Source organism: Nocardioides baculatus, from assembly GCF_016735675.1.
Classification (GTDB): Bacteria; Actinomycetota; Actinomycetes; order Propionibacteriales; family Nocardioidaceae; genus Nocardioides; species Nocardioides baculatus.
This window is the reverse complement of sequence record NZ_JAERSG010000008.1, coordinates 1-53653: the sequence shown is the minus strand read 5'-3', so window position 1 is coordinate 53653 and position 53653 is coordinate 1. Positions and strand designations below refer to the sequence as shown.

Sequence of the window (53653 nt, the reverse complement as noted above, 5' to 3'; positions counted from 1 at the left end):
CTGAGGTGCTGCGTGAGCCGCTTCAGGTGCTGGACGGGCGAGGGGCCGAAGGTGAGCGGGTGGCGCTCGAACTGGTCGAGGATCACGGGGTCTCCTGCTGAGGGGTGGCGGGCTGGTCGGGGATCAGGTCGGCAAGGTTCTGCCAGGTGCGGAAGGCGACGTCGGCCGCGGCGTCGGCGTCGCCGGACGCGCAGGCGGCCACGAGCCGGTCGTGGAGGTCCACGGAGTCGGCGGCCGCCAGGGAGGCGAAGCGGAGCCGCTCGAGGCGGCGGACCACCGGACCGAACTGGTCGAGCACCGTCGCGACCGCGCGGTTGGCGCTGGCGTCGACGGCGACCGCGTGGAAGTCGTCGTCGGCGGCGAGCGCCGCGTCCGTGTCCTGAGCGTCGACGGCGGTCGCGAAGCGCTCGTTGGCGGCGTGCATCCGCGCCAGGTCGTCGGCGGTGAGGCGGGCGACGGCCTCGGCCACCGCCAGCCGGTGCATGCTCGCGACGACTGCGTGCGCCTCGCGGACCTCGGCGAGGTCGATCTCGGCGACGACGGTCGAGCGCCCGGGGGCCGCGCGCACGAGGCCGGTCCCGCCGAGCCGCAGCAGCGCCTCGCGCACCGGCGTACGACTGACGCCGAGCCAGGTCGCGAGCTCGGTGTCGCGGACGACCTCGCCCGGCGCGAGCGTGCCGTCGACGATCGCGTCGCGGAGCCGGTCGTGGACGCTGTCGCGCAGCAACTCCGTACGCAGGGGAGCGGCGGCGGTGGGGATCGGCATGCAATATATTGCACATCGCGCGGGCGCGTCGCGTCAAGTGGCAGGCTGGGCCGGTGCTGACCGTCATCATCGCGCTGGCCGCGAACACCACCCTCGCGATCCTCAAGAGCATCGTCGCGGTCCTCACCGGCTCCGCGTCGATGGTCGCCGAGGCGGCGCACTCCTGGGCCGACGCCGGCAACGAGGTCTTCCTCGTGATCGCCGAGCGCCGCGCGGAGAAGCCGGCCGACGCCACCCACCCGCTCGGGTTCGGCCGGGAGGCCTACGTCTGGTCGATGATCGCGGCGTTCGGCCTCTTCGGTGTCGGTGCCGGCGTGTCGGTGTGGCACGGCATCACCTCGCTCACGGCCGAGGAGGCCGAGGCCGACTACCTCTACGCCTACCTGGTGCTCGGAGCCGCCTTCGTGCTCGAGAGCATCTCCTTCTTCCAGGCGCGCCGGGAGGTGCGACGCGGCGCCCGCAAGGCCGATGTCAGTCGCGTGACCTTCCTCGACAAGACGTCCAACCCCACGCTGCGCGCGGTCTTCTTCGAGGACGCCGCCGCGCTCGTCGGCATCGTGATCGCGGTGACCGGGCTCGTGCTCCACCAGGTCACCCACCAGCCCGTGTGGGACGCGATCGGGTCGATCCTCGTCGGCCTGCTGCTCGGCTTCGTCGCGCTCTACCTCCTGCGCCGCAACATGGACTTCCTCGTCGGCCAGGTCGCCGATCCGCGGATCCGCGAGACCGTCCTCGGCTGGCTGCGCGAGCGCCCCGAGGTGGAGACCGTCAGCACCCTCCACCTGGAGTACGTCGGTCCCGGCAAGATCTTCCTCGTCGGCTCGGTCGACCTGGCCGGCGACGGCTCCGAGAGCGAGGCCGCCGAGGAGCTGCAACGGCTGGAGGACCACCTCGAGGAGCGCCCCGAGATCGCGCGCGCCGTGCTGTCGCTGGCCGCGCCGGGGCGTGTGCCGACGACCGGCGACGGGTTCCAGTGAGCTGACGGGAACATCCAGAGTGGTTGAGCGTTGAACCAGATATGAAGAAGATCGGTTTCCTCAACTTCGGCCACTGGACGGACTCGCCGCAGTCCGCGGTCCGGTCCGCCTCCGACACGCTGCTGCAGTCGATCGACCTCGCGGTCGCGGCCGAGGAGCTCGGCGCCGACGGTGCGTACTTCCGCGTGCACCACTTCGCGCGCCAGCTCGCCTCGCCGTTCCCGCTGCTCGCCGCGGTCGGAGCGCGCACCAGCCGGATCGAGATCGGCACCGGCGTGATCGACATGCGCTACGAGAACCCGCTCTACATGGCGGAGGACGCCGGCGCGGCCGACCTCATCTCGGGTGGCCGGCTCCAGCTCGGCATCAGCCGGGGATCACCGGAGCAGGTCATCGACGGGTGGCGCTACTTCGGCTACGCGCCCGCCGAGGGCGAGGACCAGGCCGACATGGCCCGCCGCCACACCGAGGTCTTCCTCCAGGTGCTGGAGGGCGAGGGCTTCGCCGAGCCCAACCCGCGCCCGATGTTCCCCAACCCGCCCGGCCTGCTGCGCCCCGAGCCGCACTCGCCCGGCCTGCGCGACCGGATCTGGTGGGGAGCGGCGTCCGACGCGACCGCCCGCTGGACCGCCGAGAAGGGGATGCACCTGATGTCGTCGACCCTCAAGGCCGACGAGACCGGCGAGCCGTTCCACGTCCAGCAGCGCAAGCAGATCGAGGTCTACCGCGACGCGTGGAAGGCCGCCGGCCACGCGGGCGAGCCGCGCGTCTCGGTCAGCCGGTCGATCATGCCGATCACCACCGACCTCGACCGGATGTACTTCGGCCGCGAGGGGACGAGCCAGGACCAGTTCGGCCAGATCGAGGCCAACCTGCGCGCGGTCTTCGGCAAGACGTACGCCGCCGAGCCGGAGATCCTGGTCAAGGAGCTCGCCGACGACGAGGCGATCGCCGCTGCCGACACCCTGCTGCTGACGGTGCCCAACCAGCTCGGCGTGGACTACAACGCCCACCTGCTCGAGACCCTGCTCACCGAGGTCGCCCCCGACCTCGGATGGCGCTGAACCCACTCACGGCCCACTGAAGAAGGAAGCACACCTGATGGCACGCATCACTGTTCTCGGCGGCAACGGCTACGCAGGCGCGGCGGTGGTCGCCGAGGCGACCGCCCGCGGTCACGAGGTCACCTCGGTGAGCCGCTCGGCCGCGACTGACCCGGTCGACGGCGCGACCTACGTCGAGGGCTCCGTCCTCGACGCCCCGGTGCTCGACGCGGCTCTCGACGGCGCCGACGTGGTCGTCGTCGCCCTGTCCCCGCGCGGCGACATGGCCGGCAAGGTCGAAGGGGTCGTCGAGGACCTGATCGCCCGGCTGGCCGGTACGCCGACCCGCGTCGGTTATGTCGGTGGCGCCTCGTCGCTGCTCACCGAGGAGGGCGGCCCGACCCTGTGGGACGTCAGCAAGGAGCACGTCCCCGACGACGTACGCCCCGAGATCGAGACCGGGCTGACCGCCCTCGAGATGTTCCGGCAGAGCCCCGAGTCGCTCGACTGGTTCTACGTGAGCCCGCCGCAGGACTTCGGCTCGTGGCTCGGCACCGCGTCGAAGGGCACCTACACCCGCGGCGGCGACGTCCTCCTCACGGACGCCGACGGCGCCTCGACGATCTCGGCCGACGACCTCGCCCTCGCGATCCTCGACGAGATCGAGACCCCGGGCGACCGCCGCGCGCGGTTCACCGCGATCGCCTGAGCCGTCAGGGGGCGGCGGCCCGCAGCTTCTCCAGCAGCGGGCCGGCCGCCTCACTCAGGAAGCGGTCCTGGCCCTCGTCGCCGATCTGCACCAGGGCGACGTCGGTGAAGCCCGCCTCCCAGTAGGCCGAGACCGCCTCGACGACCTTGTCGAGGTCGGGGCCGCACGGGATCGACTCGGCGACGTCCTCCGGTCGGACGTACGTCGTCGCGCCGGCGAAGCCGGCCGGGGTGGGCAGGTCGGCGTTGACCGACCAGCCGCCGCCGAACCAGCGGAACTGCTCGTGCGCCCGCGCGACCGCGGTCTCCTCGTCGGGGTCCCAGCAGATGGGGATCTGGCCGATGGCGCGGGCGTCGCCGCCGATGCGCGGTGCGTCCTCGACGGAGTTCCAGGACTCGATGATCTCGGCCTTCGGCTCGACGGCGACGAGGTGGTCGGCGAGCGGTGCGAACCGGGCGATCGCGCGGTCGCCGGCGACCGCCACGCCGATGTCCACGCCCTCGTCGGGCAGGTCCCAGATGCGCGCGGAGTCGACCTGGAAGAAGTCGCCGCGGTGGTCGACGAGCTCGCCGGTGTGCAGCGCGCGGATCACCTCGATCGCCTCCGCCAGCAGGTCCTGCCGCTCCGCGATCGCGGGCCAGCCCTCGCCGACGACGTGCTCGTTGAGGTTCTCGCCGCTGCCCAGGCCGAGGGTGAAGCGGCCCTCGGCCAGGATCTGCAGCGTCGCGGCCTTCTGGGCCACCACAGCCGGGTGGTAGCGCAGCGTCGGGCAGGTCACGTAGGTCATCAGCCCCACGCGCTCGGTCGCCTGCGCGACGGCACCGAGCGTCGTCCAGGCGTAGGGCGCGTGTCCCTGCTCGGTGAGCCAGGGGGAGAAGTGATCGCTCATCACCTCGAAGTCGAAGCCGACCCGTTCGGCCTCGACGGCGTACGTCACCAGCTCCCGCGGGCCGCTCTGCTCGGTCATCAAGGTGTACCCGAAACGCGTCATGCCGCGACGGTAGCCAGCGTGCCGGGGCGAGCCACCACCCATCGAGGTGGGCAGTCTCAGGTGCACGGTGCTTGTGTGGGGAGCATGGACAGCAACGAAGGTGGACAGGTATCCGAGCTCGCCCCCGAGGGCGACGAGCCCGAGGAGATCAGTGCAGGCGACTCGGTCGCCGGACAGCCCGACCAGGAGTCCGGCGACGTGCAGGAGGGTGCCCAGGGCCCCAACGCGATCCCCGAGGACCCGACCGGCAAGCAGCCGCACCAGCCGTGACGCGGTAGAACTGGGGCCATGAGTAAACCCGTCATCGTGATCATCGGAGCCGGCCCCGGCGTCAGCGGGTCGGTGGCCCGTCGCTTCGCGGACGAGGGGTACGACGTCGCGCTGCTGGGCGCCGACCAGCAGGTCATCGACGACCTGGTGCCCGACCTCGAGGCGCGGGGCGCGACCGTCGGCCACACCGTCGCCGACGTCACCGACGAGCAGGCCGCCCGCGACGCCGTACGCCGCTTCGGTGAGCACACCGGTCACATCGACGTCCTGCACTTCAACCCCAGCGCCTTCCGCGAGAAGGACCCGCTGAGCCTGACGGTGCCGGAGCTGCTCGAGGACGTCGCGCTCGGCGTCGGCGCGCTGCTCACCGTCGTGCAGGCCGCGCGGCCCTACATGTCGGCGGGCGGACGGATCAGCGTCACCGGCAGCATGGCCGCGGACCAGCCGTGGGAGAAGGCGGCCTCGCTCGGGGTGCAGAAGGCCGGGGTCCGCAACCTCGTGCACAGCCTCGACAAGACGCTGGCGCCCGACGGTATCCGCGCGGTGTCGGTCACGGTCCGCGGGACGCTGTCGCGCGAGGACGCCTTCACGCCCGACCGGGTCGCCGACGCCCTGTGGGCCGCGATCACGACCGACGAGTCGCACTGGCGCACCGAGGTGCCGTACTCCGGCTGAGGGTCAGCGCTTGCGGCCCCACACCAGGTAGGCGATCGGGCCGACCGGCTGCACCGAGAGCACCGGTCCCCAGAGGACCTTCGGCCCGCGGACCAGCTCCTTCGGCCTGTGCTTGAGGTCGCGTGCGCACCAGGTCGTCAGTGCCATCTCGGCGATCCCCACGGCGACGACGACCTTCTTCTGCGTGGGGGTCATGTCGGACCAGGACTTTTTCTTCGACGCCATGGCGCCACCGTATCGAGCGCGTCAGGCGCCGCCGGCGTCGAGCCCGTTCAGCAGGAACCAGAAGACCACCAGCCCGACGAACAGGCCGAGCAGTCCCCACCACACGCCCGTGAGGGCGCGCCGTCCGGTGCTCGCTCCCTCCCGGGCCAGTCCCGGCAGTGCGATCGCGAGCGCGGCACCGATCACTGCCATGGCGAGCAGCGCGACCGGGATGATCCAGTTCTCCGTGCCGTCACCGTCGCCGGTGTCGGCGAAGTAGGCCACCACCGGCAGCGTGAGCAGGCCGAGCACCACCAGGACGACGATCCCGACGACACGCTGGGCTGACCTGGTCACGGCGACACGGTAGCGCCCGGCGGAGCGGTGGTGGAACCACATTTCTCGAGGCGCGAAGGTGGCTGGACCACCGCCCACCGGCGTGTCCTGCGCGACTCTCCGGGCCAGCGGTGGCCCAGCGACATTCCGGGCTCCTCGAATGTGGGTGGACCACCGCTCGGCGAGGAGCCCAGACGCGCTCAGGCCTCCTTGGCGACCAGCGTCAGCACGTCGTACGTCGCCACCGGCTCGCCGTCGCCGTTGACGACCAGCGCGTCCCAGCGAACCTCGCCGTAGTCGGCGGTCGCGCGGGGGGTCATCTGCTTGACGGTGAGCGTCACCTGGATCGAGTCGCCGGCCTTCACGGGAGTGAGGAAGCGCAGGTTGTCGACGCCGAAGTTGGCGAGCACCGGGCCCGGCGCGGGGTCGACGAAGAGGCCGGCGGCCATCGACACGATGAGGTAGCCGTGTGCGACGATCCCGCCGAAGAGCTCGTTCTGCGCGGCGGCCTCGGGGTCGGTGTGGGCGTAGAACGTGTCGCCGGTGAACTCGGAGAAGTGGTCGATGTCGTCGAGCGAGATCACGCGCGGCTCGGACACGATCGTGTCGCCGACCGCGAGCGTCGCGAGCGAGTGCCGGAAGGGGTGCTCGGGCGTCACCGTGCGCTGCGAGCCGCGGGTCCAGCGTCCGGTGATCGCGGTGAGCATGTCGGGCGAGCCCTGGATGGCGGTGCGCTGCATGTGGTGCAGCACGCCGCGCACGCCGCCGAGCTCCTCGCCGCCGCCGGCCCGGCCCGGCCCGCCGTGCACGAGCATCGGCAGGGGAGACCCGTGACCGGTCGACTCGGGTGCGTCGTCGCGGTCGAGGACCAGGATGCGGCCGTGCCACGGCGCGAGGCCGAGGACGAGGGTGCGGGCGACGGCGGGGTCGTGGGTGACGACCGAGCCGACGAGCGAGCCCTTGCCGCGCGCGGCCAGGGTCACGGCCTCGTCGAGGGAGTCGTAGGACATCACGGTCGACACCGGGCCGAAGGGCTCGACGTCGTGGGGCTCGACCGCTCCGGCGCGGGCCCTGAGCAGCACCGGCGACATGAAGGCGCCGCGCTCTCCGTCACCGGCGAAGCCCGAGGTCGCGGTCGGGTCTCCGAGCACGACGTCGGCGGACGACCGCAGCGCCTCGACGGCCTTGCGGACCTCCTCGCGCTGGCCGAGCGAGGCGAGCGGGCCCATCCGGACCGACTCGTCGGCGGGGTTGCCGACGGTGATGGACGAGAGCCTGGCAGCGATCGCGTCGGTCATCTCGTCGGCGACGGCCGAGGGGACGATGACGCGGCGGATCGCCGTGCACTTCTGGCCGGCCTTGGCGGTCATCTCGGTGACGACGCCCGTGACGAAGAGGTCCCACTCGGGGTCGCTCGACGTCACGTCAGGGCCGAGGACCGAGCAGTTGAGGGAGTCGGCCTCGACCTGCAGCGTCACGCCGCCGTGCAGGACCGACGGGTGCTGGCGCAGGATCCCGGCGGTGTGGGCCGAGCCGGTGAAGGCCACCGAGTCCTGCACGCCGAGGTGGTCGAGCAGGTCGCCGGCCGACCCCGACAGCAGCTGGAGCGAGCCCTCCGGCAGGATCCCGGACTCGATGATCCGCCGGACGACGAGCTCGGTGAGGTAGGCGGTCTGGCTGGCGGGCTTCACCAGCGACGGCAGCCCGGCGACGAACGCCGGCGCGAGCTTCTCGAGCATGCCCCAGACGGGGAAGTTGAAGGCGTTGATCTGCACCGCGACACCGGGCCGCGAGGTGTAGACGTGCTGGCCCATGAAGACACCGGTGCGACCGAGCTGCTCGAGGTCGCCGTCGCAGGCGACGATGTCGTTGGGCAGCTCGCGGCGGCTCTTGGAGGAGTAGCTGAAGACGGTGCCGAAGCCGCCGTCGATGTCGATCCACGAGTCGCGGCGGGTGGCGCCGGTGGCCAGCGACAGCTCGTAGAACTCGTCCTTGAGGCCGGTGAGGTGCGTGGCCAGGTCCTTGAGCAGCAGAGCGCGCTCGTGGAAGGTCAGCTCGCGGATCGCGGGACCCCCGACCGTACGCGCGTGGTGGGCCATCGCGCCGAGGTCGAGACCGGCACTCGAGATGCGCGCGACCTCCTCGCCCGTGGCGGCGTCCAGCAGCGGGTCGCCCTCCACCCCGCCCTGGCTGGAGGCGGCGTACCAGCGGCCGGCGGCGTAGCTCTCGAGCAGTCGGCTCACGGGGTTCCTCCAGTGACGGGGTCGCGGATTGCGTGGCAGGGTGACTGGTGACACACTAATACCAGACCGATCGGTCAGTAAATGTGGCGGAAGGGTTGCTGATGACGCTCACCGAGGCCGCGCCCGACGAGGCGCTCGAGGCCCACTTCGAGGCGACGATCGCGCGCAACGACCGGATCGAGCCGCGTGACTGGATGCCCGAGGGCTATCGCAAGACCCTCGTGCGGCAGATCGCCCAGCACGCGCACAGCGAGATCATCGGCATGCAGCCCGAGGGCAACTGGATCACCCGCGCCCCGAGCCTGCGCCGCAAGGCGATCCTGCTGGCCAAGGTGCAGGACGAGGCGGGCCACGGGCTCTACCTCTACTCCGCCGCCGAGACGCTCGGCGTCTCCCGGCTCGAGCTGACCGAGATGCTGATCTCCGGACGCCAGAAGTACTCCTCGATCTTCAACTACCCGACGCTGTCCTACGCCGACGTCGGCGCCATCGGCTGGCTGGTCGACGGCGCCGCGATCTGCAACCAGGTGCCGCTGTGCCGCACCTCCTACGGCCCCTACGGCCGCGCCATGATCCGGGTCTGCAAGGAGGAGTCCTTCCACCAGCGGCAGGGCTACGAGCTGCTGACCACGATGATGCGCGGCACCGACGAGCAGCGCGCGATGGTGCAGGAGTCGATCGACCGGTTCTGGTGGCCGGCGCTGATGATGTTCGGCCCGCCCGACGCCGACTCGCCCAACACCGCGCAGTCGATGGCGTGGGGGATCAAGCGCAACACCAACGACGAGCTGCGCCAGAAGTTCGTCGACATGTCCGTCCCGCAGGCCGAGGCGCTCGGCGTGACGCTGCCCGACCCGGAGCTCGTCTGGAACGAGGAGCGCGGCCACCACGACTTCGGCCAGCCGGACTGGGAGGAGTTCATGCAGGGGGTGAAGGGCAACGGCCCCTGCAACGCCCAGCGGATGGCCCACCGCCGCCGCGCCCACGAGGACGGCGCCTGGGTGCGCGAGGCCGCGACGGCGTACGCCGCGAAGCAGAGGGCGGCCAAGCAAGGGGAGACCAGCGCATGAGCAACCTGTCCGCCGAGGGCGGCCACGGCGCCGTGCCGCTCGAGGGTGTCCCGACCGGCCAGGGAGTGCCGGCGCCTGAGCCCGAGTGGCCGCTCTACGAGGTGTTCGTCCGCGGCAAGCGCGGGCTCAACCACGTGCACGTCGGCTCGCTGCACGCCGCCGACGACCGGATGGCCCTGCTGCACGCCCGCGACGTCTACACCCGCCGCAACGAGGGCGTCAGCATCTGGGTCGTCCGCGCCGACGCGATCACCGCGTCGAGCCCCGACGAGAAGGACCCGATGTTCGCGCCGAGCGGCGACAAGGTCTACCGGCACCCGACCTTCTACGACATCCCCGACAACGTCCCCCACATGTGAACCACCCCACGACGTTCCTCTTCCCCCGCTGCGCTCCTCCAGGACAACGCCGCGGGGACCCCGGTCCCTCCATCAGTCGGACGAGAGAACCTGATGCCTGACATTCACACTTCTGCGGAGGACGAGCACGAGTCCGCCTACAGCGGCCTGCTCGTCAACGACGCCCACTGGGCCTTCGGCACCGACTTCGAGGACCCGCTCGCGGGCGTCGACACGACGATCCCCGACGGCGTCGACGCGGCCACCCTGGCGACGTACGCCCTGATGCTGGGCGACGACTCGCTGGTCATGTCCCACCGGATCGGGGAGTGGACCAGCAACGCCCCCGACCTCGAGGACGACATCGCGCTGTCCAACATCGCGCTCGACCTGCTCGGCCAGGCGCGGCTGCTGCTCGCGCGGGCGGCCAAGGCCGACGACGCCGTCGTGCCGACGCTGCCCGAGGGCTCGCCGGCTCCGCCGGAGGACGCACTGGCCTACTTCCGCGAGGCGCCCGACTTCCGCAACGTCCGCCTCGCCGAGCTCGTCAACGGCGACTTCGCCGAGGCGACGGTGCGGGTGCTGCTGTTCTCGGTGTGGCGCCTCGCCGTCTTCGAGCGGCTGCGCGAGAGCCGCGACCACGTGCTGTCGGCCGTCGCCGCCAAGGGCGTCAAGGAGCTGGCCTACCACCGCGACTACGCCGCACGGTGGTTCGTCACCCTGGCCCAGGGGACCGACGAGTCGCGCAGGCGGCTCATCACGGCGTACGACGCGCTGTGGCCGCTGTGGCCGGAGCTGTTCGACACCCACCCGGTCGAGGCGGCCGCCGCTGAGGCCGGCGTCGGGGTCGATCCGGCGACCGTGCGCGAGGCAGCCGAGACCGTCCTCGACCAGGTCCTGGCCGCCGCCGACGTCGAGCGCTCCGAGGCGCCGCGACGCTCCGGCGTGCTCGGCAGGACCGGTCGCGACGGCATGCACGGCGAGCCCCTGAGCCGGATGCTCGCCGAGATGCAGTCCGTCGCCCGGGCGCACCCGAGGGGGCAGTGGTGAGGCTGATGAGCCGTACGACGGAGCGCGCGCGTCGCGTCGCCGAGCGGGTCACCGACCCCGAGCTGCCGATGCTGTCGCTGGCCGACCTCGGCGTGCTGCGCGACGTCGACGTCGTGGGCGACTCCCACGTGGTCGTCGACATCACCCCGACCTACTCCGGCTGCCCCGCGATGGCAGCGATGCGTGACGACCTCGTGCACGAGCTGACCTCGGCGGGTTTCGACAGGGTCGAGGTGCGGGTCAGCCTGCACCCGGCCTGGACGACCGACTGGATCACCCCGGCAGGTCGCGCCGCGCTCGCCGCAGCCGGCATCTCCCCGCCCGGCCCGGCGCCGTCCACCAGCGGTCCCATCCCGCTGTCGCTGCTGCCGACGGCGCGGCAGGTCCGCTGCCCGCAGTGCGGCTCGCCCGCCACCGAGCTGGTCTCGGAGTTCGGCTCGACGGCCTGCAAGGCGCAGTACCGCTGCACCGAGTGCCTCGAGCCGTTCGACCACGTCAAGGAGATCTGAGTGGCCACGACGTTCCACCCGCTGACCGTGCGGGCGGTCGAGCCGCTCACCGACGACTCGGCCGCCGTCACGTTCGACGTGCCCGACGACCTCCGCGAGCTCTTCGACTTCGAGCCGGGGGAGTCGCTCACCCTGCGGCGGGTCGTCGACGGCGTCGAGCACCGCCGGACCTACTCCATCTGCGCGCCCGCCGGTGCCGCACCGCGCATCGGCGTGCGCGAGATCCCCGACGGGATGTTCTCGTCGTGGCTGATCCACCAGGTCGCGCCGGGGGAGACCGTCGAGGTCGCCGAGCCGTCGGGCAGCTTCCGCGCCGACCCGTCCAGCGCCGGCCGCCACCTCTGCATCGCAGCCGGCTCCGGCATCACGCCGATGCTGTCGATCGCCGCCTCGGTCCTGGCCAACCCGGCGAGCTCGGTGACGATGCTCTACGGCAACCGCGAGACGACATCGGTGATGTTCGCCGAGGAGCTCAGCGACCTCAAGAACCTCCACGGACCGCGCTTCGACCTGGTCCACGTGCTCTCGCGCGAGCCGCGCGACGTGGAGCTGTTCTCGGGGCGTCTCGACGCCGACAAGCTGCGCCGGCTGCTGCCGGTCAAGGTGCCGATCGGGTCGATCGACCACGTGTGGCTGTGCGGTCCGCTCGGCCTCGTCCAGGACGCCCGTACGGTCCTCGAGGAGCTCGGCGTGCCGCAGGAGAAGGTGCACTTCGAGCTGTTCTTCGTCGACGAGCCGCCGCCGACGCTGCGCCACGCCGACCGGGTGGTCGAGGGCGTGACGAGCGACGTCACCGTCGTCCTCGACGGGCGTACGACGACCACCCCGATGGCCCGGGACACGACGGTCCTCGACTCGGCCCAGGCGGTGCGCAGCGACCTGCCGTTCGCCTGCAAGGGCGGGGTGTGCGGCACCTGTCGCGCGAAGGTCGTCGACGGCGAGGTGGAGATGGTGCGCAACTACGCCCTCGAGCCGGCCGAGGTCGAGCAGCAGTTCGTGCTGACCTGCCAGACCTACCCGGTCAGCGACGCGGTGACGGTCGACTTCGATGCCTGACGCGGCGCGCACGATGTGGGCCGCCGACGCGGCCAGCGCAGCCCTCGGCATGGAGCTGGTCGACGTCGGGCCGGGCACGGCGCGCGTGTCGATGGTCGTCCGCGCCGACATGGTCAACGGTCACGACCTGTGCCACGGCGGCATCGTCGCGGCCCTCGCCGACTCGGCGTTCGCGCTGGCGTGCAACTCGCACGGACCGGTGACCGTTGCCGCCGGTTTCGCCGTCGACTTCCTCGCGCCCGGCCGGCTCGGCCAGGTGCTGCACGCCGACGCGCGCGAGGTGTCGCGGCGCGGCCGGTCCGGCGTCTACGACGTGACGGTGCGCGTCGACGACCCGGACGACGGCGAGGTCATCGCCGAGTTCCGCGGCCGCAGCCGGACGCTCGCCTCCCGCGTCTAGCGCCTGAGCCGTGCGGTCGCCCGCACACCCTGCAAGCCGTGCTGGGCCGGAACGATCACGCGGTACTTCCCGCGCCTCAGGTCGATCCTGATCCGGTCCCGCGGGCCGAGTGTCTGCGTGCGCTTGACCGTGCGCCACTTCTTGCCGGCCTTGCGCTGGATCTTCAGCTGGTAGTTGGACTGCTCGAGGTCGGGCCCGACGTCGATGCGCAGCCGGGACTTCTTCCTCCCGGCCTTCAGCGCGAGGGTGATGCGTGGCTGCTCGGCCGGTGGCGGGGTGACGACCGGCGGCACCGGCGGCACCGGCGGGGCGACGACCTGCACCTGCTTGCAGCCGAGGCTCTGGTCGCTGCCGACGCCCTGGTCGATGGCCGTGACGCACACGCGGACGTCGCCCCCGGGGGACGGGACGGTGCCGTTGAACATCACCGGGAAGTCCTCGAAGCCCGGTCCCCTTTGGTCGGCGACGAGCGTGCCCGCGTAGGCGTCGTTGGTGGTGACCACGACCCGGGTCTTGTCGGGAGCCGAGTACTCGAAGGCGAACCCGGTGACGGAGACCTGGCCGGGAGCGGACGACGAGGCCGAGGTGAAGTCGCCACCCGGGTTGGGGCTGTCGATCTGCACCGAGGTTCCGTTGATGAGCAGCACCGGGTCGCCCTCGGGCCCTACCGCATTGAGTGCGTAGAGGTAGATCGGCTGGTTGCCGAACTTCGCGACCTCCACGGTCCGGTCGAAGCCCGTGTTCGGCCCAGCGCCGGGGTAGCTGGACGGGACGTCCGGACGGGGCTCGTTCGCCAGCCCCAGGTCGATGAACTGGGCATTGGGGTCGTTCCAGGTCCCGCCGACGTAGAGGTGCAGCGGCACCGGCGCCGAGCCGTCGTCGAGGTCGTAGATCCACCCCTTGACGTGGAGCAGGCCGGCGGCCGGCGAGGACCCCGTGTCGTCGACGTAGCCGTTGAACCCCGCGGCCTGCGCCGGCCCTCCGACGACCACCAGTCCGGCCACCGCAAGCGCCAGCCCCACGAGCGCGCGCACGCCACGCATCATCGTTCCCCCTCGTCGACCCGTGCCGAGCGCACGGTGCAGCGGCAGGAGTCTAGGCGGAGCCCCCGACCAGCCCGTCGAAGGCCAGCGTCGTCACCGTGTCGGCGATCGACTCCACGTCACCGTCGTCGCGCAGCCACTCGGTCATCGAGTTCACCATCCCGAAGAGCAGGCGGCTGGTCAGGAGCGGGTCGAGGTCCGCGCGGATGGAGCCGGCCTCGGCGGCGGCGCGCACCATCGCCGCCAGGCGGTCGTCGATCTCGCGACGTCGCCGGAGGGCCGCCGCCTCGGCAGGGGTGTTGCCCCGCACCCGGAGCAGCAGGGTGACCGCCGGGAGGTGCTCGACGAGCACGACGACGCTGCCGCGGACCGCTGCCCGCAGCCGCTCGCCGGAGTCGAGGCCGGGCGTCGCGGCCACCTCGTCGAGCGAGGCGGTGAGGGCGTCGAGGGCCTCGTCGATCGCGCTCTCGAGCAGGTGCTCCTTGCTCGGCACGTGGTGGTAGATCGCCGACTTGGTGAGGCCCAGCTCGCGAGCCAGGTCGCCCATGCTCGTGGCGTCGTAGCCTTGCCGGTTGAAGAGCCCGATGGCGACCCGCAGCACCGACTGCTGGTCGTGGCCCGGCCGGCCGCGCCGCGCGCGCTCTGACATGGATGAACGTTCTCACGACCGACCGACCGCCCGGAGGACCCCGTGCACGACCTGAGCCCGCAGCCCGGCGACCTCGACCCGATCGAGACCGCACCCGTCGAGGAGCTGCGGGCCCTCCAGCTCGAGCGGCTCCAGTGGTCGGTGCGCCACGCCTACGACCACGTCGCGCACTACCGCGCCGCCTTCGACGAGGCGGGCGTCGGCCCCGACGACATCCGCACGCTCGACGACCTGGCGCGACTGCCGTTCACCACCAAGGCGACGCTGCGCGACAACTACCCGTTCGGGATGTTCGCGGTGCCCCGCGAGGACGTCGTACGCCTCCACGCGTCGAGCGGCACCACCGGCAAGCCGACCGTGGTCGGCTACACCCGCGACGACCTCGACATGTGGGCCGACGTCGTCGCGCGCTCGATCCGCGCCGCCGGCGGCCGCAGGGGGATGGTGCTGCACAACGCCTACGGCTACGGGCTCTTCACCGGTGGCCTCGGCGCGCACGCGGGCGCCGAGCGCCTCGGCTGCACCGTCGTACCCGTGTCCGGTGGCATGACGCAGCGGCAGGTCCAGCTGATCCTCGACTTCGAGCCCGACGTGATCATGGTGACGCCGTCCTACATGCTCGCGATCATCGACGAGCTCGAGGCGCAGGGCGTCGACCCGCGGACGACCTCGCTCAAGGTCGGCATCTTCGGCGCCGAGCCGTGGACCAACGACATGCGTCGCGAGGTCGAGGAGCGGATGGACATGCACGCCGTCGACATCTACGGCCTCTCCGAGGTGATCGGGCCCGGCGTCGCCAGCGAGTGCGTGGAGACCAAGGACGGGCTGCATGTGTGGGAGGACCACTTCTTCCCGGAGGTCATCGACCCGGTGACGGGCGAGGTGCTGCCCGACGGCGAGGAGGGCGAGCTGGTGTTCACCACGCTGACCAAGCAGGCGATGCCGGTCATCCGCTACCGCACCCGCGACCTGACCCGGCTCTCGCCCGGCACCGCCCGCGCCATGCGCCGGATGGAGAAGATCACCGGTCGCACGGACGACATGATCATCCTGCGCGGGGTCAACCTCTTCCCGACCCAGATCGAGGAGATCGTCCTCGGCCTGCCCGCGCTGTCGCCGCACTTCCAGTGCCACCTCGACCGCCCGGGCAACCTCGACGAGCTCACCGTGCGGGTCGAGCGCCGCGAGCACACCAGCGACGAGGAGGCGTACGCCGCCCGCGACGAGCTGCGCCAGCGGATCAAGCACCGGATCGGGGTCAGCGTCGCGGTGGACGTGGTCGACGTCGCGTCGATCGAGCGCTCGGTCGGCAAGATGAAGCGCATCGTCGACCACCGCCCGGCGCGCTGACCTGCCGGATATTTACCGCCTGACGCCGTGCGCGGGCTAGAGTGGAACCAGCGTGCAGACGCCGTGCCCCACTGATCAGCCATGATCCACCGGCCACCGCGCACCTGGCGCCCGCTCCACACCTCACGCCGCGGCGTGCAGGCCGAGGCCCGACCGGCTCGCCTGCTCCGTGCCGCGTCTGCAGTCCCGGGAGGACACCTTGGCCCAGCGCCAGCGTCAACGTGGCTCACGCCGCACCCCTGCGCACGCCCGCCACAAGGACAACGAGGGCATCGTCCCCGTCCTGGCGCGAGCCGTCCGCGAGCTCGAGTCCGCCGTGCAGCGCGGCCCGCTCGCGCCCGGCCAGCGGGTGCGCTTCCAGGTGGTCGCCCTCCTGGTCCGCGAGCACCGCGGCGACGTCCGCGCGTCGACCGAGCTGACCGATGCGCAGAAGGCCGACGAGCTCAAGCGCCTCGACGGCATCGCGACGATCCTCGCCAAGACCGCGACGCGCGACCCCTCCCTCTTCGGCCTGTTGTCCGAGGACTCCGTCATCACCGCCAGCGCCCGCGAGCTGCGCCTCGAGATGCTCCGCAAGGCCGGCATCGAGGCCGCTCCCGAGGAGCCCAAGCCCGACGACGAGTCCGGCCCCGGTCTCGGCGAGCGTCGCGTGATCCCGCAGTCCGTCGCGCAGCACCAGCTGGCCAACCCGTTCCTCGTCCCCGACTTCGAGATCGGCCGCGAGCGTCGTCGTACGCACGGCCGGCTCTCGACGTGGGAGCTGCTCGGCCCGCTCTTCCGCTCCTTCGAGCTCGGCGGCGCGTCGTCCTGCATGGACCTGCCCGAGCCGACCTCGCTCGCCGCGCCCGGCAAGCTCGAGCTGATGCCCCACCAGGCCGCGATGATCGCCTCCGCGGCCGAGGGCCACCGCACCTTCCTCCTCGCCGACGAGCCCGGCCTCGGCAAGACCGCGCAGGCACTGCTCGCCGCGCAGGCCGCCAACGCGTTCCCGCTGCTCGTCGTGTGCCCCAACGTCGTCAAGACCAACTGGGCCCGCGAGACCGAGCGCTGGACGCCGCGCCGCACCGCGACCGTCATCCACGGTGACGGTGGCCAGGTGGACGCGTTCGCCGACGTCATCATCGTCAACTACGAGATCCTCGACCGGCACGTCGGCTGGCTCGGCAGCTTCGGCTTCAAGGGGATGGTCGTCGACGAGGCGCACTTCATCAAGAACAAGACCTCGCAGCGCTCGCGCCACGTCCTCGAGCTGTCCGAGCGGCTGCGCGCCCGCACCGCCCGGCCGCTGCTGATGGCGCTCACCGGCACCCCGCTGATCAACGACATCGAGGACTTCCGCGCGATCTGGCAGTTCCTCGGCTGGATCGACGACACGGCCCCGATGGCGCGGCTGATGGAGGCGCTCGAGGAGACCGACCTGACGCCGGCCGACCACGCCTTCTACCCCGCGGCCCGCAAGGCCGTCATCGACCAGGGCATCGTGCGCCGTCGCAAGGTCGACGTCGCTGCCGACATCCCCGCCCGTCGCATCGCCGACATCCCGGTGGAGCTCGACGACGAGGACGCCCGCTCGATCAAGGCGGCCGAGAAGGAGCTCGCCCGGCGGCTCGTCGAGCGCTACACGGCAGCGCTCGAGACCCGACGTACGGGCTCCGTCGTCGAGGGCATCGACCACGAGCTCGTACGCCGTGTGGCGACGTGGGAGCGCGAGGAGATGGACAAGGGCACGTCGGGGGAGAACGTCTTCTCGATGTTCCGCCGCATCGGTCGCGCCAAGGCCGGCCTGTCCGCCGACTACGCCGCGCAGCTCGCGCGCAACGTCGGCAAGGTCGTCTTCTTCGCCCGCCACGTCGACGTGATGGACATCGCCGAGGAGACCTTCACCCGCCGCGGGCTCAAGCACACCTCGATCCGCGGCGACCAGACGCCGAAGGCCCGCGAGAAGGCGATCCACGCCTTCGTCAACGACCCCGACGTCCAGGTCATCGTCTGCTCGCTGGCGGCGGCCGGCGTCGGCGTGAACCTCCAGGTGGCGTCCAACGTCGTGCTGTCCGAGCTCTCGTGGACCGACGCCGAGCAGACCCAGGCGATCGACCGCGTGCACCGCATCGGCCAGAGCGACCCGGTCACGGCCTGGCGGATCATCGCCGCGCAGACGATCGACACCCGGATCGCCGAGCTGATCGACTCCAAGGCCGGCCTCGCCGCCCGCGCGCTCGACGGCTCCGACGAGGAGGTCTCGTCGTCGGCCAACATCCAGACCGAGGCGCTCGTCGCGCTGCTGACGGATGCGCTGGAGCGCAAGCTCGGACTCGTCTGACCCACCCGTTCGGCCCTTGTCCGGCGCAGGTGCGTCGGACAGGGTGGGTGCATGACTGAGGATCGCGAGACCTACGGCGACATGTCCGTCGACGACGAGGACCAGCTCCAGCCGGGCGACACGCTGGACGACGGCGACCTCGAGGACGTGCTCGACCGCGGCTACTCACCGCCGGACCGCGCCCCCAAGGGCTATGACGACTACCCGACCGAGGCGGAGCGCCTCCAGGGGGAGTCCCTCGACGAGAAGCTCGCCGAGGAGGAGCCCGACATCGACCCCTACGCCGAGGACGACGACGACTCCGACCACGAGGACGAGAACGCCCTCGACGACCAGCTCGGTCTCGACGAGGCCGACGCGCGCACCGGCCGCCTCGTCCAGCCCGACTCCGGGCTGGGGGAGGACATCGACAAGCAGGAGATCGCCTCCGACGTCGGCATCGACGGCGCCGGGGCCTCCGCGGAGGAGGCGGCGATGCACGTCACCCGCGAGCCCGACCCGGAGCCCTACGAGGGCTGATGGGCTTCTCCGGCCACCTGGTCGTCACCCGGTCGCCGCTGCCCGAGGGCACCTATCCGGCGGAGGACGTCGAGGCCGTGCCGGGTCAGTGGGTCGATGGCGTCCACGTGACGCGCGTCTTCGAGCGGCTCGGTGACGACTGGGCGCCGTTCGAGGTCTTCGTCGGCCGGCTGGCCCAGGCCGTCCCGGACGGTTTCCTCAGCGCCTCGATCCTGGACAGCGACGGCGCGGTCGTCCACGTCGCCGTTCCGCACGTCGGCATCGACCGGTGCTGGCTGAACCTCGACGGGGTGGTGAGCCACTTCGTCGTCGGACCTCCGCCGTTCGACGAGGACGGCGCCATGCTGCCCGACGACGAGATCGAGGTGCTCGACGCCCAGACGGAGCGCGAGACGGTCGAGTACACGGCGCGGTTGCGCGAGGTGGCACTCGCGGGGGATGCAGCCGCCGAGGCGTGTCGCACCTGGGCGACGGCGTCAGGCCTCGAGCCGGCGCCTGTGGACGTGGTGCGGGAGGCGATCGAGGCGCGCGACGTCGTCGTCGAGGAGACCTTCGACCGGCTCCTCGGGGCGCTCGGCGTCGCCGCTCACTCGGGGATGCCGGGGCCGACGACCTCGAGCCCGTAGCGCGGTCCGACCTCCGCCCACTTGGGCAGCTCGACCTCGGGCGGCTGTCCGTCCTCACCGGGCAGGCGTCGCTCCGCCGCCGGGATGCCCACCTCGTCGTACAGCCCCATGAGCCCGCCCGGTGCGGTGAAGGCGACGAAGCGCGCGGGAGAGGTGCCGCGGATCCGGAACGCGTGCGGCACCGACTGCGGCAGGTAGATGAAGCAGCCGTCGTCGAGCTCGTACGTCTCCTCGCCCGCGCGGTAGGAGACCCGGCCCTCGAGCACGAGGAACGCCTCGGCCTCGTGGGTGTGTCGGTGCAGTGGCGTCGCGACGCCCGGCGGCTGGGTCACGAGCGAGACACCGACCCTGCCGTCGCTCTCGTCGGCCGTGACCAGGTGCTCGAAGAGCGAGCCCATCGCCCAGGTGGCCGGCCGGTGCTCGGGGCGCCGCACCACGACGCCGTTCGACTCACCCATGACGCGTCCTCATTTCACCCGAATCGACATCGGATGAAATGTAAGGTAGGCCTCGTGCCAGCCGAGGTCAAGAGGTCCTACCGCTCTGTCCGTCGCGCGGAGCAGGCCGCTGCCACCCAGCTGGCCGTGCTCCGCGCCGCCCGCGAGCACTTCACGAGCGTCGGCTACGCCGCGACGGGCGTCGCCGACATCGCCCGAGCTGCAGGGGTCAACACCGACACCGTCTACCGCGCGGTGGGGCGGAAACCGCAGCTGCTGCTCGCCGTGATCGACATGGAGCTCGCGGGGTCCGACCGTCCGGTCGAGGCGGAGCAGCGCGACTACGTCCGGGCGATCCTGGCCGCCGACGGGGCCCGGCTCAAGCTGACGACGTACGCCGACGCGCTGGGCCGGGTGATGCCGCGCGTCGCACCGCTCTTCGACGCGCTCGCCCAGGCCGCGGTGACCGAGCCCGGCTGCGCCGCCGTGCGCGACGAGATCGGCGCTCGCCGGCGCGCCCACATGCTCACCATGGCGCTCGACCTGCGGGCGACGGGCGACCTGCGCGACGACCTCGACGACGACGAGGTGGCCGACCTGCTCTGGACGACCAACGCGCCGGAGTACTACGCCCTCGCCGTCGCCCGCGGCTGGTCGCCGCCGACGTACGCCGAGCGGCTGGGTGACCTCTGGACCCGCCTGCTGCTCGCGGACCCGCAGGTAGCCTCGGTCCCGTGAGGACATCCGTCGTGGCGATCACGCTCGTGCTCGCGGGCCTGGCCGGCGGGTGCACGGGCACCGATGCGCCGCGCAGCGGCGAGGCGACCCCGAGCGCGACCTCGACGCCCGAGGTGCCCGTCGTCGACAGCCCGGCGTGCGACGAGGTGCGGGCCGGCATCGATGCCTTCAACCTCGGCGACTTCGACAGCACCGTCGAGCACTTCGAGGCCGCGGTCCCGCTGGCCGAGGAGCAGGACGACGGCTCGGAGGAGGCGGGCGACCTCGTCGAGGCCGTCCACTACTACGCCGAGCTGGAGGCGGAGGAGTACCCGCAGGCGTCCCGGTCGTCGCCGCAGTTCGCGAAGTACAAGGCCATCACGCTCGGCCACTGCGTGGCCGCGGACGACGGATCGACCGACGATCCAGGCACCGACGTCTAGCCAGTTTTACCGTTTTGTGTATTTCGGGAAGACAGTCTGTGTACCTTCCCTCGTGTGGCCTTCACTGTGCTCGTCGTCGAGGACGACCCGGACCTGGTGCATGTCATGTCCTCCGCCCTCGGCCGCGCTGGTCACGACGTGCTGGTGGCCGCTACGGGCGCCCGCGCGCTGGAGGTCGTGCAGTCGTACGTCGTGCACGTGGTGGTGACCGACCGTGGGCTGCCTGACGTGGACGGCACGCAGGCGATCGCGCAGATGCGCGAGCTGGGCTACCGCGGCGCCGTGCTCGTCACGAGCGGCCATGCCGGGCCGGAGCACGAGGCAGCGTGCCGGGCGGCGGGCGCCGACGCGGTCCTGGGCAAGCCGTTCCGGCTGGCCGAGCTGGTGCAGCGGGTGGTCGACCTGGCCGGTGGCCGCGAGCTCGTCGCCTGAGCAAGTCCTCCGAGTCGCCCGGAACTGACCTTCCGGGCAGATCCCTGTCTGGACCGGCAAAACGCGACGGAACTCGTCCGATCGCTGGGTGGCGGGGTCCGGTCGGCCGGGCGCACGATCGTCTGGTCGGTACGTCCGTCATGACGACGGCCGACGGCCATCGAATCGGGAGGAAGCACATGAGTCGCTTGATCAGGATCTCGGCCGTCGCGGCTGGCGTGGTCCTGGCCACCGCCGGCGCCGCGAGCGCCGGGGAGGTCAACGGAAAGGGCAAGGACATCCCCGCGCCGGAGCACGCCGCCTCGGAGTGCGTGTTCTCGGGCCTGGACACGCTCGACAGCGTCGAGCAGAACCCGCTGCCCGAGCTGGACGACGACGCCCTCGCCGTGCGCGGCAACCAGAGCCCGGGCGGGATGGACCGCTACCACGGCGTCCAGAACTACGGGATCTTCGTCAAGGCCGGGCTCAAGGAGTTCCTGCCCTCGCCGGGACAGGCCTGCAACCCCAGCGCCGGCTGAGAATCCTGACCCGCAACGTCATGCGGTCGGGGCGAACGGTCGCCCCGTCCGTATGACGTCGTCGTGCCTCAGGGCGTGAAGACCGGACCGTTCACACCGCCTTCACAACAAGGGACGGCGCAGTCCCCGGTCGGTCGGGCGGGCGGCGCATCATGGACGCAATGCCCCTACCGCAGCACACGCTCGGTGAGCTAGGCCCGGGCGCTTCGGAAGCGGGCGCCCGGGCCGACACCTGCGGTCAGCTGTCCTCCAGCTCGGCCCACGGCACCTGCACGGCGTAGCGGTCCGCGACGTCCCGCACGGCCGGAGCGGCGCGGACGCCGGTCACCTTCTCGCTCATGGCCTGGGCGACTGCTGCCCAGCCGGCAGTCTCGACCATGGGCCCGCTCGGATCGGACCACGCGAGCCTGGCGAGGTCGCTGACCTCGGGCGGGATCTCGTCGAGGCTGTCGACGAACGCGTACTCGACGGCATCGAAGACGACCTCGCCGTCACGCGCGTAACCGAAGCGCGTCATCGCCTCGACGTTGTCGGTGGCCACCGCGCTGACGCCACCACCCTCCGACAGGGCAGCGAGGACTCGCGCCGGCGGATCGGCGAAGCCGGTGTCCTCCCACGCGACCACGCCGTCGCCCACCTGCAGGAAGGCGTAGGCCGACTCGTCGAAACGCATGCGCCGCAGCTCCGCCTCGGAGGCGGGCTGGGCGCCGGGCCCGAGCAGGCGCTCGCGGGCCTCGGCCACGGTCAGTGGGGCCGCCACGATCCAGGTGCCTTCGTCGAAGGCGCCGCTGCGGTGGCCGTCCGTGTAGTGGTCGACGAGCGACCTGTCCTCCTGCGAGAGCGCAGCGAGGTTGGCGTCGAGCTCCGTGCGGTCGAGCTCGGGCGGCGTGTAGGTGCTCGGGGTCTGGCTCGGGGTGGGCGCCTCGGACGTCGACTCCTGGGCGGCGCCGGGGTCCTCCTGGCCACAGCCCGCCACGCCCAGCGATCCGACCAGCAGCACCACTGCGCACGCGCGCCGTCCCCCCGAGAGCATCGCCCCAGTGTCGTCGACGTGTGGCGGTGGGGGAAGGGCCGGTCAGCGTCGTGATGCGGACGTGGGACACGGCGCGCTGGAGTCCTGCGCGTCCGGTCGGCGAAGGCCCACGACGGCCGCCACCCCCGCCGCCGCGACCAGGAACCCGATGGCGGCGTGGACGGTGATCGGCTCGTCGAACATCACCCACGCCCAGACGGCTGCGGTCGCGGGAGTGAGGTAGAGCCAGGCGCTCACGACGACCGGGCCCGATGTCCGCAACACGTAGAGGTAGCTGCCGTAGCCACCGAAGACCGGCAGGACCACGAGCCAGGCGATGGCCCACCAGAAGTCGGCGTCACGCGGTGGTGCGGCAGTCCCGGTCGCGAGGGCGACGGCCGCGAAGAAGCCGAGGGCGACGACGTACTGGACGGCGAGCGAGTCCATCACGCCGTGCCCGGGCGGCTCGGGCCAGTGGCTCGCGACGAGGGTCGCCGCCGTCAGGCTGAGGGTGCCGAGGCCGACCGCCGTGAGCCCGGCAGTGCCTCCGGTGGCGCCGAGGTCACCGCCGACGACGAGCAGCACCCCGGCCAGTCCGGTCAGCAGCCCCAGCGCCTGGCGCCGGTCGGTCCGGCCACCCGATCCGACCCACAGCGCCGCCGCGACCAACGGAGGCTGCAGCGAGGCCACGAGCGCCGAGGTCCCGGCCAGCACGCCGAGGTCCGCAGCCCGGTAGACGCCCAGGCAGTAGCCGGCCTGGCCGAGGATCCCGATCACGGCCTCGCGCGCGAGGAAGCGGGCGCCGTACCGACGGCGGGTCCACACGGCCCACGCGCACAGCGGCACGACTGCCACGACGTAGCGCCACAGGAGCGTCGTCTCCGCGGGGGCGGACCGGGCGGCGAGGGTCGCGCCGACGAAGCCCGAGCTCCACAGGACGACGAGTGCGATCGGGACGAGACGGGTCACGCCTCGACATAACCATACCGGTCTGTATACTCGCAGTGTCCTGAGGAGGAAGATGTGCGCGACCGTTCGCAACCCCCACACCCCTGCCGGTGCCCGCATCCTCGACACCGCGAGCGCGCTGTTCTACGAGCGCGGCATCCGGGCCGTCGGCGTCGACCTGATCGCCGACGAGGCCGGCACGACCAAGAAGACCCTCTACGACCGGTTCGGGTCGAAGGACGAGCTGGTCGCCGCCTACCTCGCCCGCCGTGCCGAACGCTGGATCGCCTTCCTCACCGACTACCTGGCGGAGCACGCGCCGGAGCCCGGCCCGCAGCGCGTGCTGGCCGTGATGGACGCCCTCAAGGAGCGGATGAGTGGCCAGGACCGGGGTTGCGCCTTCGTCAACGCGTTCGCCGAGCTCGGCGGCACGGACCACCCCGGCAACGCCGTCATCCGCGAGGACAAGCACTACATGCGCTCGCTCTTCATCCGCCTGGTCGGTGAGGCAGGCATCCCCGATCCCGCGGCGGTCGGCGCCCACGCGCACCTGCTCTACGAGGGCGCCATCGTCGCTCGGACCGCGGGTGGTCTGGAGGGGGCGTACGACGAGGCCCGCGCGGCGATGGCCCGCCTGCTGGCCGCGTAGGTCGTCGAGACGGTCGTCAGCTCATCCGGCGCAGCACCCCGACGGGCACCCGCTTGACGACGAAGCCCAGCGGAACCCAGGGCCACGCCGGGACGACCGCGGAGGTCTTCCCCTTCTCGATGGCCTCCACCATCGATCGCACCCCGCGCTCGGTCGAGGTCATCAGCGGCGTCTTCGCGGAGGTGCCGGACATCTCGGAGACGATGTATCCGGGGTAGAGCACGGTCACCGTGATCGGGGTGCCGTGCACGTCGGCGCGGAAGCCCTCGGCGAGGTGGGCGACGGCAGCCTTGGTGGCGGCGTACGTCGTGATGTTCTTCGGCATCCCGCGCAGCGCGGAGAAGCTGGAGACCATCACGAGCTGGCCGGCGTCCTGGCGGCGGAAGATCGCGGCAGCGGCCTCGGTCTGGGCGAGCGCACCGATGAAGTTGGTCTGCGCCGTGGCGAGGTTGGCGTCGAAGCGGCCGGTGCCGAGCGGCTGGCCCTTGCCGAGGCCGGCGTTGACGACGACCTTGTCGAGCCCACCGAGCTCCTCGGCGAACTCGTCGAAGACCCGGAACACCGCGTCGTGGTCGTTCACGTCGAGCGCCTTGACCGCGACCCGCGCCGAGGGGTGCGCGGCGGTGATCTCGTCACGCAGCGAGTCGAGGCGGTCCGTACGACGCGCGCACAGGGCCAGGTCGTAGCCGAGGTCGGCGAACTGACGGGCCATCTCGGCGCCGAGTCCGCTGCTCGCGCCGGTGATCAGGATCGAGGGCATCGGGGGAGTCCTAGCGATAGGTGAGCAGGTCGGGGGAGAGGTGGTCGTGGGCGTTGAAGGCGACGAGCGTGGTCCCGCGACGGCCGCGGACGATCGTCGAGGTGCCGGTGTTGATCGACACCGGGTTGAGCCGGAGCCACAGGTCGGTGCGCGCGGGGTCCGACGCAGCGAGGAGCGCGGCCGCGACCCACGCGATCGCGCCACCGCTGGTCAGCACGACGGCGGTGCCCTTGGCCGGTAGGTCGGCGACGAGGCGGTCGAGGGCCGCGTCGACGCGCGAGGTGAAGGAGACGAACGACTCGTCGTACGCCTCGTCGTGACCGGCCGTGGTCCAGCGCCGGGTCGCCTCCTCGAACCACCGCTGGAAGGCCGCCGCCTCCGACTCGCCCTCCGCGGCCTCGGGGGAGTCGTGCACCCCGAGCACCTGGAGGTGGTCGAACTCGTTCCACCCGGCGTCGACCGCGACGTCCGCGGACCAGCCGGCACCCTCCAGCAGGGAGGAGGCCGTCTGTGCGTGGCGGCGCATCTCGCCGGCGACGACGAGCTCGGGCGTGACCCCGCGCGCGGCGAGGGCCGCACCGAGGACGCGTGACTGCTCGTGGCCGGTGGGGGAGAGGTCGTCGTAGTCGGCCGCGCCGAACGACGCCTGTCCGTGCCGGACGAGGAGGATCGAGCTCACGCAGCATCCCCCGCGATGAGTCCGTCCAGCCGGCGGCCGATGATCTGCACCGCAGGCCCGAAGAGGGCGTACATCTCGTTGGTCGTCTGGCCGTGGAAGTAGCGGTAGTAGATCTGCTGGGCGATCACGGCCATCCGGAAGAGCCCGAAGACCTCGTAGAAGCGCCACTGCCCGGGTGTCACCGTGCGACCGGTGCGCTCGGCGTACGCCGCCACGAACTCGTCGCGGGTCAGCATCCCGGGCAGGTGCGTCGGCACCCGGCGCATCATCTGGAACTCCTCGGTGTCGTCGGCCTGCACCCAGTAGGCCATCGACCCGGCGAGGTCCATCAGCGGGTCGCCGAGGGTCGCCATCTCCCAGTCGAGGACGCCGACCACGCGGGTCGCGTCGTCACCCGAGAGCACGAGGTTGTCCAGCTTGAAGTCGTTGTGGATCACGCAGATCGCCACGTCGTCGGGCTGGTGCTCGTCGAGCCACGCCATCACGGTCTCGAGGTCGGGGACGTCCTCGGTGCGGGCGTTGCGGTAGCGCGTCGACCAGCCCTCGACCTGGCGGCGTACGTAGCCGAGGCCCTTGCCGAGCTCGGCGAGGCCGGCGGCGGCCGGGTCGATGCCGTGCAGCTCGGCCAGCACGTCGACCGCGTCGAGGCAGAGTGCGCGCGCCTGCTCCGGCGAGAGCGGCACGTCGGCCGGCCACTCGCTGCGCGGGATGGTGCCGACGATCCGGTCCATCGCGTAGAAGTCGCCGCCGACCACGTCGGGGTCGTCGCAGAAGGCGACCATCGGGGCGACGTAGTCGAAGACCGGGGCGAGCGCCGACTGGATGACGTACTCCCGGTGCATGTCGTGGGCACCCCTGGCCTTGGTCCCGGAGGGCGCGCGTCGCACGATGAGGTCACGGCCCGACGGGTAGCGCAGCAGGTAGGTCAGGTTGGACGCGCCGCCCGTGAACTGCTGCACCGTCGGCTCACCGGCCAGCCCCTCGGGCGTGGCGGCGTTGGCCTGCAGCCACGCCGCCACCCGCGCGACGTCGAAGGCGTCCTCCTCGCGCACCTCGCGGGCGCCCGGCACGGCGGTCACGACGACGCTCCGGCCTCGAGCTTCGCCGCCTGGTCCCGCATCACCGCGTCGTAGGCGGGTCGGTCGGCCCACTTGAGGAAGTACGCCTGGCGCGCGGGCTCGTCGGGCACGATCACGTCCTCGCCCGCGTCCATCCCGGCCAGCACCGCGGCGGCGATGTCGTCGGCGGTGATCCGCGAGCGCTCGACCAGCCCGGCGACGACGTGGCCGATCGCCTCGTCGCTGCCCTGCATCGAGTCCATCAGGTTGGTGCGGAAGTAGGACGGGCACACCACGCTCGCCCGGATGCCGTACGACGCCAGCTCGTGGCCGCAGGTCTCGGTGAACGCCACCACTGCGGCCTTCACCGCGTTGTAGGAGCCCATCCCGCCCGGGTGGACGAGGCCGGCGAGCGAGGCGACGTTGACGAGGTGGCCGGAGCGCTGCTCCTTGAGCATCGGCACGAACGTCCTCGTGCCGCGCACCAGGCCGAAGAGGTTGATGTCGGTGATCCACTGCCACTCCTCGAGCGTGCAGCGGTCGACCCGGCCGCCGCCGGCCACGCCGGCGTTGTTGACCAGGACGTCGAGCCCGCCCCAGCGCTCCCGTACGGCGTCGAGGGCCGCGGCCCAGTCGTCGTCCGAGGTGATGTCGAGGACGAGGTCGATGCCGTCAGCCGCCACGCGGTCGGTCGCGAGCACCTCGTCGCCGCGGGCCCGGAAGGCGGCGGTGAGGGCCGCACCGAGCCCGGATGCGGCGCCGGTGACCAGGACGGTGCTCACGAGGTGTACTTCCCGAGCTCGATCTTCGCGATCACGTTGCGGTGCACCTCGTCGGGCCCGTCGGCAAGGCGCAGCGACCGGGCACCGACCCACGCGTTGGCGAGCGGGAAGTCGTCGGACATGCCGCCGCCGCCGTGCAGCTGGATGGCCATGTCGATCACGTCGAGCGCCATGTTGGGCACCTCGACCTTGATCTCGGACACGGCGGAGTAGGCCTCGCGGCTCATGCCCTGGTCGAGCAGCCACGCCGCGTGCATCACCAGCAGGCGGGAGCGGTTGATCGCGATGCGCGCGTCGGCGATGCGCTCGCGGTTGCCCCCGAGGTTGGCGATCGGCTTGCCGAAGGCGGTGCGCGACACCGCGCGGGTGCACGCCAGCTCGAGCGCGCGCTCGGCGAGCCCGATCGCGCGCATGCAGTGGTGGACGCGGCCCGGTCCGAGCCGGCCCTGGGCGATCTCGAAGGCGCGACCGGGGCCGAGCAGGACGTTGGCGACCGGCACCCGGACGTCGGTGAACGACACCTCGCCGTGGCCCAGGGGCTCGTCGTAGTAGCCCATCGTGGTGAGCATCCGCTCGACCTTCACTCCGGCGGCGTCGCGCGGCACGAGCACCATCGTGTGCCGCGAGTGCCGGTCAGCGTCGGGGTCGGAGAGCCCCATGAAGACGAAGATCCTGCAGTCGGGGTTGCCGACGCCGGTGGACCACCACTTGCGCCCGTTGATGACGACCTCGTCGCCCTCGATGCGCGCGGTCGCCGCCATGTTGGTCGCGTCGGAGGACGCGACGGCCGGCTCGGTCATGCAGAAGGCGCTGCGGATCTCCGCGCGCAGCAGGGGCTCCAGCCACTCGGCCCGCTGCTCGGCGGTGCCGTAGCGCAGCAGCACCTCCATGTTGCCGGTGTCGGGCGCGTTGGAGTTGAAGACGAGCGGGGCCAGGAAGGAGCGTCCCATCACCTCGGCGACAGCCGCGTAGTCGACGTTGGTCAGCCCCTCGCCGCCGTCGGTGCCGAAGTCGGCGGCGTACGACCCCGCGTGCTCGGCGGGCAGGAAGAGGTTCCACAGGCCCTGCGCGCGCGCCTTGGCCTGGAGCTCGGCGATCACCGGGTCGGGCGTCCAGTTGTCGCCGCCGCTCTCGCGCAGCCGGGTGATCCGATGGTGCGCCTCGGCCTCGATCGGCTCGATCTCCGTGGTGACGAACGCGTGGACGCGCTCGCGCAGGTCGGCGGCGCGCGGGGAGAGGGAGAATTCCATGCCATTGACCTTCGCACACTGTTGAGCAATGCTCAACAGTGTGTCAGCCCCCGCCGCACGACGACGACTGAGCGCCGACGACCGGCGCCGGCAGCTGGTCGCGATCGGCCTGGCCAAGATCGTCGAGACGCCCATCCAGGACCTCGCGCTGGACGACGTGGCGGCGGAGGCGGGGATCTCGCGCGGGCTGCTCTTCCACTACTTCCCGACCAAGACCGACTTCTACCTCGCCTGCATCGCCGCGGCTGGTCGCCGGATGCTGCGCACGACGGCGCCGGACGAGGACCTGCCGGGGGAGCAGCAGGTCGAGATGATCACCCGGCTGATGGTCGAACAGATCGAGCGCCGCCGCGACTTCTACCTCGCGCTCGTGCACGGCCACGGCGTCGCGGACCCGCGTGTCAGCGAGGTGATGGAGTCGGTGCGCGACGGCAGCACCGCCCGGGTCGTGGCGGCACTCGACGTGCCGGAGCGCCAGCGCGACGTCGTACGCGCGTGGTGGGCCTACACCGAGGACCGGGCGCTCAGCTGGTCGGCGGTGCCGACCGGCGAACGCCCGGTCCAGGTGTCGGAGCTGGTCGAGGAGTGCGTCGCCGCGCTCCACGCCCTGCTGGCGCTGAAGCAGTGAGGCGCCCTACTTCTTGGTGACGCGACCCGTCACGCTGAAGCGGAGCTTGTCGTCGATCGCCCTGCCCTGGCAGGCCAGCAGCGTGCCGCGGCCGCAGCTGAAGCGCGTCGAGCCGTTGACGAGCGACACGGACACCGCAGCCACCTTGCGGCGGTCGAATGCCACGCGGGTCCTGCCGTTGCCGGCGTGGTTGAGCCGGACCATGCGGACCTGGCGCTCACCGCCGCGCAGGTGCACCACGACGACCGCGGACGGCGACGTGCGCTTGGCGGGCCCGTCGACGGCGACCGACAGCTTCCACTTCCGGCCCGAGAGGCCCCGGCCCGGGACGTAGAGGTAGGACGCGGAGGCGAGGTGGTTGACCGACCGCGAGAAGCGCTTGGTCCCCTTGTGCTTGCTCAGCCGCTTGCCGTTGACGAGCTTCGGGTAGGGATAGTCGGCGCCCTCGGGGTAGTTGACGGCCGGCGTGAGGTTGCCGGCGACGAACGACGCGTAGACCTTCTTCAGCCCGCCCTTCCTCTTCAGGATCTTCTGCAGGGCGGTGATGCTGTACTTGCCGCCGTCCTTCTTCAACGACCCGGCCTGCTGCCAGGCCTTCTGGACGATGTCGATGCCGTACTTGGTCGACAGGTACTCCCAGAACACCCAGTTGCCGTACTGGAAGCTCCGGCTGTTGCTGAAGGTGTCGAGCGGGACGTAGGGAGCGTAGAGCTGGCTCTCCCCGAGGTACTGGCGGTTGTCGTTGACGTCGGTGGCGATGCGCTCCTCCATCCACGTCGCCGTCGACTCCGCCATCCACGGGTCCTCGCCGTAGTCATAGGCGAACTGGACCGCGTGGAAGAACTCGTGCCCGGCAGTGACGAGGAGGTTCTGCTCCGGCGTCGCGTCCGGGAACTGCTCGACCCGGAAGTCGTTGTCGAGCACGCAGTAGCCCGACGCGGTGCGCTTCTTGACGCGCTTCTCCGGCACGCAGTAGCCGTAGAGGCCGTTGCCGAGGTCCTTGAGGTAGACGTCGAAGAGCGGGCTGCCGCCGCGCACGCCGTCGGTCAGCGGCGCACGGTAGCCGAGCTGGTCGACGATCGTGGTCCACACCGAGTCCACCACCGCCAGGCTCTGGCCCGGCCACTCGGGCGTCGGCGGCGCGTCGGTGCCGGTGGCGACGTAGTGCACGCAGAGGCGCGTGTTGCAGACCGGCGCCGCCTCGGGGACCGTGTAGCCGAACTTCTCCGGGTCGGCCGCACCGTCGGACGGGCGGGCCAGCAGCGCGCCGGCCGCCTGTCGGTCGTTGCCACGGAGCTCGGACTTGCGTCGCCACAGGTCGCGCAGCGCCATCGTCATGTCCGGGTCGCGCGGCAGCGCGTTGCCGCGCGCCACGCGTCGCGCGGTGGCGAGGGCGCCCCGTGCCGTCTGCTCGCCGGGGACGGTCCACGCCTGCGCGGACCCCGCCTCCGGCCGGCCGGGCCGGGAGTCGTCGGTGGCGACGGCGGGCGCGGCGAGCGCCCCGCCCATCAGAGCCACCGCGACGGCAGTGGTGACGATTCGGCGCATGGTTCCCCTCGTGGTCGACATCTCGCAGCGACCCTAACGCGCCGGGGTCAGAGGTCCGCTATGTGCTCGATGATCGCCGTGGTGGAGATGGCCGGCGTCCGCTCGAGGTAGACGACCTCGCAGACGTCACCCAGCTCGTCGAACTTGCCGGCCCAGTCGTCGCCCATCACCAGCACGTCGGCGCCGTGCTCGACGACGTAGTCGCGCTTGAGCTCCAGGCTCTCCTCGACGAAGACCTCGTCGACGACCTTGAGGGCACCCACGATCGCGAGCCGCTCACGCTGGCTGAAGATCGGGGCGCGGCCCTTCTTGCGCTCGTTGAGCGCGTCGGCCGAGACGCCGACCACCAGGCGGTCGCCCAGGGCGGCAGCGCGCTCCAGCACGCGCAGGTGCCCGACGTGGAAGACGTCGAACGTGCCGAAGGTGATCACGGTGCGAGGCATGCGCGGCATTCTGGCACGCTGGCGGTATGTCCCAGCCGCAGCCCACCATCTCCCTCATCACGCCCGACCCGGGCGCGGACGAGGCCCGGCGGCGCGGCCTGCGCCAGATGCGTACGGTCGCGGTCGGCCTGCTGCTGCTCGCCGCCTGCGTGTACGTCGCCACGCTGGGGCGCGACGGCTTCTGGGGCTTCGTCAACGCGGGCGCCGAGGCGTCGATGGTCGGCGCGATCGCCGACTGGTTCGCCGTCACCGCGCTCTTCAAGCACCCGCTGGGCCTGCCGATCCCGCACACGGCGCTGATCCCGCGCCGCAAGGACGAGCTCGGCAAGGGCCTCGAGGAGTTCGTCGGCGAGAACTTCCTCCAGGAGGCGGTGATCCGCGAGCGGGTCGCGGCGGCGACGATCTCCGCCCGGGTCGGTGACTGGCTCAGCGACCCGGCCAACGCCCGCCGGGTGGTCGACGAGGTCTCCGACGTGGCGGCCATCGCGCTGGGCAACGTGCGCGACGACCACATCGCCGACCTGGTCACCGAGGCGTTCGTGCCGCGGTTCCGGGAGGAGCCGATCTCACCGCTGCTCGGCACCACGCTGATGGAGGTCCTGCGCGACGACCTGCACCACGGCGTCGTCGACCTCGTCGTCGAGGAGATGCACCGCTGGCTGGTCGACAACCCCGACACGTTCGCGCGGGTCCTCGGCGAGCGTGCCCCGTGGTGGGCGCCGCCCAAGCTCAACGACGCCGTCACCACGCGCATCCACTTCGAGGCGGTCCAGTGGGTCGAGGATATCCGCGACGACCCCCACCACCGCGCGCGCGAGGCGCTCGACTCGATGCTCGGCCAGCTCGCCCACGACCTGCTCAACGACCGCGAGACGATGGACCGCGCCGAGGGGTTCAAGAACCGGCTGCTCGAGCACCCGCAGGTCGTGACCACCGCGATCTCGCTGTGGAAGGCGATGCGGTCCGCGCTGCTCGGCTCGGTCCGCGACCCCGAGGGCGCCGTACGCCGTCGTCTGCTCGAGGAGCTCAACCTGTTCTCCGGCCGGCTGCGCGAGGACGCCGGCCTCCGCGAGCGGCTCGACCGCACCGCCGCCGATGTCGCCGTCTTCATGATCGCGCGCTACGGCGCCGAGCTGACCACCGTCATCACGCACACCATCGAGCGCTGGGACGGCAAGGAGGCCGCCCGCCGCATCGAGCTGCACGTCGGCCGCGACCTGCAGTTCATCCGGATCAACGGCACCATCGTCGGCGGGCTGGTCGGCGTGGTGATCCACGCGGTGAGCCTGGTGGTCTGAGAGCCGCTACCGACGGCAGGGCTTCATCACGGGCATGACGCGTGACCTCCCCTGGAAGCCGTGCGCGAACGCGTCGTCGAAGTGCGCGAGGTACTGGTCGTGCAGCCACCGGTTGCCGATGATGCGCACCATCACCTCGTCGTTGTAGAGCAGGCCGCCGCAGGTGGTGTTGGACGTCCCGGTCACGACGAGGTCGCGCACCTTGCCCCGGAAGCCCGCATGCGCGACGAGCATCTTGTCGTGGGTGAGCACGGTCTTCACGCGGTTGTCCGGGATGTCGCCGGTCGGCTGCGGCGACTCCATCCAGTTCTCCACCGTGTCGCGCGAGGTGACGATCCGGACCTTGCAGCCCGCCTTCGACAGCCGCGCCAGCTGACGGCGTACGTCGTCGCGCTGGATGACCGCGAACATCGCCGAGACCCGCGACCCCTTCGGGCAGGAGAGGTCCTTCAGCGTGGACAGCAGCAGGTCGGTGCGGGTGGGGTAGACGGCCGCGGTGACCGGTCCGTCGGACCAGACCTTGTCCTTGTCGGACCAGCGCGTCCCGCCGGCCTTCGTGCTCTGCGCCTCGAGCCGCGCGAAGTAGTCGAGGCCGAAGGCGTAGAGGCCGGGGTCGTCGATCTTGAGCATCGAGTTGTACTGCCGGTACTGCCGGTCCTCGAGGTTCGCCGAGGACGTGATGAAGGACTGCACGCCGCCGATCTCGGTCAGGTAGAACTTCAGGTGCTGCACGTCCTGGCTGTCGGGGTAGGGGCCGGGCGCGCGCCACGGCAGGCAGGCGCCGTCGCAGATGGTGACGTTCTTCCGGTCCGGGTCCTGCTCCTCCAGGCCCGCGATCAGCCGGCGACCGTGGCGGTTGAGCCGGAGGTCGTCGTCGCCGACGAGGTAGACGACCGCGCCCCGCCGCTGGGCGGCGAGGAGCGCGTCGGTCGGCGGCTTGATGTCCCAGCGGAACATCGCGACCCGGATCGTGTCGCCCGGACCGGCCGAGTCGAAGAGCGTGCTCGCCCGGCCGAGGACCGTCGGGTCGGCAGGCACCGTCGGGGGAGAGGTGAAGCAGACCTCGACCCCGGAGTCGGCGAAGCACCCGGACTTCCCGCGGGCCGCGGCCGTCTCGCCGGCGGCTGTCGTGGTGGACGTGCTCAGCAGCGCCAGCCCCAGGAGGCCGGCAGCGAGCAGGGTGATCCAGCGTCGAGTCCGCACGGTCAGCCACCCTAGGCGAACTGGTTGACTGGACCCATGACCCCCGGACCCGAGCCCGTCGACGTATCGATCCGTGACGAGTCGATCCGGCTCGGGCAGTTCCTCAAGCTCGCCAACCTCGTCGAGTCCGGGGCCGAGGCCAAGCCGGTGATCGCCGACGGCGGCGTCCTGGTCAACGGGGAGGTCGAGACGCGCCGGGGCCGCCAGCTCGCCCCCGGCGACGTGGTCACCATGGGCGGGCAGGCGGCCCGGGTCGCCACCGGAGAGGTCGAGATCGACGTCCCCTGGTGACCGGCTGGATGAGGGCTACTTCACCTCGCGGTGCAGGACCCGCCAGGTGCCGATGGCCAGGGGCAGCAGCACCCAGACCGCGGCGGACGTCGCGAGGCGTGCCCAGTCCTGGCCGGCCATCTCGCCCTCGAAGAGCGGGCCCGTGACGGTGTCGAGGTTGAGCCACCGGCCGACGTCCTGGAGCGACGTGATGGCCGTCGTGGCGATCGACCAGACGGTCGGGAGCACCAGCACCGAGACGATGGCGACCGGGGTGTTGAGGAACAGCAGCCCGAACGCCACGCCCTGCAGCACGTAGACCAGCAGCGCGAGGACGGTGCCCCCGGCGATGGCCGCGGTCATGTCCCACTCGCCGGTGCCGCCGGTGACGTTGGCGAGCGCCGACGCGGCGACGGCCGCGGCCAGCACCACGACGGCGAGGCTGAGGGCGCCGAGGGCCTTGGCCAGCACGACGCGTCCGCGTCGTGGCTCGAGGACGAAGGTCACCAGCCCGGTGCGCTGCGACCACTCGGCGGTGGCGGCCATCACGCCGATGATCGGCAGGAGCATCGCGAGCGGCAGTGTCGCGAGGCCGAGCAGGCCGCGGAAGGACGCGTCCTCGGCTGGACCCCAGATGACGAAGCCGGCGAGGATGAGGGCCGCCGCGGCGGCCATCACGATGACCATCCAGCGCCCGGAGCGGGTGTCGACCATCTTGCGCAGCTCCGCACGGTACGTCCGCGAGAACGGCACGCCGGGCTGGCCGGCCAGCGGCGTCGGCGTCGGTGCGGCGGCGCGGCCGCCGACGACGGGTGTGGTGTCGGTGCCCAACGAGGTGGTGCTCATGCTGCGTCTCCTTCGCGCGAGGTGGCGGCCGTGAGGCCGAGGAACATCTCTTCGAGGCCTTCGGAGCCCCCGGACCGCAGCTCGAGGAGCACGACCCGCTCGTCGGCGGCGATCCGCCCGACCACACCGGGCTCGGCGTCCACGACGAGCCCCGATCCGATCTTCGTGACCGGGACGTCCGCGCGCTCGAGGAGGGAGGCGAGGCGTACGTCGTCGGTGGAGCGCACCGTCGTGCCGCCGCGGCTGAGCAGCTCCTCCTTGGAGCCCATCGCCACGATGCGGCCGCGGCCGATCATCACCAGGTCGTCGGCCACGATCTGCACCTCGTGGAGCAGGTGGCTCGACAGCAGCACGGTGCCGCCGCCGTCGGCGAAGCGCCGCAGCAGCCCGCGCATCCAGTGGATGCCCTGCGGGTCGAGGCCGTTGGCCGGCTCGTCCAGGATCAGGACCTGCGGCTCGCCCAGCAGGGCGGCGGCGATGCCGAGCCGCTGGCGCATGCCGAGGGAGTAGTTGCGGACCCGGCGGCCCGCCTCCTCCTCGGTGAGCCCGACGAGGCCGAGCACCTCGTCGACGCGCGCCTTCGACACCCCGATGGAGACCGCGGCGACGCGCAGCACCTCGCGACCCGTACGACCCGGGTGCTGCGCCGACGCGTCGAGCATGACGCCGACCTGGCGGCCGGGGTTGTGGACCTCGCGGTAGGTCTGTCCGAGGAGAGTGGCCCGGCCGGAGGTGGGCGGCGTGAGGCCGGTCATCATCCGCATCGCGGTCGACTTGCCGGCGCCGTTAGGCCCGAGGAAGCCGACGACGCTGCCGGGACGCACCTCGAAGGAGATGTCGTCCACGGCGGTGAAGCCGCCGTAGCGCTTGGTGAGGTTCTCGATGGTGATCATGGCTCCAGCCTGCGCGGGCCGAGCGGCCCGGACATCGGGCTCCGGGCTCGGCCGGGTCCACCCCAGGTATCGACCCGCGGAGCAGGACGACACCTTGGTCGGACGTCCCGTCGGACCTTCCGGACCTACGCTCGTGGCATGAGCGACCCGGACTGGCCCGCCCAGCGCAGCGGGCGTCTCGCGGTCGCCTGGCGCTACGGGCTGGCGGTGCTCATCAGCCTGGTCGTCTGGGGCTCACCTCTCATCAGCGCCGGCGAGCGGGAGACCGACGCGAGGCTGATGTGGTTCCTGGTCGGCGACCCGATCCTGGGACTGGTGTCGTTCGGGCTGATCCGCTGGCGGCACCGGCGCCCGGTGCTGGTCGCTGGCCTCCTGACCGCCTTCTCCTTCGTCTCCGCCACCGCGTCCGGCCCGGCCTCGTGGATCATCGGTTCCCTGGCTGCGCGCCGGCGGTGGCGGCTGGTCGCCGTCATCGGGCTGCTCAACGTCCTCGCCGGCGTCGTGCTCGAGCGGATCGGCATCGGCGACGACGCCCTGCCGCTGTGGGTGTCGGCAGCCTTCGGCTTCCTCGTCGTCGGCATCCTCGTCGCCACCGGCTACGCGATGTCCTCGCAGCGCCAGCTCGTCGACTCCTACCGTGACCGGGCGCTGACCGCCGAGCGCGAGCAGGTCGCCCGCGTGGCCCAGGCGCGGGCGGCCGAGCGCACCCGGATCGCGCGCGAGATGCACGACGTGCTCGCCCACCGGATCTCGCTCGTGGCGATGAACGCCGGGACGCTGAGCTATCGCACCGACCTGTCGGACGACGAGCGCACCGCCGCGGCCCGCTCGATCGAGGACAACGCCCAGCGCGCGCTGAGCGACCTCCGGGCGCTGCTGGGCGTGCTGCGTGACCCGATGCAACCGGTCGACGGGACGCCGGAGCGACCGCAGCCCGGCATCGACGACATCGCCGGGCTGGTGGCCGAGGAGGCGGCCGGCGGGATGCGCGTACGCCTCTCGAACCGGGTCGCGGACGAGGTGCCGGCGGCCACCGGTCGTACGGCCTTCCGGATCGTGCAGGAGGCGCTGACCAACGTCCGCAAGCACGCGACCGGGACGGCCGTGACCGTCGACCTCGCGGGCACCCCGGACGACGGGCTCGTGATCGCCGTACGGAACGCGGCGCCCGTGGGCCCGGTGGCACGGCCCGCCCTCCCCGCGTCGGGTCTGGGCCTGATCGGCCTCGCCGAGCGCGCCGAGCTGGCCGGCGGCCGGATCACCCACGGGGTCGACGGCACCGGCGGCTACGCCGTACGGGCGTGGATACCGTGGACCTCGTGAGCATCTCCACCCCGATCTCGCTGGCCGTGGTCGACGACGACCCGATGGTCCGGGCCGCCCTCGGGATGATGCTCGGCGGCAGCTCGGGCATCAGCGTCGTCGCCGAGGCGGAGAACGGCGAGGAGGCGCTGCGCGTGGTCCCCGCGTCCGGTGCCGACGTGGTGCTGATGGACATCCGGATGCCCGTGCGCGACGGTCTCAGCGCGACCGAGGAGCTGCTGCGCTCCCACCCCGACCTGAAGATCATCGTGCTGACGACCTTCGACACCGACGACATGGTGCTCCGGGCGCTGCGGACCGGCGCGGCAGGCTTCCTGCTCAAGGACACCAAGCCGGCGCGGCTGGTCGAGGCGATCCGCACCGTCGCGGCCGGGGAGCCGATGCTGTCGCCGAGCGTGACCGCGCAGCTGATCGCCGCGGTCACCCGCGACGACCCGGGACCGGGCACCGACGACCGCGCCCGCGCTGCCCGGGAGGCCCTCGCGGGCCTCACCGAGCGCGAGCGGGACGTGGCCGACGGGGTCGCCCGCGGGCTGAGCAACGCCGAGGTGGCCGCCGAGCTCTTCATGGGCGTGCCGACGGTGAAGACGCACGTCGGGCGGATCTTCGCCAAGCTGGGCGTCGAGAACCGGGTGCAGGTCGCGATCCTGGTCCACGACGCCCAGGCCTAGGCGTACGGGCGGGGGCTAGCGGACCTCGAGCAGGTCGACGACGAAGATCAGCGTCTCGCCGGGCTTGATGACGCCGCCGGCGCCGCGGTCGCCGTAGCCGAGGTGCGGCGGGATGACGAGCCGGCGGCGGCCGCCGACCTTCATGCCCTGCACGCCGGTGTCCCAGCCGGAGATGACCTGGCCGATGCCCAGGCGGAACTGCAGCGGGTCGCCACGGTTGTAGGACGCGTCGAACTCCTCGCCGGTGGAGTGGGCCACGCCCACGTAGTGCACCGACACGGTGGAGCCGGACGTGGCCTCCGTGCCATCACCTTCGACGAGGTCGGTGACCTCGAGGTCGGTGGGCGCCTCGCCCATGTGCGGGTCGACGTCGGGCTTCTCGGACACAGCTGCTCCTTCGATTGACTTCAGGTCTGGTGGACGTAGCTGTCCAGCTGGTCGCGCTCGAACTCGAGCTCGCCGATGCGGTTCTTCACCACGTCACCGATGCTGATGATGCCGGTCAGCCTCCCGTCGGCCACCACCGGGACGTGCCGGATGCGGTGCTCGGTCATCAGCTGCATGAGATCGGTGAGGCCGTCGTCGCCCGCGCAGGTGCGCACCTCGGCCGTCATGATCTCGCGGACGGCGGTGTCGAGCACACCCGCGTCGGCGTGCAGGCGGCGTACGACGTCGCGCTCGCTCACGATGCCCGTCACCTGCTCGCCGTCGTCGCTCACCACGAGCGCGCCGACGTTGTGCTCGGCGAGGAGGGCGACCAGCTCCCGCACCGTGGCGTCCGGACCGATGGTCACCACGTCGTGGCTCGGCTTGGCCTTTATCACGTCGTTGATCTTCATCGACCAACCGTAGCCACATTCAGTCGAGTACGGGAGGTGCCTGACGCTCGCGCAGGTTGCTCACCGATCCGGGACCGCGGCGCAGCACGTCGGGGTCGGTGTCGTCGTCGATCGAGCCGAGGAACGACAGCGCCGCGTCGTGGAGGTGACCATTGGTGGCGAGCGCGTTGCCACCCCAGGGCCCGTCGGTGCCGTCGAGCGAGGTGAACGCACCGCCCGCCTCGCGCACGATCACGTCGAGGGCCGCCATGTCGTAGAGCGCGAGCTCGGGCTCGGCGGCGATGTCGACCGCGCCCTCGGCCAGCAGCATGTAGGACCAGAAGTCGCCGTAGGCGCGGGTGCGCCAGCAGCGCCGGGACAGGGAGACGAAGTCGTCGAGGCGGTCGCGCTCGTCCCAGCCGGACAGGTTGGAGTAGGACAGCGACGCGTCCTCGAGACGGCGTACGTCGGACACCTCGCACTTCGTCGCCTTGAGCAGCGACCGGCCGGTCCAGGCGCCGTTGCCCGCCGAGGCCCACCAGCGGCGCTGCAGCTGCGGGGCGGAGACGACGCCGAGGACGACCTCGTCGTCGACGGCCAGCGCGATGAGGGTGGCCCAGACGGGCACGCCGCGCACGAAGTTCTTGGTGCCGTCGATCGGGTCGACGATCCAGCGGCGCTGGCTGTGGCCGGTGGTGCCCTGCTCCTCGCCGATGACGGCGTCGCGCGAGCGGACCCGCGACAGCGTGCGGCGGATGCCCTCCTCGACGGCCTTGTCGGCGTCGGTGACGGGGGTGAGGTCCGGCTTGCTCATCACGTGGAGGTCGAGCGCCTTGAAGCGGGCCTGGGTGAGCGAGTCCGCGTCGTCGGCCAGCACGTGCGCCAGACGCAGGTCGTCGGTGTAATCAGTGGAGCCGGTGATGGGCATGTTCACAGGTTATTGCCAGCAAGCCCACCTACCCTGCACGCATGGAACTGAACGGTGTGCCGCTCCACCCGCTGATCGTGCATGCAGTCGTCGTCCTCGGCCCCCTCGCCGCGCTCACCGGCCTGGCCTACGCCTTCGTCCCGAGGTGGCGGTGGCTGCTGCGGTGGCCGCTCGTCGTGCTCGCGGTGGTGACCGCGGTCGCCTCGGTGCTGGCGGCGTCGGCCGGCGAGGCACTGCTCGAGGCCCGGCCCGAGCTCGAGCAGCTCGTCGAGGAGCACGAGGAGAGCGGTGAGCTGCTGCGCACCGTCTCGCTGGTGTACGCCGCCCTGTCGCTGCTCGCGGCCTATGCTCTGGGCGGCGCCTCGGCCCTCGCCTCGGGCCGCGGTGCGCGCGAGACCCGCTTCGGCGTCCCGGTGATGGTGGTCCTCGCCGTCGGCGCCGTCGCGCTGATGGTCACGCTCTACCTCGCCGGCGACTCCGGCGCCCGCGCCGTCTGGGGCTGACCCGGCTACCAGTCCGTGGCCGAGCGGGCGGCGAGCAGCCGGCGGAACGACTCCACGCGGTCGGGGTCGGTCTCGCCCGCCGCGACCGCCTCGTCGAGCCCGCACTCGGGCTCGTCCGTCCCGTGGGTGCAGCCGCGGGGGCAGTCCTCGGTCATCTCCTCGAGGTCGGGGAACGCCTCGATGAGGTTCTCCGGCTGCACGTGCGCGAGCCCGAAGGACCGGATGCCGGGGGTGTCGATGATCCAGCCGTCGCCGTCGGGCAGCTCGAGGAGGTAGGCGCTCGTGGAGGTGTGGCGGCCGCGTCCGGTCACCGCGTTGACGATGCCGACCTCGCGGTGCGCGTCGGGGACGAGGGCGTTGACCAAGGTCGACTTGCCGACCCCGCTGTGCCCGACGAGCACGCTCGTCTTGCCCCTCAGCCGGTCGCGGAGCTCGGTCAGGTCTCCCGACGTGCCTGCCTCTCGCTCGCCCTTCAGCTGCGTGACCACCCACGGCACCCCGAGCGAGCGGTAGGTCGACAGCAGGGTCTCCGGGTCGGCGAGGTCGGCCTTGGTCATGCACAGCAGCGGCGCCATCCCGGCGTCGTACGCCGCGACGAGCGCGCGGTCGATCAGGCGTGGGCGCGGCTCCGGGTCGGCCAGCGCCGTCACCACCACGAGCTGGTCGGCGTTGGAGACGATCACGCGCTCGACCGGGTCGTCGTCGTCGGCCGTCCGGCGCAGTGTGGTCGTCCGGGGCACGACCTCGACGATGCGGGCCAGGGATCCGTCGTCGCCGCTCATGTCGCCCACGACGCGCACGTGGTCGCCGACGACGACGCCCTTGCGGCCCAGCGGGCGCGACTTCATCGCCATCACCCGCCGGCCCTCGAACAGCAGGGTGAAGCGACCGCGGTCGACCGTCACGACGCGGGCGAGGACGGCGTCGTCGTACGACGGACGGTCCTTGGTGCGCGGACGGGTGCGGCGGCGGGGCCGCTCGTAGTGCTCGTGGTCGTGCTCGGAGTAGCGGTTGCTCACGAGTCTCCGCCCAGCACCGCGGCGCTCCACGCGGCGGCGAAGTCGGGGAACGTCTTCGACGTCGTCGCGATGTCCTCCACCTGCACGCCGTCGACGGCCAGTCCGAGGATGACGCCGGCGTGGGCCATCCGGTGGTCGGCGTAGGTGTGGAACACCCCGCCGTGCAGCGGGGCGGGCGTGATGGACAGGCCGTCCTCGCGCTCGACGACCTCGGCGCCGAGGCGGCCGAGCTCGGTGGCGAGGGCGGTGATCCGGTCGGTCTCGTGGCCGCGGATGTGGGCGATGCCGCGCAGGTGCGACGGCGAGTCGGCAAGGGCGCACAGCGCCGCGACCGCAGGAGTCAGCTCGCCGACATCGTGCAGGTCGAGGTCGACCCCGGCGAGCCGCGTCGGGCCGGAGACGGTCAGCCCTGCCGCCGACAGCGCGACCTCGCAGCCCATCAGGCCGAGGATCTCGCGGAGCTGGTCGCCCGGCTGGGTCGTGCTGTCCGGCCAGTCCCGCACGGTCACGGTGCCGCCGGTGGCCGCGCCGAGCGCGAGGAACGGCGCCGCGTTGGACAGGTCGGGCTCGATGTCGTGGTCGACGGCCTTGAGCGGACCCGGTGCCACGGCCCAGCGGTTGGCGTCGGCGTCGTCCACCTCGACCCCGTGCTGCCGCAGCATCTGCACGGTCATCTCGATGTGGGGGAGCGACGGCACCGGCTTGCCGACGTGGCGCACGTCGACCCCGTGCTCGTAGCGGGCACCTGCGAGCAGCAGCGCCGAGACGAACTGCGACGACGCGCTCGCGTCGATCGTGACCGTCCCGCCGGCCACCGATCCGTCACCGCGGACGGCGAAGGGGAGGGCGCCGCGACCGCCGTCGTCGACGGTGACGCCGAGCGCCGACAGGGCGGTCAGCATCTGGCCGACGGGGCGCAGCCGCATGTGGGGGTCGCCGTCGAAGCCGACCGTCGCCTGGGCCAGCCCGGCGACCGGTGGCACGAACCGCATGACCGTCCCGGCCAGTCCGCAGTCCACCTCGGCGTCGCGGTCCCACGCGCCCGGGGTGACCGCCCAGTGGCCGTCGACGTCGTCGACGCCCGTGCCGAGGGAGCGGAGCGCCGACGCCATGAGCAGGGTGTCGCGCGAGCGCAGCGGACGTCGTACGACACTCGGGCCGTCGGCGATCGCCGCGAGCACGAGCGCACGGTTGGTGAGCGACTTGCTGCCGGGCAGGGAGACCACGCGCTCGACGGGGCCGTCGGGGCGTGGCGCGGGCCAGAGGTCGGTCACCCGCGAAGACTATCGATCAGCTGAGCTGGGCCTTCGCGACCCGTGCCTCCTGGCGGGCGGCCTTGGCGACCTGCTTGGCCTCACGGCGTACGTCCTTCGCGGCGCGGCGGGCGCGCCAGGCCAGGCCGGGCTTGCCCTCGGTGTCGACGCCGGCGAGGAGCAGGCCACCGAGGATCGAGGTGTTCTTGGCGAACTGGAGGCGCTGCAGGGCCTTGGCGTCCGGGTCGCTCTCCTCCCAGAACGCGTGCCCCGCGAGCGTGGTCGGCACGAGCGAGGCGGCGAGCACCGTGGCGCTGAGGCGCGGGGCGCGGCCGGTGGCGAGCGCCGCGGCGGCGAGGATCTGGGCGCCCGCGTTGATCCGTACGAGCGTGGCAGCGTCGGTCGGGATGGGCAGGCCGGGTGCGGCCTGCTGGGCGAGCGGGACGACCCGGTCGGTGACCTTCTTGGCCTTCGTGGCGTGCGCGTCGGTCTTGCGGAGGGCATTGACGCCCCCGACGACGAAGATCGTGGCCAGCATCGGTCGGGCGAACAGCCGAGTGATCGTCATGCCCATTGTCTACACGATGCGCGCGGAGGGCGCTCCGTCCGGAGGGGTGCGCCGGATCGGACCGTCAGCCGAGGTCGGCGCGCCAGGTGTTGTTGCCCGCGTCGGCGTCCTGCTCGGCCGGGGTCAGCCTCGCCGTCACCTGCGCACCCTGCGGGGCGACCACCTCCAGCGAGACGGGGGCGAGGTTGGCTCCGGTGATCTGGCAGGTCGCGCGCGCCTGGCCGAAGTCGCAGCGCGAGTCCGTGGTGCGCACGACGTTGCCGTCCGACTCGACGACGAGGACCGCGCTGCTGCCGGACGGGAGGCCTGCGACGCGCAGCACCACGGTGTACGTCGGACGTGCCCCACCGACGCTGCCGGCGAGGGACGGGTCGGGCACGACCGGCGGCGGTGGGGTGGGCGTCGGGGTCGCGGTCGGGCTCGGGTTGCCGGTCGGGTTGGTGGTCGGGTTCGCGGTGGGGGTGGCCGTCGGGCTCGACGTGGCGGTGGACGTCGGCGTCGGCTTGTTCGTCGGGCTGGCCGTCGGGCTCGAGGTGGGGCTCGACGTCGGGCTGGAGGTCGGGCTGGAGGTGGGGCTGGACGTCGGGGAGCTCGTCGGGCTCGACGTGGGTGAGTCGGTCGGCGAGTCGGTGGGTGAGTCCGTCGTCGTGGGGGAGTCGGTCGGCGACGGCCCGTCCGTCCCGGGCGTCGGGTCGGTGAGGTCGACCTCGTCGCCCGGCGTCAGCACGACGGCCTCGGGACCCTCTTCCGGTCCGGACACGCCGCCCTCGTCGGCGTCCGAGGTCGCGCTCGAGGCACTGGTCGTCGCGGAGGGCACGTCGCGGGAACCGGCCTCGGGGCGCGGATCGGGGGCGCGGGTGGCGATCGCGATGCCGCCGGCCACGATCACGGTGCTGGCGGCGACGCCGGCCACGGCCGCGGTGGCCGCGTTGCCCGCGACGAGGTCGCGGATCCGCCCGACGAGGAGCGACAGGCCGACCGGGAGGGCGCCACCGGCGGCGGCCGTACCGAGGTAGGCCGTGGCCACCCCGCCGAGGAGCAGGGGCGCGAGCAGCGCGCCGAGGTTGGAGTTGACCTCGGTGAGCTCGAGGTAGACGGCCATGCAGGGGCGGCACTCGTCGAGGTGCTCCTCGACCTTGGCGGCGTCGCGGCGCGAGCTCGAGCCACGGACGTAGGCGCCGAGCTGGCCGTGCGTCCAGCGACAGGTGTCGGCCTCGAGCTCGGCGGCGTGCTGGGTGAGGAACGCCTCGCGGAGGCCCTCGCGGGCCCGGTAGGCGAGGGCCGAGACGGAGTTGGCGCTCATCCCGAGGATCGGTGCGATGTCGGCGGGCTTGTCGCCCTCGACCTCGGTGTGCCAGAGCACGAGCTGCCAGCGCTCGGGGAGCGAGGCGAACGCCTTGGCCGCGGCGGCGCTCTCGAAGCCCTCGACGGCGGTGTCGACGAACGGCACGCCGGGGTCGAAGGGCTCCATGTCGTCGGTGGTGGTGAGCCGCGCGGTGGCCCGGATCTTGTCAACCTGGAGGCGGCGCACGGAGGTCAGGAGGTAGGCGCGGAAGGCCACGTCGGGGCCGCCGCCGCGCTGGAGCACGCCGAGCACCTTGACGAAGGCCTCGGAGACCAGGTCGTCGGCGTCGGAGGGCGGCACGAGCTGCCGGGCGAGGCGCCGGGCGGCGTCGACGTGGCGCTCGAAGAGGGTGCCGTAGGCGTCGACGTCCCCGCCGCGGACCGCCGAGATCAGCTCGGCGTCCCCCGGTGCCTCGATGCTGGTCGCAACGCTCATGCCCTCGGACGCTTCCCGGGGCGCTTCCTGGCCCCGCTCAGGTGCTTCGAACTGTAGTCCTCCGAGCGTGCTCGGACCCCTCACTTGGCAAAATCGCAAGATCCCGGTCCGGTCCGCGTCATGCGGGGCGACGGCGACCGTCTCCTCGACAGAGCAGGACACATCGAAGGGGGCTGCCGTGAAGATCTTCGCCACACGCGGGCGTCGTCTTTCGGCTTCCGGTCCTGGGGTGAGTGGGCCAGCGTCTCCCGTGCGGTCGGGGTTGCCGCACCGGTACGAGGCGCTGGGGGAGGCACTCACCTCGGGATCGGACGTCCTCGGGGCGTGTGCCGTTGCGGGCGAGGACCTCGCCCGCGACGGTGCCTCGATGCAGGAGGCGCTCGACGGGCTGCGCGACACGTGGCGAGTGGCCGGCGCCGGCGATCCGCCGTACGACGCCGTGAGCGCGCTCGTGACCGCGTGGAGCGAGACGACCCTGGGCTACCTGCACCAGCTCTCCTGCGACGACCCGCTGACCGGCCTGGCGAGCCAGGCCCACCTGCGCAGCCGGCTGTCCGAGCTCTACCGGCTCGGTGAGGACGTCTCGGGCCACGCTCTCGTGGTGGTCGCGCTGCCGCTGGGCGACGACCCGTCCGACGAGGCCGGCGACCACTTCACCCGCGCGATGCGGATCGCGCGCGCCGGCGAGCTGGCGCGCACCGTCTTCGCCCGGGACGAGACCATCGCCCGGATCGGCATGCACCGGGTGGGGATCCTATGCCGCCGCGACGAGGTCCTCGGCCGCCGGGTCCGCGTGCTGGCGACGCTGCTCGACGGCTCACCGGAGGACGGCCCGCTGCGGCTGTGGATCGAGGGCCTGCCCGGCACCGACCACCTCGCCGGGTCGCTGCTCGACGAGCTCGCCCGCGGCTGAGCGGCTGGCGCCGACAGCGTTCGGACCGGGGTTGGTTTCGTCGCGCGGTCGCGTGCTCGCAGGCTCGCTCGCGCGCTTGCTCAACCTCCCGACCCAGGCCGTGCGCGACTCCGTCGCGCCCGGCTAGGGTCGTGACATGTGCGGCCGCTACGCCTCGTCCCGCGACTCCGACGACCTCATCGAGGAGTTCGAGGTCGTCGAGAGCCGGATCGCCGCGCCGCTGGCCGCGGACTACAACGTGGCGCCGACCAAGGAGGTCTACGCCGTCGTCGAGCGGCCGCCCTCGCGTGAGTCCGGCCCCGACAGGACGGAGCCGCCCCAGCGCCAGCTCAGGGTCTTCACCTGGGGCCTGGTCCCGTCGTGGGCCAAGGACCCGTCCATCGGCAACCGGATGATCAACGCGCGGATGGAGACCGTCGCCGAGAAGCCGGCCTACCGCAAGGCGTTCGCCTCCCGGCGTGCGCTGCTGCCCGCCGACGGCTACTTCGAGTGGTACCCCACCTCGCAGACCACTGCGAAGGGCAAGCCGGTCAAGCAGCCCTTCTTCATCCGTCCCAAGGACGGGGGAGTGCTCGCGATGGCCGGGCTCTACGAGATCTGGCGCGACCCGACCAGGGACGAGGACGACCCCGACCGGTTCCGCTGGACCTGCACGGTCCTGACCACGCAGGCCGAGGACTCGCTCGGCCACATCCACGACCGGATGCCGCTGATGGTCGAGAAGGACCGCTGGCACGAGTGGCTCGACCCGACCCACCCGGGCGACACCTCGCTCCTGGTGCCGGCCGCGCCCGGCCGGCTCGAGGCCTACGCAGTGCCGACGCTGGTGAGCAACGTGCGCAACAACGGGCCCGAGCTCGTCGTGCCGCTGGAGGCCACGTCGTGAAGAAGGCCTCCGTCCGCACGGTCGACACGCCCCACGGCGAGGGCCGCCTCCACACCCGACGCGCGACCAGCCCGATCGCGACGCTGCTGCTGAGCCACGGCGCCGGCGGCGGCATCGAGTCGCGCGACCTGTGGGCGCTGGCCGACGCGCTGCCCGCGCAGGGCGTCAGCGTCGTCCTCTTCGAGCAGCCGTGGCGGGTCGCCGGCCGCAAGGTCGCCACCGCCCCGCCGACCCTCGACGCCGCACTGACCTGTGCCGCCGACGTGATGCGCGTGCGTACGCCCCTCGTCGTGGGTGGCCGCTCGGCCGGTGCCCGCTCCGCCGCCCGTACGGCGCGTGCGCTGGGCGCGACCGGCTGCCTGGCCCTCTCCTTCCCGCTCCACCAGCCCGGGCGGACCGAGCCCACGCGGCTCCCCGAGCTGCTCGGTGCCGGGCTGCCGACCCTCGTCGTGCAGGGCGAGCGCGACCCGATGGGCCGGCCCGAGGAGTTCCCCGGCGACGTCGAGATGGTCGTGATCCCCGGTGGTGACCACGGGCTGAAGGTCCCGGCCCGCGGCGAGGTCAGCCAGGACGAGGCGATGGGCATCGTGGTCGAGTCGACGCTCGAATGGCTGGTCCGCGAGGTCGTGGGGAATCCCCGGACGGGGTGAGGTGTTCATGCTGTGTGCAGTCACTGACCCTCGAACGCCCGACGACTACGGTGCCGCCGACCCCGGCGGTACTGTGGGAAGCGATGACTGAATCGCTCCAGGACGAGATGTCCACCGAGATCTCCCGCGAGGACGAGACCGACGACCAGCGGTCGGCGCGCTTCGAGCGCGACGCCCTGCCGTTCCTCGACCAGCTCTACGGCGCGGCGATGCGGATGACCCGCAACCCCGCTGACGCCGAGGACCTGGTGCAGGAGACCTTCGCGAAGGCCTACAGCGCCTTCCACCAGTTCAAGCCCGGCACCAACCTCAAGGCCTGGCTCTACCGGATCCTCACCAACACCTACATCAACTCCTACCGCAAGAAGCAGCGCCAGCCGCAGCAGTCGATGTCCGAGGACGTCGAGGACTGGCAGCTCGCCCGCGCGGAGTCGCACTCGTCCACCGGCCTGCGGTCGGCGGAGATGGAGGCGCTGGAGCACCTGCCCGACTCCGAGGTGAAGGACGCGCTGCAGCGCCTTCCCGAGGAGTTCCGGCTCGCGGTCTACCTCGCCGACGTCGAGGGTTTCCCCTACAAGGAGATCGCCGAGATCATGGACACGCCGATCGGCACCGTGATGTCTCGCCTCCACCGCGGGCGTCGCCAGCTGCGCGACATGCTCGCCGACTACGTCCGGACCAACGACCTGCTGCCGGCCAGCACCGTTCCCGCCGCTGTTCCTGCTGGTGAGGGGAGCGCGTCGTGAGCGAGCACGAGCACGGCAAGGACGACTGCGTCGACTACATCGAGCGCATCGTCTACTTCATCGACAACGAGCTCGACCAGGCCGACTGCGCGGTCGTCGAGATGCACCTGCGCGAGTGCGGCCCCTGCCTCGAGCGCCACGACCTCCAGAAGGCGGTCAAGCAGCTCGTCCAGAGGTCCTGCTCGGAGTCCGCACCGGAGTCGCTGCGCGACCGCGTACGCCTCCAGCTGCGCGAGGTGCGGATCCAGATCAGCGAGAGCGGCTCCTGAGCCGATTGGCTCCTCGCCGTCTCCTTTGAGAGACTGCTCCGAGCACCGACTTCAGGAGGACGACTATGGGCAAGACCGGACGCAAGCGCCGCGCTCGCAAGAAGAAGGGCGCGAACCACGGCAAGCGCCCCAACGCCTGACGCGTCTTTCTGACACGTCATCGTGAGAGTCCCCGCCACGGCGGGGACTTTTGCATGTCCGGGGTCGGTCAGTCGGGCAGCATGGCGTGCAGCGCGCCGTGGGAGAGCAGGGTCAGCTCGGCCACGCGCGGCAGCTGCAGCTCGGCGTGGTGGATCGCCATCAGCTCTCGTACCTCGTCCACCGCGATCTGTCGCTCGTAGGTGGCGACCTCGATCCTCTGTCCCAGCGTCGCCAGTTTCTCGCGCAAGCCGTCGTCCACGTGTGATGCCCCTCGATCTGCTCCCTCCCCACGAGGTAGCCCGCGAAGACACTGCCAGATGTCGGGCGTCCCGCGCGTGCGACGCGACGAAGCTTGACCCAGTGGTCTAGTCAGGTTCGCCTTGACGTTGATCGAGTCGTGCCCGGTGTGCTGGTGCGATGATCACGGCATGGCCGACGACCGCCCGCTGGCGATGACCTTCGACTCGGCGGCCGAGCGCTACCAGCAGGCGCGACCCGACTACCCGGACTCGCTGTTCGACTCGCTCGTCGACCTAGCTGATCTGTCGCCGGGGGACCGGCTCCTCGAGATCGGCTGCGCGACCGGGAAGGCCACGATCCCGCTCGCCCGCCGCGGCTTCGCGATCACGTGCGTCGATCCGGGCCCGGCGCTCGTGGAGGTCGCGCGCCGCAACCTGGCGGCGTACCCGGACGTGGACGTGCGGCACGGCCGGTTCGAGGACGTGGTGCCGGACGGGACGGCGTACGACCTCGTGCTCGCTGCCACGTCCTGGCACTGGCTCGATCCGGAGATCCGCTACCGGCGGGCGTGGGAGCTGCTGCGGCCCGGCGGCCACCTCGCCTTCTGGAGCGCGACCCACGTCTTCCCCGAGGGTGGCGACCCGATCTTCCGCGAGCTCCAGGACGTCTACGACGAGATCGGCGAGGGCGTGCCGGGAGGGGCGGCGTACGCGCGCCCGGACGAGCTGCCCGACCAGCGCGACGAGATCGAGGCGAGCGGGCTCTTCGACGACCTGCAAGTGCGCCACGTCGACTGGGAGGTCGACTACGACGCCGAGGGCTACCTCGCGCTGCTCGACACCTTCTCCGGGCACATCGCGATGGAGCCGTGGCAGCGCGAGCGGTTGTACGGCGAGATCCGTCGGCGGCTGGCCGAGCGGCCGGACGGGCTGCTGCGCCGCGGGTGGGGTGCCGTGCTGCACGTCGCGCGGCGGCGGCACGTCTAGTACCTGAGGCCAGCGGAGACGGGCCTCCAGTCCGATGGAACGAGGCGCGGATCCCGTGATCGTGGTGTCACCACCTCGATCGGAAGGAAGACCGTGACCACCACGACCCTGCGCACGTCCGCGAACGCGACCGGCCTCGACGACGCCCCGCTGCCGGTGAAGGCGAGGCTCGCCGCCGCCTGGACCAGCCTGATGTTCCTCTACATCTACGTCGACCACCTCAACCTCTACAAGCCCGGCGTGGTCGCGGACATCCTCGCCGGCCGCGTCTTCGAGTTCGACGCCAACGAGACCTTCGTCATCGTCGCGCTCACACTCGTCGGGATCCCGGCCGTGATGGTCGTGCTGTCCGCTGCGCTCCCGGCTCGCGTGAGTCGCCCCCTCAACCTCGGGGTCGGCGCGCTCTACATCCCCGTGTCGCTGTTCAACCTCAGTGGCGGCGAGTGGCTCGGCTTCTACGGACTCGGGGTCGGGACCGAGGTCCTCGTGCTGGTGTACGTCCTGCGGTCCGCGTGGTCGTGGCCGCGCACGGGCGCGTCCGCTCTCTAGGCTGCACACGTGCTCGCCGCCTCCCTCCGCTCGATCCTGAGCGAGCCCCGCGCCCCCGGCGCTCCTGCGTGGGTGTGGTGGGACTGGGTCCTCGTCGGCGTGATGCTGGTCGTGACCGTGGGGGAGGCGATCCTGCGCCCCGACCTGCCGATGCGGCCCCTGGCCGTCGCGGTCGCGCTCGTGGTCGTCCCGGCCCTGCTGTGGCGGCGTACGCACCCACTGGCGGCGACTGCGGTCGGCTTCGGGGGCGCGCTGGTGCTGTTGCTCCCGACGCTGCTGGGCGACGTCGCCGAGATCGGGCTCGACTCGATGGTCGTCGTGCTGCTGCTGCCGTACTCCCTGTACCGCTGGGGCTCCGGTCGCGAGGCCCTGATCGGTACGGCGATCACCGCGGTGCCGGTGAGCCTGGGTCTCGCGCTCAGCGGGACCCTCGGGGACGTGGTCGGCGGCACCACCGTGGTGGTCGCGTCGTTCGCCCTCGGTGCGGCGATGCGCTACCGCGCGGTCGCGCACCAGCGCGAGGTCGCGCAGGTGCGTAGCCACGAGCGCGGCGAGCTCGCCCGCGAGCTGCACGACACCGTCGCCCACCACGTGTCGGCCATCGCGATCCAGGCCCAGGCTGGCCGGGCGGTGGCGGCCACGAACCCGTCGGCGGCCGTCGAGGCGCTGGCGGTGATCGAGGCCGAGGCGTCGCGGACGCTGGCCGAGATGCGTACGGTCGTCCGGGTCCTCCGCGAGGGCGACGCGGCAGAGTTCGCGCCGCAGCGGGGGATCGGCGACCTCGACGAGCTGGCGCGGATGGACCCTGCCGTGCAGGTGGCGCGCTCCGGCGACCTGGCCGGGCTGCCGCAGCCGCTCGAGGTCGCCGTCTACCGGATCTGCCAGGAGGCGGTCACCAACGCGATCCGCCACTCGCTCGACGCCACGGCGGTCACGGTGCAGGTCACCGGCGAGGCCGACGTCGTACGGTTGCGTGTGCACGACGACGGCCAGGCGGCGCGCCCCGCGACGACCGGGGGCTACGGCCTGATGGGCATGGCCGAACGGGCCAAGCTGCTCAGCGGCACGCTCTCCGCCGGCCCCGACCCGGCCGGCGGCTGGACCGTCTCGGCCGCGCTGCCGCGTTCGGTGGCGCCATGAGCATCAGGGTGGTGGTCGCCGACGACCAGGACCTCGTCCGCACCGGCCTCACGATGATCCTCGACGCGCAGCCCGGGATCGAGGTCGTCGGCCAGGCGCGGGACGGTCACGAGGCCGTGGCGGTCGCCCGCGAGCTGCGCCCCGACGTCTGCCTCTTCGACATCCGGATGCCGGGCATCGACGGCGTCGAGGCCACCCGCCAGCTCGCCGGCCCCGGTGTCGCGGACCCTCTCGCGGTGGTCATCATCACGACCTTCGACCTCGACGACTACGTCCTCGGCGCGTTGCGAGCCGGCGCCCGGGGCTTCCTGCTGAAGGACGCCGGGCCTGCCTTGCTGGTGCAGGCGATCGAGGCGGCCGCGAAAGGCGACGCCCTCATCTCGCCCGACATCACCCGCCGGTTGCTGAGCACCCTCGCCTCGTTGGAACGTCCTGCTGCGCCCGCTCAACCGATCGCGCCGTTGACCGATCGCGAGGAGGACGTGCTCGTCCTCGTCGCGCGAGGTCGTACCAACCACGAGATCGCGGACGAGCTCCACATCAGCCTCAGCACGGTGAAGACCCACATCGGCGCCCTCATGGCCAAGCTCGGTGCCCGCAACCGGGTCGAGGTCGCGATCTGGGCGTACGAGACCGGGCGCGCTCCCTCCGCTGGTTGAGGTGCGAGGAGCGCCCGGGTTGCTCGGTGGTTGAGGTGCGAGGAGCGCCAGCGACGAGCCTCGAAACCACTGACTCAGGTGTATCGCTCAGACTCTCGAAAACAGTTGTCCGGAATGTGGATCTGAGCGTGAATCCCGGGTCTGACTGTCGGTGGTCATCGCTAGCGTGAAGGCATGAACACCGACCTCCTCGACCTCGACGCGGAACGCCTCCTGGCCGCCGCGTCCGAGGCCGAGCGAGCGTCCCGCCTCGCCGAGGTCGCCAAGCTCGAAGTGCTCTCCGCGTGGGCGGCCATCCACTCGACCGATCCCACCGAAGGCCCCGACGGCCGCATCGCCCGCCGGATCGGGAACGTCCTGCGACAGCTCGGCGGTGACGGCACCCCGCGCGTGCAGGACTTCTGCCTCGGCGAGATCGCCCTGGCCCGGCATGCCGGCGTCACCGCCACGCAGCACATGCTCGCCGACGTCCTCGACCTCGAGCACCGCCTCCCGCTGACCTGGGCCGTCACCCGCCGCGGCGACTGCGAGGTCTGGGTCGCCCGCAAGGTCGCCAAGCTCTCGCGCCACCTACCCGCCGACAAGGTCCGCGTCGTCGACACCGCCGTGTCCCGGATGATCGCCTCCGAAGCACCCGGCCGGGTGCTCGAAGTGGCGGAGGCGAAGGTCATCGAGGCCGACCCCGCCCTGCATGAGGAGCGGTGCGAGGCCGAACGCCGCCGCCGCTACCTCGGCCTCGGTCGCACCGACGAGTACGGCCTGCGCACCCTCATCGCCCGCCTCGAAGCCGGCGACGCCGTCGCGGTCGACGCCATCGTCCACCGCGTCGCGGAGATCATCGACCCCCTCCACCCCGACGCCAGCCCCGACGAGCTCCGCGCCCTCGCGTTCGGCTGGCTCGCCCGACCCGCCGAGCTGTTCACGCTCCTGCTCGAGCACACCGACTCTGGGAAGAGTCGCGAGTCCGAACACGATGACGAGGCAGACCCCGAGCCCTCGCTCGACCTCAACCTCGACCTCGACTTGGACCTCGACGAGCCCGAGCCGGAGCCAGAGCCCGAGGATGACTCGCCTGCTCGTGCGTACGCCTTCCCCGCGGACCTCCTCGACGCCCTCCGTCACATCGATCTCACCCCCCTCGCACCGAAGGTGGTCCTGCACGTCCACCTCCACGAGGCAGCCCTTCACGGGGCGGACGCCGTTGCCCGCGTCGAGGGCCTCGGACCTGTCACCCTCACCCGGCTCCACGAGATGCTGCGCGGCTGCGTGGTGAAGGTCCAGCCGGTCAAGGACCTGTCCAACCGGGTCCGCTACACCGCCTACGAACACCCCGAGTCCCTGCGCGACCAGGTCCACCTCGTCACCGGCGGCGACTACTGGCCCTACGCCACCTCGACCAGCCGCAACGTCGATCTCGACCACCCCGTCCCCTACCAACACACCGGACACGGCGACACCGGACGAGAACCCCCGCCGGGACAGACCGGCCCCCACAACTCCGGCCCCCTCGGCCGACGCCACCACCGCTGGAAGACCCACTGTGACTGTGCTTCTGGGCATCCATTGTGGGTCGCCCGCCGGTCCGGAGCAGTGCAGTCTGGTGTCGGCGTCCTGGTCTGACTCGAAAGACACACTGGCCGTTTGCTTGCAAGC

66 protein-coding genes (1 of these 66 cut by a window edge) are annotated in these 53653 nt (G+C 71.9%); 37 read left to right on the top strand and 29 right to left on the bottom strand.

From position 1 onward, the window contains the following. Positions 1 to 86 carry the 5' end (the start) of a 1-aminocyclopropane-1-carboxylate deaminase gene (locus tag JI751_RS20140; protein WP_201940596.1) on the bottom strand. It extends 955 nt beyond the left edge of the window, so the window shows 86 of its 1041 coding nt (coding positions 1–86); it begins with the start codon at positions 84 to 86; the stop codon falls past the left edge of the window. Then, positions 83 to 766: a GntR family transcriptional regulator gene (locus JI751_RS20135; RefSeq protein WP_201940594.1), complete on the bottom strand. Its 684-nt coding sequence runs from the start codon at positions 764 to 766 to the stop codon at positions 83 to 85. The genes JI751_RS20140 and JI751_RS20135 overlap by 4 nt, the downstream gene beginning before the upstream one ends. A gap of 53 nt (positions 767 to 819) precedes the next feature. On the opposite strand from JI751_RS20135, the gene JI751_RS20130 reads away from it, so the two are divergent. The 3 genes from JI751_RS20130 to JI751_RS20120 are packed head-to-tail and all read left to right on the top strand — an operon-like array spanning position 820 to position 3495. Then, positions 820 to 1743: a cation diffusion facilitator family transporter gene (locus JI751_RS20130; RefSeq protein ID WP_307814417.1), complete on the top strand. Its 924-nt coding sequence runs from the start codon at positions 820 to 822 to the stop codon at positions 1741 to 1743. A 41-nt stretch (positions 1744 to 1784) separates the two neighbouring features. Beyond that, positions 1785 to 2807 carry an LLM class flavin-dependent oxidoreductase gene (locus JI751_RS20125; protein WP_201940592.1) on the top strand — a complete coding sequence of 341 codons (1023 nt, stop codon included), beginning with the start codon at positions 1785 to 1787 and terminating at the stop codon, positions 2805 to 2807. A gap of 37 nt (positions 2808 to 2844) precedes the next feature. After that, on the top strand, positions 2845 to 3495 hold the full coding sequence (locus JI751_RS20120) for an NAD(P)-dependent oxidoreductase (RefSeq protein ID WP_201940590.1): 651 nt from the start codon (positions 2845 to 2847) through the stop codon (positions 3493 to 3495). 4 nt (positions 3496 to 3499) lie between these two features. On the opposite strand, the gene JI751_RS20115 is transcribed toward JI751_RS20120, so the two are convergent. After that, positions 3500 to 4486, bottom strand: a complete 987-nt coding sequence (locus JI751_RS20115) for an LLM class F420-dependent oxidoreductase (RefSeq protein WP_201940588.1) — start codon at positions 4484 to 4486, stop codon at positions 3500 to 3502. A gap of 84 nt (positions 4487 to 4570) precedes the next feature. Between JI751_RS20115 and JI751_RS20110 the strand changes: the two genes are divergently transcribed. Both JI751_RS20110 and JI751_RS20105 read left to right on the top strand, forming a co-directional pair. After that, complete coding sequence (locus tag JI751_RS20110) at positions 4571 to 4756, top strand: hypothetical protein (protein ID WP_201940586.1); 186 nt, start codon at positions 4571 to 4573, stop codon at positions 4754 to 4756. A gap of 18 nt (positions 4757 to 4774) precedes the next feature. After that, positions 4775 to 5431 (top strand): SDR family oxidoreductase, encoded by a 657-nt coding sequence (locus JI751_RS20105; protein ID WP_201940585.1) that lies wholly within the window; start codon positions 4775 to 4777, stop codon positions 5429 to 5431. Positions 5432 to 5434: 3 nt separating this feature from the next. On the opposite strand, the gene JI751_RS20100 is transcribed toward JI751_RS20105, so the two are convergent. The 3 genes from JI751_RS20100 to paaZ form a co-directional block, all read right to left on the bottom strand. Then, entirely contained in the window at positions 5435 to 5656 is a 222-nt protein-coding gene (locus JI751_RS20100) for a PLD nuclease N-terminal domain-containing protein (RefSeq protein WP_201940583.1), read from the bottom strand. 21 nt (positions 5657 to 5677) lie between these two features. Beyond that, positions 5678 to 5992 carry a hypothetical protein gene (locus JI751_RS20095; protein WP_201940581.1) on the bottom strand — a complete coding sequence of 105 codons (315 nt, stop codon included), beginning with the start codon at positions 5990 to 5992 and terminating at the stop codon, positions 5678 to 5680. 179 nt (positions 5993 to 6171) lie between these two features. Next, positions 6172 to 8214 (bottom strand): phenylacetic acid degradation bifunctional protein PaaZ, encoded by a 2043-nt coding sequence (gene paaZ / locus JI751_RS20090; RefSeq protein WP_307814416.1) that lies wholly within the window; start codon positions 8212 to 8214, stop codon positions 6172 to 6174. Between the two features lie 101 nt (positions 8215 to 8315). On the opposite strand from paaZ, the gene paaA reads away from it, so the two are divergent. The 6 genes from paaA to paaI all read left to right on the top strand — a co-directional run bounded on the left by paaA (position 8316) and on the right by paaI (position 12637). Then, positions 8316 to 9284, top strand: coding sequence for a 1,2-phenylacetyl-CoA epoxidase subunit PaaA (gene paaA, locus JI751_RS20085; RefSeq protein WP_201940579.1), 969 nt, complete (start codon positions 8316 to 8318; stop codon positions 9282 to 9284). Then, positions 9281 to 9643, top strand: coding sequence for a 1,2-phenylacetyl-CoA epoxidase subunit PaaB (paaB, locus tag JI751_RS20080; RefSeq protein WP_129477127.1), 363 nt, complete (start codon positions 9281 to 9283; stop codon positions 9641 to 9643). Before paaA ends, paaB begins: the two co-directional genes overlap by 4 nt. A 93-nt stretch (positions 9644 to 9736) precedes the next feature. Next, complete coding sequence (paaC, locus tag JI751_RS20075; RefSeq protein ID WP_201940577.1) at positions 9737 to 10672, top strand: 1,2-phenylacetyl-CoA epoxidase subunit PaaC; 936 nt, start codon at positions 9737 to 9739, stop codon at positions 10670 to 10672. 5 nt (positions 10673 to 10677) lie between these two features. Further along, positions 10678 to 11181 carry a 1,2-phenylacetyl-CoA epoxidase subunit PaaD gene (gene paaD / locus JI751_RS20070; RefSeq protein ID WP_201940781.1) on the top strand — a complete coding sequence of 168 codons (504 nt, stop codon included), beginning with the start codon at positions 10678 to 10680 and terminating at the stop codon, positions 11179 to 11181. Next, on the top strand, positions 11182 to 12237 hold the full coding sequence (gene paaE / locus JI751_RS20065) for a 1,2-phenylacetyl-CoA epoxidase subunit PaaE (protein WP_307814414.1): 1056 nt from the start codon (positions 11182 to 11184) through the stop codon (positions 12235 to 12237). Further along, positions 12230 to 12637: a hydroxyphenylacetyl-CoA thioesterase PaaI gene (gene paaI, locus JI751_RS20060; RefSeq protein WP_201940575.1), complete on the top strand. Its 408-nt coding sequence runs from the start codon at positions 12230 to 12232 to the stop codon at positions 12635 to 12637. Before paaE ends, paaI begins: the two co-directional genes overlap by 8 nt. Here the strand turns inward: paaI and JI751_RS20055 are convergent. Next, the gene (locus JI751_RS20055) at positions 12634 to 13671 is read right to left on the bottom strand and encodes a hypothetical protein (protein WP_201940573.1); all 1038 of its coding nucleotides are present in this window, start codon (positions 13669 to 13671) and stop codon (positions 12634 to 12636) included. The two genes, paaI and JI751_RS20055, sit on opposite strands and share 4 nt — an antisense overlap. A 61-nt stretch (positions 13672 to 13732) precedes the next feature. Continuing rightward, complete coding sequence (locus JI751_RS20050; RefSeq protein WP_201940571.1) at positions 13733 to 14329, bottom strand: TetR/AcrR family transcriptional regulator; 597 nt, start codon at positions 14327 to 14329, stop codon at positions 13733 to 13735. Between the two features lie 42 nt (positions 14330 to 14371). On the opposite strand from JI751_RS20050, the gene paaK reads away from it, so the two are divergent. The 4 genes from paaK (at position 14372) to JI751_RS20030 (ending at position 19144) form a co-directional block, all read left to right on the top strand. After that, positions 14372 to 15679 carry a phenylacetate--CoA ligase PaaK gene (paaK, locus tag JI751_RS20045; RefSeq protein WP_307814413.1) on the top strand — a complete coding sequence of 436 codons (1308 nt, stop codon included), beginning with the start codon at positions 14372 to 14374 and terminating at the stop codon, positions 15677 to 15679. A gap of 199 nt (positions 15680 to 15878) precedes the next feature. Then, entirely contained in the window at positions 15879 to 17999 is a 2121-nt protein-coding gene (locus JI751_RS20040; RefSeq protein WP_201940570.1) for a DEAD/DEAH box helicase, read from the top strand. Between the two features lie 51 nt (positions 18000 to 18050). Then, a complete protein-coding gene (locus tag JI751_RS20035; RefSeq protein WP_201940568.1) occupies positions 18051 to 18518 on the top strand; it encodes a DUF5709 domain-containing protein in 468 nt (155 codons plus the stop codon). Beyond that, positions 18518 to 19144, top strand: coding sequence for a hypothetical protein (locus JI751_RS20030; RefSeq protein ID WP_201940566.1), 627 nt, complete (start codon positions 18518 to 18520; stop codon positions 19142 to 19144). Before JI751_RS20035 ends, JI751_RS20030 begins: the two co-directional genes overlap by 1 nt. On the opposite strand, the gene JI751_RS20025 is transcribed toward JI751_RS20030, so the two are convergent. Further along, a complete protein-coding gene (locus JI751_RS20025) occupies positions 19105 to 19602 on the bottom strand; it encodes a cupin domain-containing protein (protein WP_201940564.1) in 498 nt (165 codons plus the stop codon). The genes JI751_RS20030 and JI751_RS20025 overlap by 40 nt on opposite strands. Before the next feature lie 54 nt (positions 19603 to 19656). Here JI751_RS20025 and JI751_RS20020 point away from each other — a divergent pair, with 54 nt between their 5' ends. From JI751_RS20020 to JI751_RS20005, 4 genes are all read left to right on the top strand, one after another. Beyond that, positions 19657 to 20319 carry a TetR/AcrR family transcriptional regulator gene (locus JI751_RS20020; RefSeq protein WP_201940562.1) on the top strand — a complete coding sequence of 221 codons (663 nt, stop codon included), beginning with the start codon at positions 19657 to 19659 and terminating at the stop codon, positions 20317 to 20319. Then, on the top strand, positions 20316 to 20741 hold the full coding sequence (locus JI751_RS20015) for a hypothetical protein (protein ID WP_201940560.1): 426 nt from the start codon (positions 20316 to 20318) through the stop codon (positions 20739 to 20741). The genes JI751_RS20020 and JI751_RS20015 overlap by 4 nt, the downstream gene beginning before the upstream one ends. Before the next feature lie 54 nt (positions 20742 to 20795). After that, on the top strand, positions 20796 to 21173 hold the full coding sequence (locus tag JI751_RS20010; protein ID WP_201940558.1) for a response regulator transcription factor: 378 nt from the start codon (positions 20796 to 20798) through the stop codon (positions 21171 to 21173). A 179-nt stretch (positions 21174 to 21352) separates the two neighbouring features. Further along, positions 21353 to 21691: a hypothetical protein gene (locus JI751_RS20005; protein WP_201940556.1), complete on the top strand. Its 339-nt coding sequence runs from the start codon at positions 21353 to 21355 to the stop codon at positions 21689 to 21691. A 238-nt stretch (positions 21692 to 21929) separates the two neighbouring features. Here the strand turns inward: JI751_RS20005 and JI751_RS20000 are convergent, their stop codons facing one another. Together JI751_RS20000 and JI751_RS19995 are read right to left on the bottom strand one after the other, a co-directional pair. Continuing rightward, the gene (locus tag JI751_RS20000) at positions 21930 to 22724 is read right to left on the bottom strand and encodes a hypothetical protein (RefSeq protein WP_201940554.1); all 795 of its coding nucleotides are present in this window, start codon (positions 22722 to 22724) and stop codon (positions 21930 to 21932) included. 42 nt (positions 22725 to 22766) lie between these two features. After that, positions 22767 to 23672, bottom strand: a complete 906-nt coding sequence (locus JI751_RS19995; RefSeq protein WP_201940552.1) for a DMT family transporter — start codon at positions 23670 to 23672, stop codon at positions 22767 to 22769. A gap of 52 nt (positions 23673 to 23724) precedes the next feature. Between JI751_RS19995 and JI751_RS19990 the strand changes: the two genes are divergently transcribed. Beyond that, positions 23725 to 24300 carry a TetR/AcrR family transcriptional regulator gene (locus JI751_RS19990; RefSeq protein ID WP_201940550.1) on the top strand — a complete coding sequence of 192 codons (576 nt, stop codon included), beginning with the start codon at positions 23725 to 23727 and terminating at the stop codon, positions 24298 to 24300. 16 nt (positions 24301 to 24316) lie between these two features. On the opposite strand, the gene JI751_RS19985 is transcribed toward JI751_RS19990, so the two are convergent. Genes JI751_RS19985 through JI751_RS19965 form a run of 5 tightly spaced genes read right to left on the bottom strand, consistent with a single transcriptional unit; the run spans position 24317 to position 28829 of the window. Then, positions 24317 to 25060 carry an SDR family oxidoreductase gene (locus JI751_RS19985; RefSeq protein ID WP_201940547.1) on the bottom strand — a complete coding sequence of 248 codons (744 nt, stop codon included), beginning with the start codon at positions 25058 to 25060 and terminating at the stop codon, positions 24317 to 24319. 10 nt (positions 25061 to 25070) lie between these two features. Next, complete coding sequence (locus JI751_RS19980; protein ID WP_201940545.1) at positions 25071 to 25739, bottom strand: histidine phosphatase family protein; 669 nt, start codon at positions 25737 to 25739, stop codon at positions 25071 to 25073. After that, positions 25736 to 26818 carry a phosphotransferase family protein gene (locus JI751_RS21295; protein ID WP_201940543.1) on the bottom strand — a complete coding sequence of 361 codons (1083 nt, stop codon included), beginning with the start codon at positions 26816 to 26818 and terminating at the stop codon, positions 25736 to 25738. Before JI751_RS21295 ends, JI751_RS19980 begins: the two co-directional genes overlap by 4 nt. Next, positions 26815 to 27579: an SDR family NAD(P)-dependent oxidoreductase gene (locus JI751_RS19970; RefSeq protein ID WP_201940542.1), complete on the bottom strand. Its 765-nt coding sequence runs from the start codon at positions 27577 to 27579 to the stop codon at positions 26815 to 26817. Before JI751_RS19970 ends, JI751_RS21295 begins: the two co-directional genes overlap by 4 nt. Further along, complete coding sequence (locus JI751_RS19965; RefSeq protein ID WP_201940540.1) at positions 27576 to 28829, bottom strand: acyl-CoA dehydrogenase family protein; 1254 nt, start codon at positions 28827 to 28829, stop codon at positions 27576 to 27578. Before JI751_RS19965 ends, JI751_RS19970 begins: the two co-directional genes overlap by 4 nt. A gap of 40 nt (positions 28830 to 28869) precedes the next feature. On the opposite strand from JI751_RS19965, the gene JI751_RS19960 reads away from it, so the two are divergent. Further along, positions 28870 to 29457 (top strand): TetR/AcrR family transcriptional regulator, encoded by a 588-nt coding sequence (locus JI751_RS19960; RefSeq protein WP_201940538.1) that lies wholly within the window; start codon positions 28870 to 28872, stop codon positions 29455 to 29457. Positions 29458 to 29463: 6 nt separating this feature from the next. On the opposite strand, the gene JI751_RS19955 is transcribed toward JI751_RS19960, so the two are convergent. Both JI751_RS19955 and JI751_RS19950 read right to left on the bottom strand, forming a co-directional pair. Further along, positions 29464 to 31005 carry an MXAN_6640 family putative metalloprotease gene (locus JI751_RS19955; protein ID WP_201940536.1) on the bottom strand — a complete coding sequence of 514 codons (1542 nt, stop codon included), beginning with the start codon at positions 31003 to 31005 and terminating at the stop codon, positions 29464 to 29466. A gap of 47 nt (positions 31006 to 31052) precedes the next feature. After that, positions 31053 to 31448, bottom strand: coding sequence for an FAD synthase family protein (locus tag JI751_RS19950; RefSeq protein ID WP_129477089.1), 396 nt, complete (start codon positions 31446 to 31448; stop codon positions 31053 to 31055). A 26-nt stretch (positions 31449 to 31474) separates the two neighbouring features. Between JI751_RS19950 and JI751_RS19945 the strand changes: the two genes are divergently transcribed. Beyond that, positions 31475 to 32746: a DUF445 domain-containing protein gene (locus JI751_RS19945; protein WP_201940534.1), complete on the top strand. Its 1272-nt coding sequence runs from the start codon at positions 31475 to 31477 to the stop codon at positions 32744 to 32746. Between the two features lie 6 nt (positions 32747 to 32752). Here the strand turns inward: JI751_RS19945 and JI751_RS22040 are convergent, their stop codons facing one another. Beyond that, on the bottom strand, positions 32753 to 33949 hold the full coding sequence (locus tag JI751_RS22040) for a phospholipase D-like domain-containing protein (protein WP_201940532.1): 1197 nt from the start codon (positions 33947 to 33949) through the stop codon (positions 32753 to 32755). A gap of 36 nt (positions 33950 to 33985) precedes the next feature. Here JI751_RS22040 and JI751_RS19935 point away from each other — a divergent pair, with 36 nt between their 5' ends. After that, positions 33986 to 34240: an RNA-binding S4 domain-containing protein gene (locus JI751_RS19935; protein WP_201940530.1), complete on the top strand. Its 255-nt coding sequence runs from the start codon at positions 33986 to 33988 to the stop codon at positions 34238 to 34240. 15 nt (positions 34241 to 34255) lie between these two features. Here the strand turns inward: JI751_RS19935 and JI751_RS19930 are convergent, their stop codons facing one another. Further along, on the bottom strand, positions 34256 to 35065 hold the full coding sequence (locus tag JI751_RS19930) for a hypothetical protein (RefSeq protein ID WP_201940528.1): 810 nt from the start codon (positions 35063 to 35065) through the stop codon (positions 34256 to 34258). Next, complete coding sequence (locus JI751_RS19925; RefSeq protein ID WP_201940526.1) at positions 35062 to 35958, bottom strand: ABC transporter ATP-binding protein; 897 nt, start codon at positions 35956 to 35958, stop codon at positions 35062 to 35064. Before JI751_RS19925 ends, JI751_RS19930 begins: the two co-directional genes overlap by 4 nt. Positions 35959 to 36096: 138 nt before the next feature. Between JI751_RS19925 and JI751_RS19920 the strand changes: the two genes are divergently transcribed. Continuing rightward, on the top strand, positions 36097 to 37281 hold the full coding sequence (locus JI751_RS19920) for a sensor histidine kinase (RefSeq protein WP_201940525.1): 1185 nt from the start codon (positions 36097 to 36099) through the stop codon (positions 37279 to 37281). Then, positions 37278 to 37952 (top strand): response regulator transcription factor, encoded by a 675-nt coding sequence (locus JI751_RS19915; RefSeq protein ID WP_307814407.1) that lies wholly within the window; start codon positions 37278 to 37280, stop codon positions 37950 to 37952. Before JI751_RS19920 ends, JI751_RS19915 begins: the two co-directional genes overlap by 4 nt. A 15-nt stretch (positions 37953 to 37967) precedes the next feature. On the opposite strand, the gene JI751_RS19910 is transcribed toward JI751_RS19915, so the two are convergent. Genes JI751_RS19910 through JI751_RS19900 form a run of 3 tightly spaced genes read right to left on the bottom strand, consistent with a single transcriptional unit; the run spans position 37968 to position 39698 of the window. Continuing rightward, complete coding sequence (locus JI751_RS19910) at positions 37968 to 38309, bottom strand: FKBP-type peptidyl-prolyl cis-trans isomerase (protein ID WP_201940776.1); 342 nt, start codon at positions 38307 to 38309, stop codon at positions 37968 to 37970. 50 nt (positions 38310 to 38359) lie between these two features. Beyond that, positions 38360 to 38791 carry a CBS domain-containing protein gene (locus tag JI751_RS19905; RefSeq protein WP_201940523.1) on the bottom strand — a complete coding sequence of 144 codons (432 nt, stop codon included), beginning with the start codon at positions 38789 to 38791 and terminating at the stop codon, positions 38360 to 38362. Positions 38792 to 38810: 19 nt separating this feature from the next. Beyond that, positions 38811 to 39698, bottom strand: coding sequence for an inositol monophosphatase family protein (locus JI751_RS19900; RefSeq protein WP_201940521.1), 888 nt, complete (start codon positions 39696 to 39698; stop codon positions 38811 to 38813). A 41-nt stretch (positions 39699 to 39739) separates the two neighbouring features. On the opposite strand from JI751_RS19900, the gene JI751_RS19895 reads away from it, so the two are divergent. Beyond that, positions 39740 to 40201, top strand: coding sequence for a DUF2231 domain-containing protein (locus JI751_RS19895; RefSeq protein ID WP_201940519.1), 462 nt, complete (start codon positions 39740 to 39742; stop codon positions 40199 to 40201). Between the two features lie 5 nt (positions 40202 to 40206). Here JI751_RS19895 and rsgA read toward each other — a convergent pair whose 3' ends face one another. From rsgA to JI751_RS19875, 4 genes are all read right to left on the bottom strand, one after another. Beyond that, a complete protein-coding gene (gene rsgA / locus JI751_RS19890; RefSeq protein WP_201940517.1) occupies positions 40207 to 41220 on the bottom strand; it encodes a ribosome small subunit-dependent GTPase A in 1014 nt (337 codons plus the stop codon). Continuing rightward, positions 41217 to 42494, bottom strand: a complete 1278-nt coding sequence (gene aroA / locus JI751_RS19885) for a 3-phosphoshikimate 1-carboxyvinyltransferase (protein WP_201940515.1) — start codon at positions 42492 to 42494, stop codon at positions 41217 to 41219. The genes rsgA and aroA overlap by 4 nt, the downstream gene beginning before the upstream one ends. A 16-nt stretch (positions 42495 to 42510) precedes the next feature. Then, positions 42511 to 43041 (bottom strand): DoxX family membrane protein, encoded by a 531-nt coding sequence (locus JI751_RS19880; RefSeq protein ID WP_201940513.1) that lies wholly within the window; start codon positions 43039 to 43041, stop codon positions 42511 to 42513. Between the two features lie 64 nt (positions 43042 to 43105). After that, positions 43106 to 44821, bottom strand: a complete 1716-nt coding sequence (locus tag JI751_RS19875) for a sigma-70 family RNA polymerase sigma factor (RefSeq protein ID WP_201940512.1) — start codon at positions 44819 to 44821, stop codon at positions 43106 to 43108. Between the two features lie 262 nt (positions 44822 to 45083). Between JI751_RS19875 and JI751_RS19870 the strand changes: the two genes are divergently transcribed. From JI751_RS19870 to JI751_RS22095, 6 genes are all read left to right on the top strand, one after another. Further along, positions 45084 to 45734: a hypothetical protein gene (locus tag JI751_RS19870; protein ID WP_201940510.1), complete on the top strand. Its 651-nt coding sequence runs from the start codon at positions 45084 to 45086 to the stop codon at positions 45732 to 45734. 136 nt (positions 45735 to 45870) lie between these two features. After that, positions 45871 to 46620 (top strand): SOS response-associated peptidase, encoded by a 750-nt coding sequence (locus JI751_RS19865; protein ID WP_201940508.1) that lies wholly within the window; start codon positions 45871 to 45873, stop codon positions 46618 to 46620. Next, on the top strand, positions 46617 to 47270 hold the full coding sequence (locus tag JI751_RS19860; protein WP_201940507.1) for an alpha/beta hydrolase family protein: 654 nt from the start codon (positions 46617 to 46619) through the stop codon (positions 47268 to 47270). Before JI751_RS19865 ends, JI751_RS19860 begins: the two co-directional genes overlap by 4 nt. An 83-nt stretch (positions 47271 to 47353) precedes the next feature. Beyond that, complete coding sequence (locus tag JI751_RS19855; protein WP_201940505.1) at positions 47354 to 48016, top strand: sigma-70 family RNA polymerase sigma factor; 663 nt, start codon at positions 47354 to 47356, stop codon at positions 48014 to 48016. Then, a complete protein-coding gene (rsrA, locus tag JI751_RS19850) occupies positions 48013 to 48285 on the top strand; it encodes a mycothiol system anti-sigma-R factor (RefSeq protein WP_201940503.1) in 273 nt (90 codons plus the stop codon). The genes JI751_RS19855 and rsrA overlap by 4 nt, the downstream gene beginning before the upstream one ends. Before the next feature lie 65 nt (positions 48286 to 48350). After that, on the top strand, positions 48351 to 48425 hold the full coding sequence (locus JI751_RS22095; protein WP_369759046.1) for a 50S ribosomal protein bL37: 75 nt from the start codon (positions 48351 to 48353) through the stop codon (positions 48423 to 48425). Between the two features lie 68 nt (positions 48426 to 48493). Here the strand turns inward: JI751_RS22095 and JI751_RS19845 are convergent, their stop codons facing one another. Then, positions 48494 to 48685 (bottom strand): hypothetical protein, encoded by a 192-nt coding sequence (locus JI751_RS19845; protein WP_201940501.1) that lies wholly within the window; start codon positions 48683 to 48685, stop codon positions 48494 to 48496. Positions 48686 to 48854: 169 nt separating this feature from the next. Between JI751_RS19845 and JI751_RS19840 the strand changes: the two genes are divergently transcribed. The 5 genes from JI751_RS19840 (at position 48855) to JI751_RS19820 (ending at position 53620) form a co-directional block, all read left to right on the top strand. Beyond that, complete coding sequence (locus JI751_RS19840; protein WP_201940499.1) at positions 48855 to 49652, top strand: class I SAM-dependent methyltransferase; 798 nt, start codon at positions 48855 to 48857, stop codon at positions 49650 to 49652. A gap of 93 nt (positions 49653 to 49745) precedes the next feature. Beyond that, positions 49746 to 50201 (top strand): DUF6326 family protein, encoded by a 456-nt coding sequence (locus tag JI751_RS19835; RefSeq protein ID WP_307814405.1) that lies wholly within the window; start codon positions 49746 to 49748, stop codon positions 50199 to 50201. Between the two features lie 9 nt (positions 50202 to 50210). Then, positions 50211 to 51341 carry a sensor histidine kinase gene (locus JI751_RS19830; RefSeq protein WP_201940497.1) on the top strand — a complete coding sequence of 377 codons (1131 nt, stop codon included), beginning with the start codon at positions 50211 to 50213 and terminating at the stop codon, positions 51339 to 51341. Continuing rightward, a complete protein-coding gene (locus JI751_RS19825) occupies positions 51338 to 52000 on the top strand; it encodes a response regulator (RefSeq protein WP_201940495.1) in 663 nt (220 codons plus the stop codon). The genes JI751_RS19830 and JI751_RS19825 overlap by 4 nt, the downstream gene beginning before the upstream one ends. Before the next feature lie 174 nt (positions 52001 to 52174). After that, positions 52175 to 53620, top strand: coding sequence for a hypothetical protein (locus JI751_RS19820; protein ID WP_201940493.1), 1446 nt, complete (start codon positions 52175 to 52177; stop codon positions 53618 to 53620). The last annotated feature ends 33 nt before the right edge of the window (positions 53621 to 53653 follow it).

Bases quoted from the DNA above. Each gene is read 5' to 3' on its own strand.
- JI751_RS20135 (WP_201940594.1), bottom strand. From the start codon at position 766: ATGCCGATCCCCACCGCCGCCGCTCCCCTGCGTACGGAGTTGCTGCGC.
- JI751_RS20125 (WP_201940592.1), top strand. From the start codon at position 1,785: ATGAAGAAGATCGGTTTCCTCAACTTCGGCCACTGGACGGACTCGCCG.
- JI751_RS20120 (WP_201940590.1), top strand. From the start codon at position 2,845: ATGGCACGCATCACTGTTCTCGGCGGCAACGGCTACGCAGGCGCGGCG.
- JI751_RS20115 (WP_201940588.1), bottom strand. From the start codon at position 4,486: ATGACGCGTTTCGGGTACACCTTGATGACCGAGCAGAGCGGCCCGCGG.
- JI751_RS20110 (WP_201940586.1), top strand. From the start codon at position 4,571: ATGGACAGCAACGAAGGTGGACAGGTATCCGAGCTCGCCCCCGAGGGC.
- JI751_RS20105 (WP_201940585.1), top strand. From the start codon at position 4,775: ATGAGTAAACCCGTCATCGTGATCATCGGAGCCGGCCCCGGCGTCAGC.
- JI751_RS20100 (WP_201940583.1), bottom strand. From the start codon at position 5,656: ATGGCGTCGAAGAAAAAGTCCTGGTCCGACATGACCCCCACGCAGAAG.
- paaA (WP_201940579.1), top strand. From the start codon at position 8,316: ATGACGCTCACCGAGGCCGCGCCCGACGAGGCGCTCGAGGCCCACTTC.
- paaB (WP_129477127.1), top strand. From the start codon at position 9,281: ATGAGCAACCTGTCCGCCGAGGGCGGCCACGGCGCCGTGCCGCTCGAG.
- paaC (WP_201940577.1), top strand. From the start codon at position 9,737: ATGCCTGACATTCACACTTCTGCGGAGGACGAGCACGAGTCCGCCTAC.
- paaD (WP_201940781.1), top strand. From the start codon at position 10,678: ATGAGCCGTACGACGGAGCGCGCGCGTCGCGTCGCCGAGCGGGTCACC.
- paaI (WP_201940575.1), top strand. From the start codon at position 12,230: ATGCCTGACGCGGCGCGCACGATGTGGGCCGCCGACGCGGCCAGCGCA.
- JI751_RS20050 (WP_201940571.1), bottom strand. From the start codon at position 14,329: ATGTCAGAGCGCGCGCGGCGCGGCCGGCCGGGCCACGACCAGCAGTCG.
- JI751_RS20035 (WP_201940568.1), top strand. From the start codon at position 18,051: ATGACTGAGGATCGCGAGACCTACGGCGACATGTCCGTCGACGACGAG.
- JI751_RS20030 (WP_201940566.1), top strand. From the start codon at position 18,518: ATGGGCTTCTCCGGCCACCTGGTCGTCACCCGGTCGCCGCTGCCCGAG.
- JI751_RS20025 (WP_201940564.1), bottom strand. From the start codon at position 19,602: ATGGGTGAGTCGAACGGCGTCGTGGTGCGGCGCCCCGAGCACCGGCCG.
- JI751_RS20005 (WP_201940556.1), top strand. From the start codon at position 21,353: ATGAGTCGCTTGATCAGGATCTCGGCCGTCGCGGCTGGCGTGGTCCTG.
- JI751_RS20000 (WP_201940554.1), bottom strand. From the start codon at position 22,724: ATGCTCTCGGGGGGACGGCGCGCGTGCGCAGTGGTGCTGCTGGTCGGA.
- JI751_RS19990 (WP_201940550.1), top strand. From the start codon at position 23,725: ATGTGCGCGACCGTTCGCAACCCCCACACCCCTGCCGGTGCCCGCATC.
- JI751_RS19985 (WP_201940547.1), bottom strand. From the start codon at position 25,060: ATGCCCTCGATCCTGATCACCGGCGCGAGCAGCGGACTCGGCGCCGAG.
- JI751_RS19965 (WP_201940540.1), bottom strand. From the start codon at position 28,829: ATGGAATTCTCCCTCTCCCCGCGCGCCGCCGACCTGCGCGAGCGCGTC.
- JI751_RS19955 (WP_201940536.1), bottom strand. From the start codon at position 31,005: ATGCGCCGAATCGTCACCACTGCCGTCGCGGTGGCTCTGATGGGCGGG.
- JI751_RS19950 (WP_129477089.1), bottom strand. From the start codon at position 31,448: ATGCCTCGCACCGTGATCACCTTCGGCACGTTCGACGTCTTCCACGTC.
- JI751_RS19945 (WP_201940534.1), top strand. From the start codon at position 31,475: ATGTCCCAGCCGCAGCCCACCATCTCCCTCATCACGCCCGACCCGGGC.
- JI751_RS19935 (WP_201940530.1), top strand. From the start codon at position 33,986: ATGACCCCCGGACCCGAGCCCGTCGACGTATCGATCCGTGACGAGTCG.
- JI751_RS19930 (WP_201940528.1), bottom strand. From the start codon at position 35,065: ATGAGCACCACCTCGTTGGGCACCGACACCACACCCGTCGTCGGCGGC.
- JI751_RS19925 (WP_201940526.1), bottom strand. From the start codon at position 35,958: ATGATCACCATCGAGAACCTCACCAAGCGCTACGGCGGCTTCACCGCC.
- JI751_RS19920 (WP_201940525.1), top strand. From the start codon at position 36,097: ATGAGCGACCCGGACTGGCCCGCCCAGCGCAGCGGGCGTCTCGCGGTC.
- JI751_RS19910 (WP_201940776.1), bottom strand. From the start codon at position 38,309: ATGGGCGAGGCGCCCACCGACCTCGAGGTCACCGACCTCGTCGAAGGT.
- JI751_RS19905 (WP_201940523.1), bottom strand. From the start codon at position 38,791: ATGAAGATCAACGACGTGATAAAGGCCAAGCCGAGCCACGACGTGGTG.
- JI751_RS19900 (WP_201940521.1), bottom strand. From the start codon at position 39,698: ATGCCCATCACCGGCTCCACTGATTACACCGACGACCTGCGTCTGGCG.
- JI751_RS19895 (WP_201940519.1), top strand. From the start codon at position 39,740: ATGGAACTGAACGGTGTGCCGCTCCACCCGCTGATCGTGCATGCAGTC.
- JI751_RS19880 (WP_201940513.1), bottom strand. From the start codon at position 43,041: ATGACGATCACTCGGCTGTTCGCCCGACCGATGCTGGCCACGATCTTC.
- JI751_RS19875 (WP_201940512.1), bottom strand. From the start codon at position 44,821: ATGAGCGTTGCGACCAGCATCGAGGCACCGGGGGACGCCGAGCTGATC.
- JI751_RS19865 (WP_201940508.1), top strand. From the start codon at position 45,871: ATGTGCGGCCGCTACGCCTCGTCCCGCGACTCCGACGACCTCATCGAG.
- JI751_RS19855 (WP_201940505.1), top strand. From the start codon at position 47,354: ATGACTGAATCGCTCCAGGACGAGATGTCCACCGAGATCTCCCGCGAG.
- JI751_RS19840 (WP_201940499.1), top strand. From the start codon at position 48,855: ATGGCCGACGACCGCCCGCTGGCGATGACCTTCGACTCGGCGGCCGAG.
- JI751_RS19825 (WP_201940495.1), top strand. From the start codon at position 51,338: ATGAGCATCAGGGTGGTGGTCGCCGACGACCAGGACCTCGTCCGCACC.
- JI751_RS19820 (WP_201940493.1), top strand. From the start codon at position 52,175: ATGAACACCGACCTCCTCGACCTCGACGCGGAACGCCTCCTGGCCGCC.